This window comes from Streptomyces sp. NPDC056361 (assembly GCF_042262805.1).
In the GTDB taxonomy this organism is placed as follows: domain Bacteria; phylum Actinomycetota; class Actinomycetes; order Streptomycetales; family Streptomycetaceae; genus Streptomyces.
Window position 1 is genome coordinate 1 of the sequence record NZ_JBHJQI010000030.1, and the last position, 56,460, is coordinate 56,460.

Annotated in this window: 48 protein-coding genes and 6 pseudogenes (1 of these 54 only partly in view); 26 read left to right on the forward strand and 28 right to left on the reverse strand. The window is 68.6% G+C overall.

All coding sequences use genetic code 11. From position 1 onward, the window contains the following. Window positions 1–568: 568 nt before the first annotated feature. Together ACFCY7_RS12530 and ACFCY7_RS12535 are read right to left on the reverse strand one after the other, a co-directional pair. A complete protein-coding gene (locus ACFCY7_RS12530) occupies window positions 569–970 on the reverse strand; it encodes an SSI family serine proteinase inhibitor (RefSeq protein ID WP_376483833.1) in 402 nt (133 codons plus the stop codon). Between the two features lie 735 nt (window positions 971–1,705). Next, a complete protein-coding gene (locus ACFCY7_RS12535) occupies window positions 1,706–2,140 on the reverse strand; it encodes a hypothetical protein (RefSeq protein WP_376483835.1) in 435 nt (144 codons plus the stop codon). A 401-nt stretch (window positions 2,141–2,541) separates the two neighbouring features. Here ACFCY7_RS12535 and ACFCY7_RS12540 point away from each other — a divergent pair, with 401 nt between their 5' ends. Further along, window positions 2,542–3,174, forward strand: coding sequence for a hypothetical protein (locus ACFCY7_RS12540; protein WP_376483836.1), 633 nt, complete (start codon window positions 2,542–2,544; stop codon window positions 3,172–3,174). 532 nt (window positions 3,175–3,706) lie between these two features. Then, window positions 3,707–4,942, forward strand: a complete 1,236-nt coding sequence (locus ACFCY7_RS12545; RefSeq protein ID WP_376483838.1) for an IS701 family transposase — start codon at window positions 3,707–3,709, stop codon at window positions 4,940–4,942. Window positions 4,943–5,258: 316 nt separating this feature from the next. Here the strand turns inward: ACFCY7_RS12545 and ACFCY7_RS12550 are convergent, their stop codons facing one another. Beyond that, window positions 5,259–6,113 carry an IS5 family transposase gene (locus tag ACFCY7_RS12550; RefSeq protein ID WP_376483840.1) on the reverse strand — a complete coding sequence of 285 codons (855 nt, stop codon included), beginning with the start codon at window positions 6,111–6,113 and terminating at the stop codon, window positions 5,259–5,261. A 328-nt stretch (window positions 6,114–6,441) separates the two neighbouring features. On the opposite strand from ACFCY7_RS12550, the gene ACFCY7_RS12555 reads away from it, so the two are divergent. Next, a complete protein-coding gene (locus ACFCY7_RS12555; RefSeq protein WP_376483841.1) occupies window positions 6,442–6,909 on the forward strand; it encodes a hypothetical protein in 468 nt (155 codons plus the stop codon). Between the two features lie 77 nt (window positions 6,910–6,986). Further along, window positions 6,987–7,788, forward strand: a pseudogene (locus ACFCY7_RS12560) (IS5 family transposase). 1,040 nt (window positions 7,789–8,828) lie between these two features. Here the strand turns inward: ACFCY7_RS12560 and ACFCY7_RS12565 are convergent. After that, window positions 8,829–9,007, reverse strand: a pseudogene (locus ACFCY7_RS12565) (transposase); the annotation flags it as partial. A 78-nt stretch (window positions 9,008–9,085) separates the two neighbouring features. Between ACFCY7_RS12565 and ACFCY7_RS12570 the strand changes: the two are divergent. From ACFCY7_RS12570 to ACFCY7_RS12580, 3 genes are all read left to right on the forward strand, one after another. Next, window positions 9,086–9,631 (forward strand): GNAT family N-acetyltransferase, encoded by a 546-nt coding sequence (locus ACFCY7_RS12570; RefSeq protein WP_376483843.1) that lies wholly within the window; start codon window positions 9,086–9,088, stop codon window positions 9,629–9,631. 226 nt (window positions 9,632–9,857) lie between these two features. Then, window positions 9,858–10,205 carry a hypothetical protein gene (locus tag ACFCY7_RS12575; RefSeq protein WP_376483845.1) on the forward strand — a complete coding sequence of 116 codons (348 nt, stop codon included), beginning with the start codon at window positions 9,858–9,860 and terminating at the stop codon, window positions 10,203–10,205. A gap of 752 nt (window positions 10,206–10,957) precedes the next feature. Further along, window positions 10,958–11,710 carry a methyltransferase domain-containing protein gene (locus ACFCY7_RS12580; protein ID WP_376483847.1) on the forward strand — a complete coding sequence of 251 codons (753 nt, stop codon included), beginning with the start codon at window positions 10,958–10,960 and terminating at the stop codon, window positions 11,708–11,710. 21 nt (window positions 11,711–11,731) lie between these two features. Here the strand turns inward: ACFCY7_RS12580 and ACFCY7_RS12585 are convergent. From ACFCY7_RS12585 to ACFCY7_RS12600, 4 genes and pseudogenes are all read right to left on the reverse strand, one after another. After that, window positions 11,732–12,152 (reverse strand): annotated as a pseudogene (locus ACFCY7_RS12585) ((2Fe-2S) ferredoxin domain-containing protein). 105 nt (window positions 12,153–12,257) lie between these two features. Continuing rightward, window positions 12,258–12,692 (reverse strand): DUF6892 domain-containing protein, encoded by a 435-nt coding sequence (locus ACFCY7_RS12590; RefSeq protein ID WP_376483848.1) that lies wholly within the window; start codon window positions 12,690–12,692, stop codon window positions 12,258–12,260. A gap of 1,571 nt (window positions 12,693–14,263) precedes the next feature. After that, window positions 14,264–14,872 carry a hypothetical protein gene (locus ACFCY7_RS12595; protein WP_376483850.1) on the reverse strand — a complete coding sequence of 203 codons (609 nt, stop codon included), beginning with the start codon at window positions 14,870–14,872 and terminating at the stop codon, window positions 14,264–14,266. A gap of 924 nt (window positions 14,873–15,796) precedes the next feature. Further along, entirely contained in the window at window positions 15,797–17,782 is a 1,986-nt protein-coding gene (locus tag ACFCY7_RS12600; protein ID WP_376483851.1) for a WD40 repeat domain-containing serine/threonine protein kinase, read from the reverse strand. Between the two features lie 627 nt (window positions 17,783–18,409). Here ACFCY7_RS12600 and ACFCY7_RS12605 point away from each other — a divergent pair. Next, entirely contained in the window at window positions 18,410–18,751 is a 342-nt protein-coding gene (locus ACFCY7_RS12605) for a hypothetical protein (RefSeq protein WP_376483853.1), read from the forward strand. A gap of 33 nt (window positions 18,752–18,784) precedes the next feature. Here the strand turns inward: ACFCY7_RS12605 and ACFCY7_RS12610 are convergent, their stop codons facing one another. The 4 genes from ACFCY7_RS12610 to ACFCY7_RS12625 all read right to left on the reverse strand — a co-directional run bounded on the left by ACFCY7_RS12610 (window position 18,785) and on the right by ACFCY7_RS12625 (window position 21,741). Then, complete coding sequence (locus tag ACFCY7_RS12610; RefSeq protein ID WP_376483855.1) at window positions 18,785–19,108, reverse strand: transposase; 324 nt, start codon at window positions 19,106–19,108, stop codon at window positions 18,785–18,787. Further along, the gene (locus tag ACFCY7_RS12615) at window positions 19,109–19,396 is read right to left on the reverse strand and encodes a transposase (protein ID WP_376483857.1); all 288 of its coding nucleotides are present in this window, start codon (window positions 19,394–19,396) and stop codon (window positions 19,109–19,111) included. A gap of 514 nt (window positions 19,397–19,910) precedes the next feature. Next, the gene (locus tag ACFCY7_RS12620) at window positions 19,911–20,453 is read right to left on the reverse strand and encodes an SMI1/KNR4 family protein (RefSeq protein WP_376483858.1); all 543 of its coding nucleotides are present in this window, start codon (window positions 20,451–20,453) and stop codon (window positions 19,911–19,913) included. Window positions 20,454–20,898: 445 nt separating this feature from the next. Beyond that, window positions 20,899–21,741, reverse strand: coding sequence for a hypothetical protein (locus ACFCY7_RS12625; protein ID WP_376483859.1), 843 nt, complete (start codon window positions 21,739–21,741; stop codon window positions 20,899–20,901). Between the two features lie 976 nt (window positions 21,742–22,717). Between ACFCY7_RS12625 and ACFCY7_RS12630 the strand changes: the two genes are divergently transcribed. Next, window positions 22,718–23,722: an alpha/beta fold hydrolase gene (locus ACFCY7_RS12630; protein ID WP_376483861.1), complete on the forward strand. Its 1,005-nt coding sequence runs from the start codon at window positions 22,718–22,720 to the stop codon at window positions 23,720–23,722. A 207-nt stretch (window positions 23,723–23,929) separates the two neighbouring features. Here the strand turns inward: ACFCY7_RS12630 and ACFCY7_RS12635 are convergent, their stop codons facing one another. Next, window positions 23,930–24,643, reverse strand: a complete 714-nt coding sequence (locus tag ACFCY7_RS12635; RefSeq protein WP_376483863.1) for a restriction endonuclease — start codon at window positions 24,641–24,643, stop codon at window positions 23,930–23,932. Window positions 24,644–25,369: 726 nt separating this feature from the next. On the opposite strand from ACFCY7_RS12635, the gene ACFCY7_RS12640 reads away from it, so the two are divergent. Together ACFCY7_RS12640 and ACFCY7_RS12645 are read left to right on the forward strand one after the other, a co-directional pair. Further along, window positions 25,370–25,909 carry an ArsR/SmtB family transcription factor gene (locus ACFCY7_RS12640; RefSeq protein ID WP_376483924.1) on the forward strand — a complete coding sequence of 180 codons (540 nt, stop codon included), beginning with the start codon at window positions 25,370–25,372 and terminating at the stop codon, window positions 25,907–25,909. A 17-nt stretch (window positions 25,910–25,926) separates the two neighbouring features. Continuing rightward, window positions 25,927–27,201, forward strand: a complete 1,275-nt coding sequence (locus ACFCY7_RS12645) for an MFS transporter (RefSeq protein WP_376483925.1) — start codon at window positions 25,927–25,929, stop codon at window positions 27,199–27,201. Between the two features lie 185 nt (window positions 27,202–27,386). On the opposite strand, the gene ACFCY7_RS12650 is transcribed toward ACFCY7_RS12645, so the two are convergent. Next, complete coding sequence (locus ACFCY7_RS12650; RefSeq protein WP_376483864.1) at window positions 27,387–27,554, reverse strand: hypothetical protein; 168 nt, start codon at window positions 27,552–27,554, stop codon at window positions 27,387–27,389. Window positions 27,555–27,647: 93 nt separating this feature from the next. Then, window positions 27,648–29,117, reverse strand: coding sequence for an erythromycin esterase family protein (locus ACFCY7_RS12655; protein ID WP_376483866.1), 1,470 nt, complete (start codon window positions 29,115–29,117; stop codon window positions 27,648–27,650). Window positions 29,118–29,376: 259 nt separating this feature from the next. On the opposite strand from ACFCY7_RS12655, the gene ACFCY7_RS12660 reads away from it, so the two are divergent. Then, window positions 29,377–30,192, forward strand: coding sequence for a trypsin-like serine protease (locus ACFCY7_RS12660; protein WP_376483868.1), 816 nt, complete (start codon window positions 29,377–29,379; stop codon window positions 30,190–30,192). A gap of 204 nt (window positions 30,193–30,396) precedes the next feature. Here the strand turns inward: ACFCY7_RS12660 and ACFCY7_RS12665 are convergent, their stop codons facing one another. Next, window positions 30,397–31,551: an MFS transporter gene (locus tag ACFCY7_RS12665; protein WP_376483927.1), complete on the reverse strand. Its 1,155-nt coding sequence runs from the start codon at window positions 31,549–31,551 to the stop codon at window positions 30,397–30,399. A 345-nt stretch (window positions 31,552–31,896) separates the two neighbouring features. Here ACFCY7_RS12665 and ACFCY7_RS12670 point away from each other — a divergent pair, with 345 nt between their 5' ends. From ACFCY7_RS12670 to ACFCY7_RS12700, 7 genes and pseudogenes are all read left to right on the forward strand, one after another. Further along, on the forward strand, window positions 31,897–32,337 hold the full coding sequence (locus ACFCY7_RS12670) for a VOC family protein (protein WP_376483869.1): 441 nt from the start codon (window positions 31,897–31,899) through the stop codon (window positions 32,335–32,337). 348 nt (window positions 32,338–32,685) lie between these two features. After that, a complete protein-coding gene (locus ACFCY7_RS12675; protein WP_376483871.1) occupies window positions 32,686–33,210 on the forward strand; it encodes a VOC family protein in 525 nt (174 codons plus the stop codon). A 486-nt stretch (window positions 33,211–33,696) separates the two neighbouring features. Next, window positions 33,697–34,014, forward strand: a pseudogene (locus ACFCY7_RS12680) (hypothetical protein); the annotation flags it as partial. 284 nt (window positions 34,015–34,298) lie between these two features. Then, on the forward strand, window positions 34,299–34,433 hold the full coding sequence (locus ACFCY7_RS12685; protein ID WP_376483872.1) for a hypothetical protein: 135 nt from the start codon (window positions 34,299–34,301) through the stop codon (window positions 34,431–34,433). Beyond that, a pseudogene (locus ACFCY7_RS12690) lies at window positions 34,430–35,094 on the forward strand (hypothetical protein). Before ACFCY7_RS12685 ends, ACFCY7_RS12690 begins: the two are co-directional and overlap by 4 nt. A 590-nt stretch (window positions 35,095–35,684) precedes the next feature. Beyond that, window positions 35,685–35,909 carry a hypothetical protein gene (locus ACFCY7_RS12695; RefSeq protein WP_376483873.1) on the forward strand — a complete coding sequence of 75 codons (225 nt, stop codon included), beginning with the start codon at window positions 35,685–35,687 and terminating at the stop codon, window positions 35,907–35,909. A gap of 93 nt (window positions 35,910–36,002) precedes the next feature. Next, window positions 36,003–38,132 carry a trehalose-6-phosphate synthase gene (locus ACFCY7_RS12700; protein WP_376483874.1) on the forward strand — a complete coding sequence of 710 codons (2,130 nt, stop codon included), beginning with the start codon at window positions 36,003–36,005 and terminating at the stop codon, window positions 38,130–38,132. Between the two features lie 214 nt (window positions 38,133–38,346). Here the strand turns inward: ACFCY7_RS12700 and ACFCY7_RS12705 are convergent, their stop codons facing one another. From ACFCY7_RS12705 to ACFCY7_RS12720, 4 genes are all read right to left on the reverse strand, one after another. Continuing rightward, window positions 38,347–39,120 (reverse strand): class I SAM-dependent methyltransferase, encoded by a 774-nt coding sequence (locus tag ACFCY7_RS12705; RefSeq protein ID WP_376483875.1) that lies wholly within the window; start codon window positions 39,118–39,120, stop codon window positions 38,347–38,349. Between the two features lie 296 nt (window positions 39,121–39,416). Then, window positions 39,417–39,776 carry a hypothetical protein gene (locus ACFCY7_RS12710; RefSeq protein ID WP_376483877.1) on the reverse strand — a complete coding sequence of 120 codons (360 nt, stop codon included), beginning with the start codon at window positions 39,774–39,776 and terminating at the stop codon, window positions 39,417–39,419. Window positions 39,777–39,916: 140 nt separating this feature from the next. Continuing rightward, window positions 39,917–40,288, reverse strand: coding sequence for a hypothetical protein (locus ACFCY7_RS12715; protein ID WP_376483878.1), 372 nt, complete (start codon window positions 40,286–40,288; stop codon window positions 39,917–39,919). After that, complete coding sequence (locus tag ACFCY7_RS12720) at window positions 40,279–40,620, reverse strand: hypothetical protein (RefSeq protein WP_376483880.1); 342 nt, start codon at window positions 40,618–40,620, stop codon at window positions 40,279–40,281. The genes ACFCY7_RS12715 and ACFCY7_RS12720 overlap by 10 nt, the downstream gene beginning before the upstream one ends. Before the next feature lie 160 nt (window positions 40,621–40,780). Between ACFCY7_RS12720 and ACFCY7_RS12725 the strand changes: the two genes are divergently transcribed. Further along, the gene (locus tag ACFCY7_RS12725; RefSeq protein WP_376483882.1) at window positions 40,781–41,263 is read left to right on the forward strand and encodes a hypothetical protein; all 483 of its coding nucleotides are present in this window, start codon (window positions 40,781–40,783) and stop codon (window positions 41,261–41,263) included. Window positions 41,264–41,547: 284 nt separating this feature from the next. Here ACFCY7_RS12725 and ACFCY7_RS12730 read toward each other — a convergent pair whose 3' ends face one another. From ACFCY7_RS12730 to ACFCY7_RS12740, 3 genes are all read right to left on the reverse strand, one after another. Beyond that, a complete protein-coding gene (locus ACFCY7_RS12730; protein ID WP_376483884.1) occupies window positions 41,548–46,503 on the reverse strand; it encodes a trypsin-like peptidase domain-containing protein in 4,956 nt (1,651 codons plus the stop codon). After that, complete coding sequence (locus tag ACFCY7_RS12735; RefSeq protein WP_376483886.1) at window positions 46,493–47,497, reverse strand: trypsin-like serine peptidase; 1,005 nt, start codon at window positions 47,495–47,497, stop codon at window positions 46,493–46,495. Before ACFCY7_RS12735 ends, ACFCY7_RS12730 begins: the two co-directional genes overlap by 11 nt. Window positions 47,498–47,801: 304 nt before the next feature. Continuing rightward, on the reverse strand, window positions 47,802–47,963 hold the full coding sequence (locus ACFCY7_RS12740) for a hypothetical protein (RefSeq protein WP_376483888.1): 162 nt from the start codon (window positions 47,961–47,963) through the stop codon (window positions 47,802–47,804). A gap of 106 nt (window positions 47,964–48,069) precedes the next feature. Here ACFCY7_RS12740 and ACFCY7_RS12745 point away from each other — a divergent pair, with 106 nt between their 5' ends. From ACFCY7_RS12745 to ACFCY7_RS12755, 3 genes and pseudogenes are all read left to right on the forward strand, one after another. Further along, a complete protein-coding gene (locus ACFCY7_RS12745; protein WP_376483889.1) occupies window positions 48,070–49,305 on the forward strand; it encodes a hypothetical protein in 1,236 nt (411 codons plus the stop codon). A 92-nt stretch (window positions 49,306–49,397) separates the two neighbouring features. Continuing rightward, a pseudogene (locus ACFCY7_RS12750) lies at window positions 49,398–49,688 on the forward strand (MFS transporter); the annotation flags it as partial. A gap of 88 nt (window positions 49,689–49,776) precedes the next feature. Beyond that, on the forward strand, window positions 49,777–50,220 hold the full coding sequence (locus ACFCY7_RS12755; protein ID WP_376483891.1) for a hypothetical protein: 444 nt from the start codon (window positions 49,777–49,779) through the stop codon (window positions 50,218–50,220). Here ACFCY7_RS12755 and ACFCY7_RS12760 read toward each other — a convergent pair. Next, window positions 50,131–50,433 (reverse strand): hypothetical protein, encoded by a 303-nt coding sequence (locus tag ACFCY7_RS12760; protein ID WP_376483931.1) that lies wholly within the window; start codon window positions 50,431–50,433, stop codon window positions 50,131–50,133. The genes ACFCY7_RS12755 and ACFCY7_RS12760 overlap by 90 nt on opposite strands. Window positions 50,434–50,618: 185 nt before the next feature. On the opposite strand from ACFCY7_RS12760, the gene ACFCY7_RS12765 reads away from it, so the two are divergent. Further along, window positions 50,619–51,887 carry an IS701 family transposase gene (locus ACFCY7_RS12765; RefSeq protein ID WP_376483928.1) on the forward strand — a complete coding sequence of 423 codons (1,269 nt, stop codon included), beginning with the start codon at window positions 50,619–50,621 and terminating at the stop codon, window positions 51,885–51,887. Window positions 51,888–52,224: 337 nt separating this feature from the next. Next, entirely contained in the window at window positions 52,225–52,698 is a 474-nt protein-coding gene (locus ACFCY7_RS12770; RefSeq protein ID WP_376483893.1) for a hypothetical protein, read from the forward strand. Between the two features lie 200 nt (window positions 52,699–52,898). Here ACFCY7_RS12770 and ACFCY7_RS12775 read toward each other — a convergent pair whose 3' ends face one another. Together ACFCY7_RS12775 and ACFCY7_RS12780 are read right to left on the reverse strand one after the other, a co-directional pair. Beyond that, on the reverse strand, window positions 52,899–53,291 hold the full coding sequence (locus ACFCY7_RS12775) for a DUF4267 domain-containing protein (protein WP_376483895.1): 393 nt from the start codon (window positions 53,289–53,291) through the stop codon (window positions 52,899–52,901). A 435-nt stretch (window positions 53,292–53,726) separates the two neighbouring features. Continuing rightward, window positions 53,727–54,644 carry an NADP-dependent oxidoreductase gene (locus tag ACFCY7_RS12780; RefSeq protein ID WP_376483896.1) on the reverse strand — a complete coding sequence of 306 codons (918 nt, stop codon included), beginning with the start codon at window positions 54,642–54,644 and terminating at the stop codon, window positions 53,727–53,729. Window positions 54,645–54,765: 121 nt separating this feature from the next. Between ACFCY7_RS12780 and ACFCY7_RS12785 the strand changes: the two genes are divergently transcribed. Beyond that, a complete protein-coding gene (locus ACFCY7_RS12785; protein ID WP_376483897.1) occupies window positions 54,766–55,215 on the forward strand; it encodes a winged helix-turn-helix transcriptional regulator in 450 nt (149 codons plus the stop codon). A gap of 303 nt (window positions 55,216–55,518) precedes the next feature. On the opposite strand, the gene ACFCY7_RS12790 is transcribed toward ACFCY7_RS12785, so the two are convergent. Together ACFCY7_RS12790 and ACFCY7_RS12795 are read right to left on the reverse strand one after the other, a co-directional pair. After that, window positions 55,519–56,028: a GNAT family N-acetyltransferase gene (locus tag ACFCY7_RS12790; RefSeq protein WP_376483898.1), complete on the reverse strand. Its 510-nt coding sequence runs from the start codon at window positions 56,026–56,028 to the stop codon at window positions 55,519–55,521. Window positions 56,029–56,174: 146 nt separating this feature from the next. Beyond that, window positions 56,175–56,460, reverse strand: the 3' portion of a protein-coding gene (locus ACFCY7_RS12795) for a hypothetical protein (RefSeq protein ID WP_376483900.1). The gene runs 302 nt beyond the window's last position; 286 of the gene's 588 nt are visible here — the last part of the coding sequence; its start codon lies off the right edge, out of view — the gene reads right to left on this strand; its stop codon occupies window positions 56,175–56,177.

Below are 56,460 nucleotides of genomic sequence, written 5' to 3' on the forward strand. Positions count from 1 at the left end.
GTGTCCCCTGCGGGGGGCGCGGGCCCAACCCCACCGCGGGGGGGGGGAGGGGGGGGGGGCATTTCGGCCCCGCCGGCCGGGGGGGGGGGGGGGGGGCATTCGGCCACGCCCTCCCCACGCTCGGATCACCGGCCACCGAGAGCCCTCGCGTCGCGCCGCCCCCCGGCCATGCACGAGCTCGTTAGACGACCTGATGGTGCGCTCGGAGCCAATGAAGACGCAGCGAGTACGGTCATAGGTCGTGACCGTGCCCGTCACCGGCTGCACGAGGCGCTGTTAGCGCACGCCCCTGCTGCTGTCCAAGCCCTATGGGCAGCACCGCGCAGAGCCTTCAATTCGAAGACGCGACGGCGCGCAACGACCTTCGATTGCGCGACCCCCGCCACCGCCGGTCCTTGCTTCTCGATATCCATCGCGTCCCCCGGCTGGGGGTGCGATGTCGACTATTACCCAAGAGGGATGGCAAGGGCACGCCACGGGGGCTCGGGGAGCCCCACGATCAGTCGGCTCGGCCCGCCTCGCAGATGAGGGTCGGGAGGTCATGCCCGCTTACAGAGCGGAATCCACATCAGAAGTAGAAGACGGGGCCTGTCTTGATGGTGGCCTCGCAGTTGTTGCCGTAGGTCCGGGTCCAGTCGACGGTGCGGCCGCGGTAGGTGCCGCGGGCGGTCAGGGTGACGGGCGCGTAATCGGCGGTGCAATTGCCGTCCGGCTCACCGCGCAGGCGGTCGAAGTCACCGCCGGCCTCGTCGAGTGCCGCGCAGGCCTCCGCGCGGTAGGGGTGCGCGGTGCGGTTGCCGACCGGGCAGTCGAGCCAGACGTAGTCGACCCCCCTGGCCTCGCCTTGGGTGCGGGCGGCGGTGAGTTGGAGGTGCGTGTCCTCGGCCGCCGGGGAGGTGACGGCGGTTGCGGCGGGGGCGACTCCGGCGGCGAGGAACGCGGCAGCGAGTGCGGGGATGATCTTGTTCATGATCGAAACAACGCTGCAGGCCAGGGCCGGTTACGTCGCTCGATGGAGTCATCGGTCGACCCAGGCCGCTGGGCGCGTCATGCCTGCGGGACCTGGTCACTGTCGATGACGCTGCCGATGATCCCGCACACGGTACGAGACCCCGCGGGCGATCACTGTTCCCCGGGCGTTGGCGAGGGTCTTGGGAAGGCCCTGGGCGCAGTGGACCACGACGAACAGCGCGACTCGTTGTCGTGGGGTCAGTGGGGTCAGTGGGGTCAGTGGGATCATGACGGTCACGTGGTGGATGAGTCCGCCCAGGCACTGGCGTGCCGATTCGAGACGCCTGCTTGGCCGTGGCGGTCGGCGGCGTCGCAGTCCGCGGGGTCGAGGCTGGTCATGGCCTTCATGGCCTCTTCCACGGCATCGGCGAGCCGGCCGCAGATTCTGGCCCCGTCTGGACTGGGGAGGGACAGGGGCCGGATCCACTCCGCGGCTCGCCGGCCGACCGCCGCCTCCGCCTCCGCCTCCGCGAGCGCCTCGGCCTCCCCCGGCCTCGACTCACGCTCCTCCGGAGCTCGCCGGCGAGCTCCGGAGGAGCGGACGGGAAGAAGGAAGGAGGCGGACAGAAAGCTGGGGTCCGCCTCATGCCCGTCGGAAGGGGCGGCGGTGGACACAGAGTGGAGGGTGGTCCCCAGTCAACGAGCCGTCGGCCGACCAGATTCGGCGCGCTGCCTCACCCGTGGGTGCCTGCCGTCAGTGCCAGCTGGTGCACGCCTTGAGCTGGTCGCGGGCGTTCGCCGCGCACCCGCGTACGACGTAGCCGGGGCCGTCGTACTGCCAGCCCGTGGCCTTCTGCCGTGAGGCCGCGTTCGGGTTGCCCGTGCTCCCCTTCGGCACCCTCTTGAGGAACACCCGATGCGCCCCTCCGCCGTTCTTCTTCACCTCCATCCAGACGGCGCCGCCCTCCTCCACCCAGCCTGCCGCCCGCGCGTAGTCGTGGCCCTTCCTCGTCTGGATGTGCAGGTCCACCAGTGCCACGTTCCGCGCGGTGGCGGTGTAGCACTTCCGGTCGCCTTCCCAACGCTCGGACACGGCGCAGGGTTTGTCCGCAGCCGCCGACACCGCAGGTCCGGTCGGGGTGGTCACGGCGGTCGCCGCGGTCAGGAGCACCACGCTCAAGATCTTCATTCGCATGACTGGCCAACCCGACGGGGGCGCTGCCGTAACGGGGGCGCAAGGGGGATCACCCCACTGCGCGACGAGAATACGTGTCCTCCAGCTTGAGCTGCGTTCGACATATACCCGTGGCTGGCTTGTGCACGCGTCGGCGTACCCGCGGGGTATAGCGCGCGAGGGCGGGGCCGAGCTGATGAGGTTCTGCGAAATCGGCTGTGGCGGACATTTCGCGAAGGCCACAGTGCCGTGCGGCACAAGGGTGGCGGCTGCGTTGAAACTGAGTGCGAGATTTTGGCGGTTGAGCGTCCGAGTTGGCAGGGTCGAGCGCTCGTGTTGGCGGGCCACGGGCGGCCGCGCGCACGGTCGTCCGAAATACGATGACCTGCGATGACGGGCCGTGGCACAGTGCACGCATGTCCAACGACATCGCCTACCCCGTCTTCCGGACCCCCGACCTCGCACTCGCCCTCAGCACCGCGCGCCGGCTCATGGAGTTCGGTCGGTGGGAGCACTCCGAGGTCTCCGTGTACGCAGAGTTCCGCTCCGTCGCCGAGGTGCGGCGTGTGGCGAAGGAGCTGCCCGAGGCATGGTTCCAGGGACAGGCGGAGTATGAGGAGTTCGACGGGGTGCCGTTGGAGGAGCAGCCCCCGCTGGTCGTCGGCGTGCAGGGGCCGGCTCTGCCGGCCGACCCGGCCGCGTACGAAGGGCGGCTGCCGGTGGAATGCGGGCTGAGTGAGCTGCCGGTCGGCAGCATCGAGGACGCCTTCGCGGCGGCGATCGGCGCGAACGTGGGCTGGATCAGCTGGGAGATGCTGTGCTGGCCGGACGCTCCCGAGGTGGGTTTCCACGGAGAGTCCAAGCACGCTGAGGTGACGCTCCTCTTCAACACTCGCACCCGCGAGCTCGACGAGCCCGCCGAGGATCACACCGTCCTCGTCCATGTCCGCAGCGCCATCTTCGGCGGCCTCCAGACGAGAGGGCCATACGCGCACTGGCTCGCCGAGCAGGTGGGACTCACGGTCATCGGGCCTGGGCAGCGGCTCTAAAGCGAGCCGGCCGCTCCCCAGCGGCGCACTTGGCAACACGCCGTGTCGGCGGTAACCGAGGCGGTTGACGATCTCGAAGGTGTTCTGCCGTTCTGACGATCACGGCGGCTGAGCGAGGACCAGCATCCGCAGGAGAGCGAAGGACGGCTCAGCGCTGCCGAGGCGGCCGCCCTGTGCGGAGCGCTTGACGGTGCCGCCGGGGAAGAGTGCTGGGCACCGTGCCCGTGGTTCTGGCCTTGCTCGGCTACGCGGCGCTCCTCAGGGTCGCCAGTGACCGCTGGGCGGCCCTCTTCCGAAGGCGACCCTGCGCCTGTGGCACGCCTTGGCAGCGGGGCTCTCCCTGTCGACGGTTGCGGCTCGCGGTCACAGCCCACGATGTGGGAACGCGCCGTCCTCTGAGCCTCCACGCAGGCAAGTCTGGACCTCCACGCAGGCAAGCCGCAGGTGCATGCAGCGTACGCCAGGGCCTGGCACATCTAGTAGTGCTTCGTTACGTCGGGTGATCTCGCCTGGTGGTGGGCATCTTTCGGCTATGAGGCTTGGGGAGGTGGAGCGGCTCCGGGGTGAGTTAGCGGAGTTCGTTGCCGATGTGTTCGCTTCGTTTCCGCGGCGGGATCAGCGTCGGTGGGGCGGGTGTTATCTGCGGGGTCTGATGCTGGACGGGCGGCGTAAGTCGGTCCAGCCGATGGCCGAGCGGTTGCCGGACGGGAACATGCAGGCCCTGCAGCAGTTCGTGAACCAGTCGCCGTGGGATCCGCTGCCGGTGCGGCGGCGGATCGCCGAGCGGCTGACCGAAGCGGTCACGCCCGAGGTGTGGGTGATCGACGATGTGTCGTTCCCCAAGTGCGGCACCCGCTCGGTGGGTGTGGCCCGCCAGTACTGCGGCGCTTTGGGAAAGACGGCCAACTGCCAGGTCGCGGTCAGCGTCCACGCGGCCACCGACACGGCATCCGGCCCGCTGGACTGGCAGTTGTATCTGCCCAGGGAGTGGACCGACGACCCGGCCCGATGCCGGGCGGCCGGGGTCCCTGACGGGGCCGTGCACCAGGAGAAGTGGCGCCTGGCCCTGCGTCTGCTGGACACGCTGGCCGACTGGAAGCTGACCGCCCGGGTGGTCGTGGCCGATGCCGGATACGGAACCAGCACGCCGTTCCGTCTCGGCCTGGAGGAACAAGGTCTGCACTACGTGGTCGCCCTGAGCGGCAAGGAAGTCGCCCGCCCTCAGACCGCCGAACCGCACCAGCCCACCTATGACGGGCTTGGACCACCCACTCTGCCCCGCTACCGCACCGAGCCGCGGCCCTTGCCCCGTCTGGCCGCTGAGTCACTGGCCTCCGGTTTCACCGAGGTCACCTGGCGGGAAGGCCGCCGGGGTCCGATGACATCACGGTTCGCGGTGCTGCGGGTGCGGCCGGCGGGCAAGCAGTCGTTGCGAGCGGCTCAGGAAGCCGGAGGCGGGCACTACCGGTGGGACGGAGTCCTGCCCGTCCGCACCGTGCTGGTCGAGTGGCCCACCGGCCAGACCGAGCCGACCGGCTACTGGATCTCCAACCTGCCCGCCACCACACCCGTCGAAGACCTGGTGAGGTGGGCGAAGATGCGGTGGCGCATCGAACACGACTACCGCGAACTCAAGCACGGCCTCGGCCTGGACCACTTCGAAGGCCGCACCTGGCGGGGCTGGCACCACCACGTCACCCTCGTCACCGCCGCCCAGGCTTTCCTCACTCTCAGGCGGCTCGACCCAAAAGCACACATGCCGGCCTGACCCTCTACCAGGTCCTCGACGCCCTTCAGGACCTGCTGCAGTGCTGGACCGGCACCTGCACCACCTGCGGCCGCCCTCTCGGCAAAAGCAAACCCAGGAACCTAACGAAGCACTACTAGGACTTGTCCGGACGATCACGTTCGGAGCCAGATTACGAGGGCGGCTGCGACTGCGACTGCGGTGCCAAGGTAGACGTAGCCGCGTTTGTCGTACCGAGTGGCGACCGCCCGCTGCTGCTTGAGTCGGCTGATCGCTCGTTCGACGGTGTTGCGCTTCTTAGAGGTCGTTTTCCTCCGATGTTTCATCCCGGAATCAGTTATTTCGTGGTCTTCTTCGGGTCGCGCCAGGAGATGGTTTTCTCGCTGGTGAGGCGGCGGGCCATGAGGTCGGTCATGGCGATGTGGATCACGGCTTCGGAGCGGGTGGAGAGGGTTTCGTAGTCGCGGGCCAGTCGGCGGTGGAGCATGAGCCAGCCGTAGGTCCGCTCGACCGCCCAGCGTTTCGGGATGGGGGTGAATCCCCTGGTCCCGGGCTTGCGGGCGGTGATCTCCATGTCGATGCCGAGGGTGGCCGCGTGCTCGACGAGGTGCTGGCGGTAGCCGCCGTCGACCCAGACCTTGCGGATGCCGGGGTGGTCGGCGGCGACCCGGTCGATGAGCTGGGTGCCGGCGACGGAATCCTGCACGCTGGCCGCGGTGACCAGCACGGCGAGGAGGAGGCCGAGCGTGTCGGTGACGATGCTCCGCTTGCGTCCCGCGATCTTCTTGCCGGCGTCGATGCCCTGGCTGGAGGCGGGAACACTGGTGGAGGTCTTGACGCTCTGGGCGTCGATCACACACGCCGAGGGCTCCGCGTCCCGTCCTTCCTTCTCTCGCAGGAGCTGCCGGAGCAGGCCGTTGAGCTGGGCGAACACGCCCTCTTCCGCCCATTTGGCGAAGTAGCCGTAGACCGTGTTCCAGTGCGGGAAGTCGTGCGGGAGATAACGCCACTGGACGCCGGTGCGGTCCACGTACAAGATCGCGTCCATGATGTCGCGCAGGTCGTGCTCGGGCGGCCGGCCGAAGTGCAGAGCCTTGCGCCGGCGCTCGAGCCGCCACGCAGCCAGGACCGGCTCGATCAACTCCCAGCGCGCATCGGACAGATCACTCGGATACGGACGTCGCTTCGACATGCTTCCGGCATACCGCCGCAGACCGAGTGCGCCCAGGCGCACAGCCGCGGCGCCGGAAGCATCCAGGCCGCGAAGGCCGGACATCCTGGGATGAGACAGGAACAAGACTCAGCCCGCCTCACCCGCCACCCCACGTGACCCACGGGCATCAACTGCATCCGTGGTCACTACCACACCGCGATCACACGCCTTGAGAATCGCCCTAAATACAGGCAGTGCAGATGAAAACGACCTCTTACTGACGGTTTCAAAATGATCTGCAGCTGCTGGCGAGGAAGATCATGCTGTGAGAGCACATTGAGCCTCGCAAGCGAACGGAGCCGCATCGATGGCAAGACCCCCTGGCGCATTTCAGTCGATCACGTTCGCGGCCTGGCGTGACCGTCTTCCTCGGCAGGACCGCGCCTCCGATCGGTACTACGTCACGCTGGCGGAACTCCTTGTGCGCCTCGGGAGCTTTGGGCTCGGCCTCACTTGGAAGGTGCGGATCGACGATGCTGGACTGGTCACCAGGTTTGCCGAGATCGAGAAGGCTTCCTACGGTGCCGGGATCGGCACCCTGGAGCTACTGGCCCTGGTCGCACCGGACCTTCAGTTTGTTGACGCGGACTTCGCGGGGTACGCAGGCAATGAGCTGAAGGTGGTGCTGCGGGAGTTCGACAGCACGAGTTGGGACCTCTGCACCGCGGATGCCTCGGTAGTCCGGGAGATCCGCCAGCACTTCCACGACGCGGTACCGACTCCTGAGGACGTTCTCCAGGAGATCCCCTGGCCGACCAACCGGCGAGAGATGTGATCCAACGCTCACTGATCGTCTCTGGGTGTTGAACTGTGGGTCTTGCGCTCGGCGATCTCGGTCTGCAGGGTGTCCGGGTGCGTACTGATCTTGTTCCGGACGACCTGTGGGAGAGGGTGGCCCCGCTGTTCCCACCCTCTCCCGAACGATGCCACTGCCATCCCGGTCGACTGCGTGTTCCGGACAGGGCGGCTCTCGCCGGCATCATGTACATCCTGCGGACCGGCGTTTCCTCGCGCGATGTCCCCGCCCAGACAGTGGGCTGTTCCGGGGTGACGGCCTGGCGTCGGCTGCGAGACTGGACCGAGACCGGCGCCTGGCCGCGCCTGCACTCCGCCCTGTTGACCGAGCCGGGCCGGCCTGCTGGATCTGGACGACTGCTCCGTGGACAGGTCCCACGTCCGGGCCCTCAAAGGGGGGATCGCGTCGGCCCCTCGCCCGTAGACCGCGCGTTCCGGCTCCAAGCATCACCTGATCGTCGATCGCCACGGAACTCCGCTCGCCGTGACGCTGACCGGCGGGAACCGGCACGACGTCATCCCGCTCCTGCCACTGGTGGACGCCGTCCCATCGATCCGGGGACTGCGGGGGCGCCCCCGCCGCAAGCCCCGGCGGCTGTACGCGGACCGGGGCTACGACTACGACAAGTACCGCTGTGCGCTGTGGAAGCGTGGGATCAAGCCGTTGATCGCGCGACGCGGCGTCGCCCACGGCTCGGGCCTGGGCAAAACCCGCTGGGTCGTCGAGCGGACCTTCGCCTGGCTCCACCAGTTCAAACGCCTCCGCATCCGCTACGAGATACGCGCCGCCCTCCACCTCGGCCTGCTCCAACTCGCCTGCAGCATCATCCGCTTGAGACGACTCAGAACCTCATTCTGAAACGATCAGTTATACCGGTCTTCGTCGAAGCCGGGTGGCCGTCCACCGTGTGAGCTTTTGCGTAGGCGGGCGGCCTGGCTGTCGGTCTTCTCCGGGATGGTGTAACGGATGCCCCGGCGTCGCAGGTACAGGCGGCAGAGTCCGTTGCTGTAGGCCTTGTCGGCGGCGAGGCTGTCGGGCTTCTTGCGCGGTCGGCCAGGACCGAGTCTCGGGACGCAGATTTTCTCCAGGACCGGCTTGAACTGGGTGCAGTCCGCCCGCTGACCTGGGTGACGATCAAAGACAGCGGACGGCAGCGGCCGTCCGCGCTCAGGTGAGCTTGGTGGTGAACCGGCCGCGCGAGCGGCCCAGGTCTTCGCCTCCCGCACTACCTCCACCAGGCGGGCGTGCAGGCTCTGCCATGCGGTTTCGTCCTGGTGTTCTGCCGCCTCGGCCCCCTTTGACGCGGGAGCCGACGGCGGGTCGGTGCGAGCCCCGGCCGCGTGCTGATGCGCCCGCACGATCGTGGATTGCCACCGGGGACACCGATCCAACCACCCGTCAGGTTGGACGAGGTTCAGTGCCCGGCTTATGCAGAAGCTCTTCGTAGTCGCAAACGGGGACAGCCCGGTAGCCGGCCTCCCGAACCGCTGCCAGAACCGCTGCCGTGTCCGACACGACAGCAGTTGCTGAGGTGCCGCGACGAGGTTGGCACACAAGGAGCGAGTGCCAGTCCAGGAACTCCGTGTGAGCGCCAGTGCCTTCGTAGTCGTTATGTTCCCACTCCACCTCGACGCATCCGTACGAGATCACGCGGTCTGGTCCGAGCGACACGTTCAGAGCCGCTGCCAGCCGCTCCATCAACCGATCACGGCTGGGAGCGGCGACGTAGATCTGGCACTCAAGGTCTGTGTTCGCCCCGGCTGGCCCAAACGTACTGTTCTCCATGAGTGGATCTTCCCAGGCTGGCGATCCCTGCGTAACCCGTCGCAGCCTCGACAACGCCACCAACGTGGCGAGTGCCATCCTTGAGAAACGCGACGTGAAGTTGGAAAGGGCTCGGTCTTCCACGGCCCGAACCGTTCGGGCAGGTCACGCCACTGCACACCAGTCCGTACCCGGTGCAGAATCCCGTCGATCACCTGCCGGTGATCCCGCCACCGGCCACAACGCCCGTTACTGATCGGCAGAAACGGCCGTAGCTGTTCCCACTCGGCATCCATCAATCACCCCGCCCCATACTCAGAGCAACGCCCCACCCAAAGGCAAGTCACACGACTGAGCTGGACAGATCCCAGAAGTGCGCTTGACTGCACGGATGAACATCAACTCGACGGAAGTGAGCCCGTCTGCAACCGTGCAGGTCAGGCGCTTCAGCAACGGTGATTCGGTTGAACAGCTGACTCTCCTGCTCCATCGCGCCTACGCAGACCACGCCGCTGCCGGGCGAGTCTTCTTCGCCTCCTACCAAAGTCCGCAGGACACCCAGCACCGCCTGAGCAAAGGCGAGTGCTGGATCGCGATGGACGGGAACGCAGTGGTCGGCACCGTTACCGTGTCAGCTCCTCACGCCGCTCCGGCTGGATACCCTGCGCCAGCAGGAGGCGGCTCGTTCTGGCAGCTGGCTGTCGAGCCATCACAAAGAGGCACTGGCCTCGGACAGCGGCTGCTGGCTCTGGCAGAGTCACGGATCGCTGCTCTCGGATCGACACAGGTCGTCATCGATACCTCCTCACAAGCAACAGACCTCGTCGACTGGTACCGCCGGCGTGGCTACGCGCCGATCGGCACTTGGCGGTGGGACGTGACCAATTACGACAGCATCGTCCTCATGAAGAACCTGCCGCCGACGACTCCTGCGTGATCGGCCGGACAGTTCCCAGGGCGTCGCGGATGCCTCCGTGCTCACCTCGCTTCTCGCCGGCGACGCCTCGGGCGTGGGTAACGGCCGACACGTTCGCCGCGGCGCGGCGCGAGCAGGAGAAGGCCCGCCTGGTGGCCGACGCTCTCGCCACGGCCGACTGCATCGGCGGATGTACGGACGTCCAGGTCTTCGAACACGCAGCGCCGACGCGTTCTGCGTTCCGGGCGTGCGCAGCAGCGACGGCCGCATCGTCGTCTACCGGGGTGGGGTGGAACAGCTCACCACACCCCAGCTCGAAGCCGCAGTTGCTCACAAGCGGGCCCGCCCTCGGCTGCGGCTGCGGCTGCGGCTGCGGCTGCGGCTGCGGCTGCGGCTGCGGCTGCGGCTGCGGCTGCGGCATCCTCCTGGCGGAGCCCTTCGCTGCGCGCTCGGCTGGAGCAGTCTTCTGCGTGCCTTCAGCCCCCAGGTACAACGCCTGTCGTCGGAGATGGCCACCGATGCCCCCCGCGGCTCGTCTGCACGGGAGACGGATGGTGAGCGCCGCCCTGCTGGAGATGTCCGCCGTCGTGCCTGACGGCGGTGCGGCCGACGCCCTCGCGATTCCGGTCCTGACCCCGCCGAACGACCCCGCCGAACGAATCCGCTGGCTGATCACGGAAGGAGCCGCCCCACAGGCAGGCTCCAGCGGGGACTGCTGTCCTGGTCATCCGTCCTGCTTTCGGCCGCCCGCTGGGGATCGCTCTGACGCAGGCCGTTCTCGTCGCAGACACCGCCCAGTGCGGCACCCAGTACCAGCGGCTGAGCTCTGCTGGCGGGGCTCTCCGGGCGGCGAACGGCACCGTCGTCCCGGCAGGCAGCCTTCCTGCTGCCCGCCAGAAGACCGGCCATCGAACCGAATCTTCCGCCTCCGCTTTCTGGGATGTGGCATTCCTCCTCTGAGCAAGGCGGCTGTCGGTCATGATGGTCAGACCATGCCGACCTTCCCCGCGAAGGGCGCCACGGCCTGCCGTGGTGTTGCCTCGGCCACGTGCGCTCGAGACCCTGCTCCATCGCGGGTAGCCCTGCGCCCCGTAATTCCCAGGCAGCACTCCTCGCACCATGCCCTCACGCACGCCCATGACTTCGGCGTGCCCTCATCGATACCGGAGTGTCTGCTCTGCCTGCCCTCACGGCCACGGCCGCCATACCGAAACGCGTGGAACTGCACCTGGCTCCGCCGTCGACCGACGTGCGCACCGGCCCCGCTGCCGGTCCCACGTCCCGCCCTACACCCGCAGCTGCATGTCCGCGCTTCGGATACGCAAACGACCTGGGAGGTCATGCCGAATGAGGACTGCAGTGAAGTCGGGCCTTAAGCGGCTCCTGGGGCGTACCGGATTCGACATCGTGCGCAGCACCAACAACCGGGGTGGGGTGGACGACTTCCTCCCGTTCGAAGCCACCATGCGGGCCGCACGGTCGGCCGGCATGTCGGTCGGCGACTACCTCGACGAGGTCATGAACGGCACCCCCGGTGCCACCCAGTCGACCATCGACGAACTGCGCGCCCTCGGCGTCTTCGCCGCCGACCCGAAGACTGTCCTGGAGATCGGCCCCGGGTCCGGCCGGTACCTGGAGAAGACCCTGAAGGAGTGCTCGCCAGGCCGCTACGAGATCTACGAGACAGCGGCACCTTGGGCCGACTACCTCGTCGACACATTCAAGGTGGTCGCCCAACCGACCTCGGGCAACAGCCTCGCCCCCACGCCCGACGGCAGCGTCGACCTCGTCCAGGCCCACAAGGTCTTCAACACGGTGACCTTTCTCAGCGCCTCCCGCTACTTCTTCGAGATGGCACGCGTCGCCCGCCCCGGCGGACGGATCGTCTTCGACGTCATGACGGAAACCTGCCTGGCCCCGGCGACGATGCGCGACTGGGCAACCAAGGGCGGGGCAGGGCACGACTCCTACCCAGCCGCCATGCCCCGCCAGGCCTGCGTGGATCTCTTCGCGACCCTCGGCTGCAACCTGGAGGCCAGTTTCTCGGCCCCGATGGGCTTCGCATCCACCGAGGTCCTGGTCCTGAGGAAGGGAGACTGACATCCGGACAGCCCGCGATCCCTATCCGTCGTGCTGCTCGGCACGGACGCAGTGGGAAGGGCTGAAGGCGTAAACGGTCGAGGACGCCTGACGCGTCCGCGAGGCTGAGACTGTCGGCTTCGATCCAGGCGGCAATGTCGGCGGCGGCGCTCTTGCCGTTGACCAGGCCCAGCCAGACCGGTCAGCCGCCTGCGGCACGGCCGACGGCGGAGGGCTGGACGACCACGACGTTGGCCTGCTCTCAGGTGTCAAGGCAGCCGGCGACCCGGACCTGCACCCCGCCCGGAGTGGCAAAGCACAGGGCCGCGAGTTGTGTGGCTTGGTCAACGCCGGAGATCTTGGGTGTGCCGCCGCAGCAGCCGCGGCACACCGTCACCGAGTAGGAGGCCGCTCCCACCCATGCTGGGGCGGCGACCTGCCGCTTGCTCGTACGGCATCCCAGCGCGTGTCCGGCCGGGCTGCTGGACCGGCTGCCGCCGCGGCAGGGGAAGGCCCGTGGCCCTGAGAGCACCGGCCGGGGCAGCGGGCGACGAACGGGTGCCGGAGCTCAATCGGTTTCGATGCCGGACGCGGCGAAGACCTCTGCTGCGTCCGGCACCGCCAGGACGCCGTCCTCCACGAAGGTGACCTCCCGCAGGTTGGGCAGGAGGACGAGGTCGTCGAGCGAGCGGACGTCGAACAGGTCGTCCTCGCCGTCCCAAGCGGGCGCGCAGTGCTGGAAGACGTGCGCCCCGGCGTCGAAGCACAGCTCCTCGACACGGGCGAGCAGGTCGGCCGGGATCTCGAGCGACTCGAAATGAGCCCGGGACTCCGGCAACACCTCTGCGTGGAGGCCGTTCTCCAAGGCGTAGGACGCGGGGTCGCCGATGCCCCGCTCGGCCAGCCGCGCGGGCAGGTCGTAGACCGGGAGGAGCGGCTCGGGGCCGTACATGAGCTCCTCGATGACGAGCAGCTTGAGGTTGAAGTCGTGGAACTGGCTCATGGGGCATGAGTACCACGGAGGCAGGCGGCGGTGGACCTGGCCTCCTCGCCGACCCGGTGTCCGGCCCGGTCCGTCCCCTCTGGCCGGGCCCGGCACCGCTCAGGCCGCCGTAGCGGTCAACTACGGAAGCGTACGTCGGTGTCCGAGAAGGCGACGCCTGTGGGTGCCTGGCCGACCAGCCCTCCGAAGTGACCTGAGAACGGAGGCGACGAGGACCTGATCGGCGACGCCCAGGCCACGGTCGCCGCGCTCGCCCAGCTCGTCGCCGCCGCCTCGGTCCTCACCGTGTTGCACTCGGTGCTGCTGCCCCTGCTTTTGCTGGCTGCGGCGCCCCAAGCGAGCCGGCGCGGTGACCACCGCACGCATCCACCACCGCGCGGACTTCCAGAACATCTCCGACTACCGTCTACGCCGCCCGCTGCGGTACTACTCCACCGACCGCCGCACCGCCGCCAAGGTCCGCGCCGCCACCATGTCCGGCTTCCCTGATGCCCTGGCACCGGAAGATCACCGACTAGATCGAGGCCACCGACAGGCGGGCGGCCCCAGGGTGGTGCGGGTGACGCTGGCCAGTTCGGCAGCCAGCGGGCTGATGCTCGCCGCGACCTGGGCGCGGCGCTCGGGTGGCTCACCGCGACCGGACGCATGGACCCCGCAGTCTCCGCGACCGTCGTGGTGGCCTCTATCTGCCCGGCTCCGGCGCGGTGGCCAGGGACGGAACCGATCTCGCCGAGGCGGACTCGACAGGCGTGTGGTCGAAGGAGGTCTGGCTCGTGCCGCAGGACGACCCCCGCTGGCTCATGGAGCCGATCGCCAACATCCACCACGGTCGGCCCCGCACCGACGACGACGCCTCGCGGCTCCAGGCCGCGCGCGGCGGGAACGGACAACGTCATCGACAAGGCCCCATACGGGCCCGACGCCCTGGTCGTCGGCTGCAGCCGAGGGACCGCATCGTCGCCCTCGACGGTGGCCAGATCGTGGAGACAGGGACCTTCGAGTTTCTGCTGGATGCAGCCAGGTTGCTCGCGAAGCGACGCCTCACTTGCCGAAGCGGACCCAGAACGGGAACGCGCCGACGTCGCGGACGAACGCAAGCTTCTGCGCAGACGAAAGGTTGGGCGTGGAGTCGATCTCAACCACTGTGTCTGGGCAGCCGCGCAGCCAGATCCCCTGTCGAGGCGCCCGTGCCGGCCCTTGCCGTCCGGCACCACGGGCAGCCGCGGCTCGCCGTGACATCGCCAGGCCGCCTGGGGCCTCTCCTCGGCTGGCGCTGCCGGGGAGAGACCCTCTTGATGGCGGCAAAGAGGCAACATCTACTCTTGCCTTGGCTGGCGTCGAGCGCGGCCGTGATGCCTTGAAGGATCCCAACGCTCCCCCGGCCACGCTCCTGAACAAACCCGAGCACCTGATCGAGATCGAAACCACGGCCGTTAGCGAATGATCAAGGTACCCGCCGGCCCGGGCGCGAGGAAGGAATCCTCATGCAACGGTCAGGAGCGGCATTGAAGCCGTTGCCTCAATGCCACTCCTCTCTACGCAGGTGAATTACTCTGATGTTTCACTGTCCCTCAGTGCCAGCCGGTGCAGCCGACGTAGTGAGTGTCCATGTTGTGCAGGCAGCCGCGGGCGACATACGGCGGGCCGTCACACTCGGATTCCCCCCAGCCCGAGGAGTTGATTACGAGACTCTTCCGCTCGTACCAATTAGCCCCTCCGTTCCAGGAAATATCCATGTAGGTTTCCCACATGCCGGAGCCGTAAATCCACCCCTGCTGGGTGGCGTACTCGTGATGGTCCGAGCCGAGTTCGGTTGCCAGGTTGATCTGGCCGAAGCCCGCGTACTGCTTACAGGTCGACCAGTACGCCCCGATGATGCGGCCGCCGGCGATCCGAGACGTCTCGCCCTTTTTCGCCTGCGCCAAGCGGGTCTGCTTAGCGGCGATCAGGTCCTTGAACTGCTGAGGGCTGAGAAGCGCCTGGTCCTGCCCGTCCAGGATCTTCGGGTTCTCGGGGCTGCCCAGTCGGGCGTTCGGATCATAGGTGCGGAGCGTCGGAACGCTCGGCTTCACCTGAACCGGAGCGTCATCGGAGGCCGCTTGCGCGGGCCCCGCGATGAGGCCGGCCACCGCTACCGCGGCAGTCAGTGCGGCTCCGACAGCAGAACGTATTGAAGTCAAACCTGCCTCAACTCCTCCATCGAAGTGAATAGCAGAAGCGGAATCCGATAGTTCGGATTCAAGGCTATGAATTCATTGATCATCCCGGGTTGACGCCTTACGGGATCCTTTCAGCACGAACGGAAGAAGGCAAGGCTCGGTAATTACCGATCCGCGATCCAGCCATTACCGCATTGAGAATAGTGCAAGTATGGCCGCTTTGCGATGTCCACGTCAGGATGGAATGGCTAATTCCTTCCCGCGCCAAACATCCCTCCACCAGGAACCCAACGGCGTGATTAGCGGAATTACCACTTCACCCCACGGACACGACAAAGCTGCCCCCTCGCACGCGCCCTGGTACGGGAGGGGGCGTGCACCATCGGGCGGCGGAGCCGCACAGGGTGACGAAGCGTGCGGAGATGCTGACGAGAGCGGCGAGGGAGGGGAAGCGGCCCCCGTGCTGGTGGGCCCCGCATCCAACTGTCGCTAGATCGTCGCGCACTGAGGCAAGATGCTGCTCTGGGACCTGCGCCTGGGAGGCGCCGCCGGACTGTGGACTGGTCGCCCGCGTCCACGCTCGTGTCGAGGGTGGCGGCAGGAGTTCGACTTGCCCAACCTCGCAGGGCCGACCAAGACGAGCTGGCACCCCCGGAAGGTCGAGGATGGAAGAGGTGGCCTTGGTCTGCTCGTCCGGAAACACTGTTCCCCGGCTGGTGCGGCAGACGGGGCCTCTGTGCCTGCGCCGAGGCAGAGGCACTACACCAAGCGGATCCGTCCGATTCATGCGCCCTGCCTGCGACGCCGTGTCATGTGGTGGTGCGGGGACGGTGGATGAGGTGGCTCTCTTCCCACCGGATCAGGACGACGCTGAGGAAGAGGACTTCGGCCGGCTCCTCGTCAGGGTCACCACCCTGAACAGTCTCACGGCGAAGGCGAGTTCCTTCACCAGCCGAAACTTCGTCGTACCAGTCGGACCTGCCCTCCGGCGCCGCCCACAGCGATTCTGGAGTGGTCGGGGCTGAAGGCCACCGCGAACACTCCTCCTTCCATTGCGGTGAGGACGGAACTGGCCTGAGTGGCAAGGTACCTGAGCGTTACGGTCCCATCCAGGCCGCCGGTAGCCAGGAAGCCGCCGTCCCGACTGAACGCTGCACAGCGGACGGCGCTCCCGTGTCTGAAGGTCGTGTGAGGGTACGAAGGCACGGCATGCGGATTCCACAACCGTGCCGTCTCGTCCCAACTGGCGGTCGCCAGATCTGCACCATCGGGACGGAAGACCACGGACCAAACCTTGCCGGTGTGCTGGTCAAGGTTCGCGAGCGCCTCACCGGATGCGACGCTCCACAACCGTACGGTCTTGTCGTCGCCGGCGGCGGCCAGAATGGTCCCATCAGGACTGAACGCCACTGAATTGACCGCTTGGGTGTGGCCCTTGAAGAGGGTTCGTTCGCCCGTGGCGAGGTTCCACAACCGGACCACTGTGTCGTCGCTACCGGTGGCCAAGGTGGCGCCGTCCGGGCTGAACGCCACAGATCGGAAGCCTCCAGAGACACCCCGCTTGGTGAAGACGTTCACCGTTTCACCGGACGCGACGTTCCACAACCGTACGGATCTGTCATCGCTGCCGGTGGCCAGGGTGGCCCCGTCGGGACTGAACGCTACCGAGCGCACCATCAAGGCGTGTTCACCGAGGTTCATGCTTTCGCCGGTATCGACCTTCCACAGCCGTACGGTCTTGTCGCCACCCGCAGTGGCGAGCGTGGTCCCGTCGGGGCTGAAGGCCACCGAGTAGACGTTCCCTGCGTGGCCGACGAGGGAAACGACGGGCTGCGTGGATGCCGCCGGAGGCGCACTGGATTGTCCCTCCTGGCGTGGCGCCGTGTCGGACGCGCTCGTTGGCCGTGACTGCGCGGACTGTGACGGCAGGGTGAAGGGATGGTCAGAGCCGAAGGAACGGCGAGAAACGAGAGGTGGAGGGACCGGGGGCGCCTGCGGCACTGGATGACGGACTTGGGGCGCTGTACGAGTGGGTTGCTGATCCCTCGGCGTCACTGTGGGCAGGGGAGGGTACTTTGGCGGCGGTGGCAGCACCGAGCTGGACGGTCGCGAGTCGGCAAGGGCTGTGAGCGCATCGACGGCTTCTGCTCTTGTTGCTCGTTCGGTCAGGTCTTTAGCAAGCATCCTGAACAGAATCGGCTCCATCGCCCCGGCGTACCGAACGGGGCGAGGAGCGTCTCGGTAGATGGAGATGGCAATTTCCATGGGATTCTCGCCCTGGAATGGGAGACGTCCCTCCACCAGCTCGTACAACGTTGCGCCCAGGGACCAGAGGTCCGAGGCAGCCACGGCGGTCTTACCCAGTACCTGCTCAGGTGGCATGTACGCAGGCGTCCCCAACATCTTGCCGGTGGTCGTTCTCCTACCCGATGCATGGGAGACGAGAGCGATGCCGAAATCGGTGAGAAGTACCCGACCGTTGGCGAGCAGGATGTTCGCTGGCTTCAGATCTCGGTGCACCACTCCTGCTGCGTGGGCCGCTCCCAACGCATCGAGGACGGCGATTCCGATCTCAGCGACCTGCTGGACCGGGAGGCGCCCCACATTGCTGAGCACGTCATGGAGAGACTGACCCACGACGAACTCCATGACGATCGCTGGTGTCCCGCCATGCTCGACGACGTCGTAGACGGTGACGATTCCAGGGTGGTAGCTAAGCGCGGCCGCCGTGCGTGCTTCGCGCTCCAAACGTGCGATGCGATCCTGCCGTTCCTGCTCGGTGGGCTCGTCAGTAAAGCGGATTAGCTTGACAGCGACCTGCCGGCGTAGAACTTCATCATGGGCACGCCAGACGGTTCCCATGCCGCCTTCGCCTACTGCGGCTTCCAGCCGATAGCGGCCAGACACAATCTCACCGTGCTCCCCCGACATGGGCGCATCCTACTTCGGCCAGTGAGCCATGTTGAGCGATCTACCGAAGCGTTGATCCGTCTGAGGTGCACAGACACGCGCCCGTCCTCAGACAGTCACCGACGTACCTCACCGAAGACAGCCACAGCCGCGCCGCACACATGTAGCCAATGGGTCGCATCACGGCCAACCCGCCCGGGATCTGGCCCCGAAACTTGCCTTCCCAGTGATCACTACGGTCGCATTCTCACCGGGGGCCACTTCAGCAGGTCCATCTGGTCCCTGTTCATCGCCTGACGCCATGGGCGCGAGAAGGAGCGTCTGGCGGTCCGCGCGGGCAAACGCCGGGAGAACCCGCGGGCGCGGAGTAACGGGACGAGCCCGCGGCGGTGCCGACAACTCTGCGGATGCCGGTGACCGTCGCATCCCAGGCCGTCGATCCGCCGGCCACCCGTGAGCCCCGCAGCTCCTCGCCGCTCAGCGGATCCTTCGGACACCTCATATCCCACCTCGTGTCCAGCCCTCATCCGGGCTGCGACCTGCTTCATCAGCGGCGGATGCTCCGACGGCGACTCGATCACTTCCGCGGAGGTGGGCTGGTGTGGTTGGTCTTCGGCGGCTGTCAGAGCAGCGGAGGATGATCGGGTCATGCTGCAAGCGGAAGACGAGCACGGTCGTCAGGTGAGGAATCCAGGGCCCGCGGCCCTGAGTCGGATGGTGGCGAACCTCGGCCGGGGTAACGCCTTCGTCATCGTCGAGCGAGTCGACGACGAGGCGGCCGGCGACTGGTACGTGCAGGTGTGGCTGAGGGATGACAACACCTATCAACTGGAATTCCGTGACGGGACGGCAGCAGAGCACTACCAAACCCGGACGCTCTCCCAGGAAAAGGTGATCGCGGGCCTGAGCGGCTGGGCCAAGGGGCACCCGGATTGGAAGGACGCCTTCATGTGGAACAACATCAGTGCCTCGTTCGAGAACTTCGGCTGACCTTGTCGCCGGCGAACACGTGAACGTGCAGAGTCACCACGTACAGATGAGAACCGCCCTCCGACTGAGCCCGGCTGCCAGCAGTTCGTGGACGATCGCGTGCTTGTCGCGAGTGCGGTCAGCGATGTCCCCTTGGCCAGGGCGAGTCTGAGGGGTCTCCGAGCTTCTTCTGCTCAGGGGCAGGCCAAGCCGAAATCGGCGCCAGGACCTGCAGGCATCCCCGTGGTCTGCGACGCACCGCTCGACGGCCTCGCTCAGGTTGTGCCAAAGATGCCACCGGTCCGCGACCTGCACCGCTTGTGGTGCCCCGGCCGTGACGCCTTCGGCGTAGAACGGTGCACGATCGCGGCAGACCACCTACGCCCCGGGCCGTTTCACGAGCCAAGCGGCCAGGCTGGACGCCTCCCGGTCGGGCAGCAGATCGACGGGATGCCGGCTTTCGACGTCGACCAGGACAGTCCCGTAGTGACGCCCTTTGCGGGTCGCGTACTCATCGACGCCAACCACCCGCGGGGCCAGAACTTCGGGATCGGGCAACGTTTGGACCAGCCGCAGCACCGTGCTGCGGCTCACAGACACGCCGAAGACGCTCGCCCGGCGGGCACCAGCCCGACCGGCGAGCGCGTGGCCGACCGCGGCCAGCACCGACCGCGGACGCTCGGTCCGCCGACTGTACCGACGCGTCAGCCCTGGCAGCCGTTCGGCGAAGGTCCGCTGTCCGCACGAGACGAGCGGGCAGCGGAACCTGCGGACGCGCAAACGTAGAGCAACCCGTCTGCCACCGCTGGGACATCCGCAGGAAAGCGCAGGTAGGTGCTGAGTCCGCCGTGACCAGCTTCCGATCCGGTACAGACGGCCCCAGCCACATGCTTCGATCCTCTATGCGTACCGCCTCGTCGTTCACGACGACCGACAGCACCGCCACGTTCGCGATCGACGGGAACAGCAACTCCTCCAGTCGAAGCACCACTTCCACAGACCGAAATGTCAGCCACACCCCACCCGGTACGGGCCGATTTTGGGCAAATTCCCCGCCGTCCATTCACCCAACAACCGCCACTGAACGTGCGATCTCAATGGAAAGTGAGCCAGAACCCCACTTCGGGAGGCACCAACAATTCGATCAGTCCGCAACCTGCGGGTGCCCGGGAAGGAGCGCTCAGTCCCACCACTCATTGCCGGCGTGCCAGCGCTCCACCCATTCCTCGAAACCCCATGCCTGGTCGTCAGGCACCGGGGTGACCCCGACGTCGGCGATCATCCAAACCTCGCCGCGGCGGGGGCCGGCGGTCAGCAGGAGCCAGAACGACTGCCCGTCTTCGGACCCGAGAACGACGGACCCCTTGTTGAATGCGGCATCGACCCGCGGGTCCTCGGTGTCGACGCCCTCATCGTCTTCCCAGGACCACGCCGACTCCAGAGGGAATACTTCTCCTGGCTGTCTCGGCCCCAGGTCGGGCCATGTGTCGGGCAGCCAGCCGAGCGGCTGAAGACCGCCGTCGCTGGCGGGTCCCAGGCTGGAGCCGTTGCCGATCTCCGCGATGAAGGTCCTGTACGGCTCCGGCAGGACCACCCCGTTCTCCCGCTCCCACTCCACGACGGCTTCATGTCCGAGCGCCGGCTCGCGCCATTCCGACGGAAACGCGGAGCGCAGGAAATCGAGAGTGGCTTCGGCGGGACGCTGATCACGTGTGTCTGTCACCGCAGCATGCTGGCAGAAGGGACTGACAGCCCATCGCGGCCGCCTCACCCAGAGCCCCGCGCCACCCCACGTCACGAACATCGAACATCAAACATCGAATAGAGCCTGGGACGAGTGCCTCCCAAGACTGTGAACATTTGCTGTCCATTCTCATGGGCAAGGCCATACGTGACCGTCCACACGCGGTGACGGCGATCAGAGTGTCGGGGCTGGCCTGATCATTCACGTACGCCTCACACCGCGCTGGGCTCCACGGCGCCGGCTCAGTTGGCAGGGTGCGTCGTTCGAAGCATGCCGTATTGGTGGTTTGGGGCTGGAGGTTCTCGCGACTGTCCCGGTCGGCGCACGAAACGCATTCGCATTCCGGCAACGGGATGGTCTTGAACGATGTGGCCATGGGGGCCATGGGACTGCGGTGAACGCGGCAGGCTTGCCCTTTGCCGCTTCAGGGACGTTCGTAATGTTGGAGGACGCCGCCCGCGGAGAAGCAGAGGGCACCGGTGAGAGTGCCCCAGTTGGCGATGTCGGCGTTGATCAGGCTGCCGGTGGCGGGGCGTGTGTAGGCGGCGAGTGCCGAGACCATGAAGAGGACGGAGCCCAGCTGGTTCACGGCGACGATCCACCAGCCGAGGTTGCGCTGTCGGATGCGCGGCCGGCCGTGGCAGATCTCGACGAACGCGAGGTGGCCGGAGATCAGGAAGAGCGCACAGCCGATCACGTCGGGTGCCCAGATCAGCCGGTTGATCTGCTGGGTGGTCAGGCCTTGGAGGAAGGAATCCAGCAGGTCAACGGCGAACACCAGGGTGCCTACGAACAAGACGAAGGCGCTCAGCCAGTCGACCCGCATCGGTTCATAGCTCCACCACCGCCACCGTCGGGCCACCAGGGCGCCTTCCCCTCCGGGCACATGACGCGGGGCGTTGATGACCTGGAGCAGGGACACGTAGCCGCCGGTGTTGAAGAACAGGCCGCCGGCGAAGTAGATCGAGGCGCAGGTGGTGGCGTCGCCGGAGCCGAATTGGGCCACGGCGGCGCCGGCCGCGAAGAGCGCTCCGCCGATGATGAAGGCGGTGGCGGCCACGGCGTTGAGCCTGCGCAGCCGACCGAGGGCGGTGTCGTCGGCGCTGGCATGACGGGCGCCGGCTTCGCCGGGCGAATGCACGGCGATGAGGCCTCGGCGCCGGGCGGGCCGGGATTCCCAGACGACTGTTCCGCCGCCGGGCGACTGCCAGGTGAGGCGGGTCGTGAACGGTCCCGCACCTTCGGCATGCTGATCGGGTTGTCCCACAGGCCGAGACTAGACGTCCCGCCAGTCGCCGGCCGAGCGCAACGCCGTCGGTGGCGCGGGCTGAGCTTCGGTCTGGCGTTCTGGTCGGTCTAGTCGGTCTGGCATTCTGGCCGGTCTGGGAGGCTACGCAGGTGGGATGGTGGCGATGCCACCTGCACGACGAACGACCGGCCTCCAGGCGCACCAGCTGCGCGAGTACATCAGCGAGAACACCCTTGGCATCATCGCTAGCCTCCGCGTGACCTGCACCTACAACTACATCTGCACCCGCACCCGCCCTACGAGCCGGTCGGGGAGATCGCCGCCGAGCTCGAACGTATGCGGAGAGAGCGGCGTCTACGTCCCACTGCACATCGTCGCGGCCTCCGGCGGATCCATCGCGCCCTTTCTCCACCCTCGCCTGGAGTGGGCTTCCGGCTGCCGCGGCCGCCTCTGTTAACGCCGCCCGGGGGCACAAGTACGGTATGGCGCCGCTCGGAGCCGGCTGGGCGCGCTGTCCAGCCCAGTACTTCATGTCCTCCGGCTCGGCCGCGAGGGGGACCGCCGCGTCTACCAGCCCCGCGCCGGCCCTTGCTACAGCCTTCTGCCACCCTCGATGTGCCGTTCTTATGTGCGTCCGGCGCCCTGCATCGCAAGGCGGAGCGGCTCCCGCGTACTGGACGCGCACTCAGGTCCTGCACAGCAACGCACCGGGTAGTGTCGGTCGGGCTGTCACCACGCATGCGAAACCCGGCGATGTAGACGCGGGCACCAGGGTCACCCGTGACGGTCACGCGACTCGCAGGCAGCGGGGGCTCTGGCGTCCGGATATCAGGTTGCCTGCCTCGGCGGTACGAGCGGCTCGGCACCCGACTCGACCTCGACCTCGACCACGACCACGACCACGATCACCTTGCGCTACGCGACATTTCTCCAATACGTCCCGCGCCCACCAACGCGAGAGTGACGGCGCACCGCACCGACCGACGGAGGAGCCATGGACGAGACGACCACCCCGCACACCAAACGCGCCAGCCGCCGCCCCGACGCGGCACCGAACGTCCAGCGCAGACGGTGGGCGCGGAGTCGCCGATGGCGGATAACCCTGCTGGTCGCCGGCGCGCTGGCGCTCCTCCTGGTGGGAAATACGGTGTCCGTGCTCAGCCAGACGGCCGGGGCCTCCGGCGACCAGATCGTGCGCATTCCCGGCGGGGACCTGCATGTCGCCCAGGACGGGCCGCCCGATGCGCCCACGGTGGTTCTCCTGCACGGCCTCGGCGGCTCGACAGCTTGGTGGGACTCGGTCCTGCCTGCGCTGCGGGACCTGCACGTGGTGCGGGTGGACCTGCTCGGGCACGGCAGCTCGGCCAAACCGGCCGCTGGCTACGGCATGGCGGAGCAGGCGCGCCGGGTCGGTGCCGCGCTCGACCAGATCGGGGTGCACCGCGCGACGGTCGTCGGGCACTCCACCGGTGGTGCCGTCGCCACCGCGCTTGTCGAGCAGCGCCGCGACCTGGTGGAGGCGATCGCACTGGTCGACACCGGCCCGCGGCTGGACGCGTACACCGGCGACAGCTTCGCCGCCCAGCTGATGTCCACGCCGGTGGTGTCGCAACTCATTTGGCGCCTGCGGACCGACGGCACCATCCGTACCGCGCTGAGCTCCGCCTTCACCCGCGACGTGACGGTCCCTGACCAGGTCATCGCCGACGTCCGGGGCATGACCTACCGCAGCCTCACCGCCACCGATGAAGCGTCCAGCGCGTACCTGAAGGAACGGCCCATCCCCGAGCGGCTCGCCGACCTCGGACTGCCCACCCTGGTGATCTTCGGTTCCCAGGACCATCGCTGGCGTCCCTCGTCCGCCCAGGGCTACCGCACAGTCCCCCACGCCCGCATCGAGATCCTCGCCGGAGTCGGCCACACCCCCATGCTCGAGGACCCCGACACCACCGGAGCCCTCCTCCACGGCTTCGCTACCGAAACCGCGCCGCCACACTGAGCACTCCCGGACCAGGGGCCACGGCTGGTACTCGACTGTGGACCAGCGCCTCCCCGCCCAACGCCTGCTCTTTTTCTACGCATTGCAGCGCATTGCAGCGCACTGCACGGTTACTGCACGGGGTCGTCCCGACGAGCCGACCAGTCGGCCAGGGCGACCAGGGCGACCCCGGAAGTATGCTCCCCGGGCGCTTCGTACGAGATCCAGTCAGCCAGACGGGGGTCGACGAGGTGGTGGCACAGCCCGCAGCAGTTCCCACAAGGGTCGCGATCCGCTCGCCCAGTCGCCCAGCATGGTGCGGTCGACCAGGTGCAGGCGCTGGGAGCGGGCGAAGTCTACGGCCGGTTTCGAGAACCTGCCGTTGGTGACGAGTACGACGACGTCGCCTTTGTGGACCGGACGGCCGGTGCCATTGAGCACCTGGAGGTCCGGGCTGCCCACCGCGGCTCCGGACAGGCCGGCCCGCCGGTGCTTGCACTGGATCACCCAGCGCCGCCCGTACGGGTCGGTGGCCTTGACGTCCGCTCCGTTGTCCCCGGCACCACCGACCTGTACCGCGTCCGTGCACCCGTCGCGCTGCATCAGGTCCCGTACGGCGTGCTCGAACTGCCGGTGATGCAGGGCGTCCAGCTGTGTCAGTGCGTAGCGCAGCCCTTGGGAGCGCACCTGCTCCCATTGGGCGGCTCGCCGCCGGCTGACCAGCCAGGCCGCCGCCGCGCCGACCACGAGCAGCACCAAGACGGCCGGAACCCACGGGTACGCGCGCACGAAGTCCACCACTGCCGCAAGGGCGGCGCCCGCGATGACCAGCCCGGCGAGGATGAGGAAGAGCTGTCCTGTCCTGTCGGCCTGCCGCGACCGCCGCCTGGCCGGGCGTCGGGCCGGGCGTCGGGCCGGGCGTCGGGCCGGGCGTCGGCTCATCGACCGTCTCCGTTGCGGTCCCACTTGATGGGGTACGACACTGTCGGCTTCGGACGCGGGGCGGTCTCCGTCCACCCCGACCGGCGAATCGGATACGTAACGGCCGGGGCCGGGTGGGGCGTCGGCTTCTCCCAGCCCGGCCACTTGATCGGATATGTCACGGGCGATGAGGACCGCGGTGTCGGTAACCGCTCCGCGCCCGTTCCACTCTCCGCCGGGGTGCCGGAGCCGCCGAAGACGAATACGGCGGCCACGATCCCGATGGCCAGCGCAGTCTGCCGACTCGTGCCGGCCGGCGCCCTCCAGTGCGCCTGGACCACTGTTCCGTCCTGCTTGGTGTACCCCTTGACGAACGGCAAGGCCGAAGCCCCCTCCCCTGGTCGGTCGTGCGCTTTCCGCGCAACCGATCAATGTAGAGCAGGCCGCTGACAGTGGGTCATCTGTCAGCCACCTGTTGTGATCTTGGGGAGTGGGCAGGACTCGAGCCAGGAAAGCCGCGACTGCCCCTGCCGTACAAGGCAGCCTGGTCCACTCGGACGCATGGCAGGCGACGGGGAGCGAGCGGGCTCGTACGTACCGGCGAGCCACAGCCCGGGACCACCCCCCGCGCACGCGGGGAGCAAATAGAGCACTGTGACAGAAATCCCCGTGCACCGGACGGCAGGTCCTGAATGGCCGCGCGAAAACCCCTTGCCCAATGGTCAAGAATCGTTGACCATTGGGCGCATGCCTACTGATGATCTTCCCGAGACGTTTCACGTCACCACGGACGAGCAGCTGCGTGCCGTCTCGAATCTGACGCGTCACCGGATCATGGCCGTGCTCCGCTTCGAGCCGGCGACTATCACGCAGATCGCCGAGCGGGTCGGGCTGGCGAAGGGGAGTTCCAGCTATCACGTGCGGTTGTTGGAGCGGGCCGGCCTGGTGAAGGTGGTGCGGACGAGGAAGGTGCGGGGGGTCACCGAGCGGTACTACGCGATGGCGGCGCGGGGGATCGTGTTGCCGGATCCGGGTGAGGGAGGGCCGGATGTGCTGATGCGGCATGTGGTGGCGGATCTGGAGGCGTCGCCGGTGGACAGCGAGCGGCATGTGCGGATGGCGCATCTGCGGCTCACCGAGGAGCAGTTCGCAGAGTTGGGGGCGCGCCTGGACGCTCTGGCGGACGAGTACCGGGAGCTGTCGGATCCGTCGCTGCCGGACGTGTCCCTCGCCTTCGCGCTGTTCCGGTCGGCGCCGCGCGGGCAGGCGAACGGGGGTTCCAAGTGAGCAGAGGGGCAGAGAAGTTGCCGACCGGATTCGGGCGGCTGTGGACCGCGCAGACGGTCTCCTCGCTCGGTGACGGAGTGACGCACGCCGCGCTGCCGCTGCTCGCGTTGACGTTGACGCGGGATCCGATGGCGCTCGCCGTCGTCGCAGCTGCGGGGACGTTGCCGTGGCTGCTCTTCGGGGTGCTCGGCGGCGCGCTGGTGGACCGGTGGGACCGTCGGCGCACGATGTGGGTGACGGACGCGGCGCGTGCGGTGCTGCTCGTGATACCCGTGGGTGCGGTCGTGCTCGACGTCCTGAGCATTCCGCTGCTCGCGGGCGTCGCCTTCCTGCTCGGCCTCGGCGGGCTCTTCTTCGATACCGCCGCCACGGCCTATCTGCCGGATCTGCTCCGCCGCGACCCCGCGCTCCTGGAGCGGGCCAACTCCCGCTTGCGCGGCGCCCAGACCGCCATGTCCGGGTTCGCCGGGCCACCTGCGGGCAGTGCGCTGCTCGCGCTCGGGCGGGCGTTTCCGCTGCTCGCCGACGCGGTGTCGTTCCTGTTTTCCGCACTGCTCGTACGGACGTTGCCCGCCATGCCCCGGCCCGTGCCGGAGGTCCGCGAGTCGCTGCTCCGGCAGGCGCGGGCCGGGGCCTCGTACGTCTTCCGGAACCGGTTGCTGCTGGGGCTCGCGCTCCGCCCGGCGGTCGGGAACATCGCCTTCCTCGCCGTGGAGACCGTCCTCGCCCTCTTCGCGCACGACCGCCTCGGCATCGACACCTACGGCTTCGGCCTGCTCCTCACGGCGGAAGCCACCGGTGGCCTGCTCGGCGCGGGCATCGCCTCCTTCCTCGGCCGACGACTCGGCACCGGTACCGCACTGACCTGCACGGCCGCCGTCGAAGGACTTGCCATCCTCGGCCTGGCCGCCGCCCCCAACCCGTACGCCGCCGGTCTCGCGCTCGCCGTCTGCGGAGCCGGTATGGGCGCCACGATGGTGCTCGCGCCCTCCCTCCGTCAGGCGATCGTCCCGGCCCACCTCATGGGCCGTGTCGCCTCCACCTCCCGCATGCTGGCCATGTGCGCCGCCCCCATCGGAGCCCTCCTCGGCGGCTGGCTGGCCACCACCTACGACATCCGGACTCCGCTATACGCCGCCGGCGTCCTTCTCCTGGCGATGACGGCCGTCACGGCGTCCATGACCAGCAACCGCAGGGTGGATGCGGCATTGCGCGCCGCCGCCCAGGCCGACAGTCCAGGGCACCCGACGCCCAAGGATCTCGTCCCCGAAAGCGCAGCCGACTTGTCGTGACGCCTGCCGCGAAGGCACCACGACAAGAGCGGATGCTCGGTCCCCTGAGGGCATAGCGAGTCGCCGCGTCGGCCGGGTGCGCCAGCCGGGACCGTCCCCAGGCGTACGGGGAGCCGGACGCATCGCACTTTCCCCGTGGCGCGCCCGGCCCCCAGCCGGCGGGAGCAGCCGGAAGCCGTAGCGGGCTACGCGTACATTTGCCACCAGCGGTCCCCCTCGGCGCGGGCCGCTTCGGCGTCGTACTGATGCGCGTCGAAGTGGAGATCAGGCGGCGGGTAGGGGGCGGGCACGAGCGGGGACAGCCACGGCACCTCCCAGTCCGACCACTGAACGATCTCACCGAACCGCTGCACGACCACGGTCAGGAAGCCGCAGCATCCGCCCGTGCACTCGGATTCCCCCAGCTCCAGGCGGCGCAGCCAGGCGGCGCCTCCCGGTCGGCTTGGTCAGTCGGTCGGCTCGTACGACGGTGAGGCCAGCTTGTCGGCCGCGCGGACCTGGTGGAGGTGGATGAGGATGTCGTAGGCGCGGCCGAGGGAGAGGGTGGGCAGGGGGTCGGGGGTGAAGGTCGAGCCGGCGTCGTAGACCGGGCGGGTGCGGTCGAGCCAGGCGCGGGCCGGGGTGCGGGCGGTCCGCAGGTCGAGGTAGAAGTCCCGGTGTCGGACACGGTCGAGGGTGTGCTCGTTCATCCCGGGGACCGCGGCGGGGACGGTGACCGGCTCCCAGTCTCCGTCGAGTGAGGTGTCCTTGGTCAGGAAGGAGCCGCCGGCGAAGCTGAATCCGATCGCGGTGTAGTCGCGGCCCAGGCGGTCGCGGAGCACCGCTCCCTGGGTCCGCGGGTAGGTGTCCGGATGGGTGGAGACGTATCCGACGTGGCCGTTGTGGGCGGACAGCAGCATCTTGTGGCCGCTGTGGCGCTGCCACCACAGCACGTTGTCGGCCATGGCCTGGTCGCGTAGACGCTCGGCGGCGGTGACCGAGGCCGCGTCGGTGAGGTCGACGGTGGCGAAGGCGAAGGTCTGCGCGATGTTCCGGGCGTGCTGCACCGTCCACGCGTAGTCCTCATCGCCGTCCTTCTCCTGTCCGGCGAGCAGGTCGAGTGCCTCCTGGGCTCGCGCGGCCTTCTCCTCGCGTTCCGCGACCGGCCTGCGCAGGTAGGCGAACACGTCGTCGAAGGGGCGCAGCCGACCGTACAGCTCGGTGAGCCGGGGCAGCGCCTCGGGCCGGCTCTCGCGGACGGACGACAGCACGCGCTCGAAGATGTGGTCGCCGAGCTTCGGCGCTCCGAGGTCGTCGCCCATGAAGTGGACCCGGTGGTCGGGGTGGCGACGGTTGTGCTCGCGCATCCAGCCGATCAGGCTGACGAACTCCTCCCGCTCCCAGGGGGATCCGGCCAGGGTCTCCTCCGCGATCTTCCGCGGGTCACCGGGACCGCCTTGGAGGTACTCGTCGATCCTCAGCCCTGCCGACCAGCTCATCTCCAGGGCGAAGGTGGTGAAGCCTCGCTCCTCGACGAGGTGCCGGAAGACGCGTTCCTTCATGGCGAAGAACTCGTGCGACCCGTGCGTGGCCTCGCCGAGCCCCACCACCTTCGCGTCCCCGACCATTCCGCTCAGCGCCCGGAGGTCTGCGGTCGGGCCGGCGGGGTCGGTGGAGCGCAGCGGATGTGCGATGCCTTCCAGGGACCGTACGACTGCCGTTTCCCGACCTGCTGCGACGCGATCGGTCGAGGCGGTTGATGCACTGGGGGTGGTCGCGGTCGCCCGCTCAATGGGCGCGGTCGCCCGCGCGATGGTCGATGTAGCCCGCGCGGTCGGTGCCGCGGAGGCCATCGTGGTGGCGAGTGCCGTGGCGGTGACCACTCCCGTGAGGGTGAGCAGTCCTCGCCGACCGATCCTCGTCCTGTGCCCGTGCATGTTGATCACTCCTTGCCTGCGGCGGCTTCCCGCGCCGATGAAATGATCTTCGTGTGCTGATGGGTCACCCGCGCTGGGGCGGTCCACCGACTTCCCGCAGAGGCCACCCCTCGCACGGAACGGGGGTTAACCCCCGTTGGTCGGTCGAGAAACGTGCGGGGGGAAACCCCACGGAAACCGGGGCGCTGCCAGGATGTCCGGTGGATCTTGAACCGAGCAGGGTGGACGGACACACCGGATTCCCAAGGGAAGGCCTTCCATGTTCAGCTCGCAGTCCGTCGCGCGCCGCGGGGCGCACGCCACCGCCGTCGGCGCTCTCGCCGTCGCCCTGTGCACCACCCTGATGACCGACAGGGCGGAAGCAATCGTCAACGGAACGGATGCCACCGAGCGTTACCCGTTCATGGCGGTGATCCCGGAATCGGCCCCGACTCAAGGGGTGTACGACGGCAACTGCGGCGCGTCTCTGATCGATCCCCAATGGGTGCTGACTGCTGCTCACTGCGTCCAGGGCGAGGGCTTGGAGCTTGACGGGTTCGTCCGGATCGGCAGCGAGGAGCGCAAGTCCGGGGGAACCGTCCGAGCAATCGAACGCATCGTCGTCCATCCCGGCTACGCGAATGGTGAAGGCAAGGCGCCCAACCAAGACGACATCGCGCTGGTCCGTCTGGATCGCCCGGTCTCCGAGGAGCCCGTCCGGATCGCTCAGCGGGTCGGGCAGCCCGGAACGCCGACCCGCATCCTGGGGTTCGGAACCACCATCGACACCGAACTGCACTTCGCGGAGCGGTTGCAGGAGCTCGAGACGCGCACGGGCAGCGCCTCCGAGTGCGATCCCGGCTACGCGAACAGGACCCGGCTGTGCACGGTCAGCCGTGTGCCCGTGGCGATGGCTTGTTTCGGGGACTCCGGCGGACCGCAACTCCAGAGGGACCGGTGGGGACGGTGGGAGCTCATCGGTACCACCTCGGGTCCCGGCGCCTCCGGAGTCGCGTGCTCGGCGGGTCCGGGCCTTTACACCAACGTCCCCGCCTACACGGACTGGATCCGCAGGACCATCAGGCGCCACGCGTGAGTGCTCCCGGGCCGACTGGGACGCCAGGACGGGCCAGTGGCCGTTTCAGATGACGTCGCGGGGTACCGGGTCACGCGGGCCCCAACCCTCATCGGACGTCTCCTCGGACGACTACCGCGATGGTGACGCCGTCCGGCCTGTGCAACGACCGGCGGCCTCGTGCGCGCTGAGCCTCGTGCGCACTGAGCGTGGGGCGGAAGGTCATCAGGACCGCTCGCTGCCGTCCGGCCCGACGCGGCGCGCCCCTACTACCAGGACCATCAGCACTGCCGTACAACCACCGAGCAGCATGACCGCGGACGGCGAAGTGCGGTCCAGGAGGACTCCTCCTGCAAGCGCGCCCATGGAGATCGTTGCCTGAAAGGACGCGGTGAACAGGACCGATGCCGCTTCCGGGGACTGCGGTGCCGCCTTGAAGAACCAGGTCTGCGACGCGACGGGTACGGCGCCGTACGCGATGCCCCACACGATCAGCAGCATCGCCGCGCCGACCTCCCCGCGTCCCAACGCCGGAAGCAGGAGGGTGACCGCGGCGATCAGGGCGGCCCCGAGTCCGAAGACGGTCCGCGGGTACCGGGTCGCCCAGGCGCCGCCCAGGAAGTTGCCGAGGATGCCGGCGGCACCGTAGAGCAGCAGGAATGTGGTGATCAGACCACTGCCGACATGGGTGACCTGCTTCAGAAAGGGTGTCACGTAGGTGTACGTGCCGAAGTGAGCCAGCACGACAAGGAACGTCAGCAGGAGCGCGAAGCGCGTCTTGGCGCTGCGGAGCATCCCGCTGAGCACGCCCAGCCGGGTGGCATGGACCGGCGGAAGCGGCGGAACGAACAGGAGCAGCATGGCCAGTACGCCGACCGTCAGAGCTCCCATCGCGGTGAAGGCGATGCGCCATCCGGCGAGATCCCCGACGAGGGTGCCCATCGGCACGCCGAGGACGGAACCCAGCGGCACGGCGGAGAAGATCACAGCAGTTGCCCTGCCCACCGAGGCCGGCGGCACCAGTCGCTCCGCCAACCCGGCTCCGATCGACCAGAAGCCGCCGATCGTGATCCCGACCATGATCCGGGAGGTCAGTACGAGCCAGTAGTCGGGTGCCGCGGCGGCGAGAAAGTTCGCCAGCACCAGTAAGAGCATGAAGACGCACAGCATCAGTCGGCGGTCGAACCGTGCCGTGGCCACGGTGACCAGTGGGGCGGAGATCGCCGCCAGGAAGCCCGGCATGGTCATCATCAGGCCGGCCATCCCGTCCGAGACGGTGAAGCTGGATCCGATCGAGGTCAGCAGACCGATCGGCAGGATCTCGGTAGTGACGATGACAAAGATTCCCAGCATCACCGAGACCACGGCCAGCCACCCCATCAGTGGGGACCGAGGAGACAAGAGTGTGCCGTTGACTGAAGTGGTGGTGGCGGTGATGGTGGCCTGGCCTGTGACCTGCATGGCGTTCCGTCCTGTGAGAGGCAGCGCGTTTCGCGATCAGTCCAGCAGGCCGCATCACGAGATGGCTGGCAGGTCCGCGACATCACCGTTGCCTTGCAACGGTGATGTCGCATTCCGGCTGGCGAAAGTCCGTGCAGCGAAATGGACAGCGCCTGCTCTCATCGGTGACTCAGCCGCTTCGCGGGTGTCGAGAAGGGGCTGCCAGCCCGTCGTTCGGTATACCGGTGGCCTCTAAGGCCCGCATAACGCAGAGGGAGAGCCGTCATGACGCTTCAGCGGATGGACAACGTCGGCATCGTCGTCGAAGACCTTGACACCGCCGTCGCCTTCTTCACCGAACTGGGCATGGAAGTCGAAGGCAAGGGGCCGATCGAGGGCCTCTTCGCGGATCAGGCCGTCGGGCTCGACGGAGTCCGTAGCGACATCGCGATGATGCGAACCCCTGACGGTCACGGCAAGCTGGAGCTCGCCCAGTACCACTCCCCCACGGCAATCCGGGACGGATCGCACAACCCGCCGCCGAACACGCTGGGCCTGCACCGGGTGATGTTCGCCGTCGACGACATCGAAGACACCATCGCCCGCCTCCGCCCCCATGGCGCCGAACTCATCGGCACGGTCGCGCAGTACGAGGACATCTACCTCCTGTGCTATCTCCGCGGGCCCTCGGGCATCATCGTCGCCCTGGCCGAACAGATCAGCTGACTGTCCGTCGCCGGCGGCCCGACACAGGCGACCGACACAGGCGAGCAACCGGAGGCATCGGTCCGGACTGCACCCGGTTCACCACGTTCGCACGCCGGACCTCGCCCCCTTCGGCAGGGCAGCAGCCGGGTGGAGCGCCGGCCGTCCCGGCCACCTTGCGGAAGAGCGTGCCGGCACGAAGCCGAGCACACCGAAGCCCGCCGCACTCTCCCCGGTGAGGTGATACGCAAGCCGCGCCTGGTGGCGCTCAGTGGATGACACCTCCGCGATCTAGGTCAGTATTTGTCCTAGTTGGACCGTAGGGTCGTCACATCGCAAAGGGTAGATCCACACGAGGAGACGAGAGCGATGACTCGCACTGCACCCGAGGGCTACACCAGTGTTGCGCCGTGGGTGGTCACCGACGACACCGGTGCACTGCTCGACTTCATCACCGCCGTGTTCGACGGGGAGGAACTCGCGCGGGTGCCGGTCGAGGACGGCACCATCGGCCACGGCGAGATCCGCGTCGGTGACACGGTTGTGCTGGCCTTCGACCGACGGCCCGACTGGCCGGTGATGCCCTCACTGCTGCGGGTCTACGTCCCCGACGCGGACGCCGCCATGGCGACCGCGGTCATGCACGGGGCGCAGGTGATCACCGAGGTGGCCGACAGCGCGTGGGGAGATCGCGGCGGCCGGGTGCGGGATCCGTTCGGCAACATCTGGTGGGTGATGAGCCGGGTCGAGGACGTCGCACCGGACACGGCTTGGCAGCGCATGTCGGAACCGAAGTACGCCGACGCGATGCGCATGGCGCAGGAGACTCTGGATGCCGCGCTGAGTGGCCGGAGCTCAGGGGTGGCCAGTGCCCCGCAGCGCCCGACCCACTGAGATCGGCTTCCGACCCGGACCCGGACCTGGCCGCAGGCAGCGGGAGTTGAGGTCGACCGCGGTGCGCCGCTGCGACGAAGCTGCGACGCTCTGGGCAGACGGAGACTCGACCAGAGGTCGGTACTCATCGTGCTCGTAGCCGCGGCCCGACTGAGCGTGTTGGGCGGTCGGCCCCGGCCCGGCCACGGTCTGCCCGCACACGACCTTCCGCAGCCACGCTTGAGACGTCGCTTCCTTTGGCGTGATCGTTCGTTGGGCCACGCATGACGGATCTGGTCGGGCGGCTGGTGCCAGAGGATTTGTGGGTGCTGTTTCGGCGGGTGGTGCCGCCGACCGAGGTAAATCGCCCGCAGGGTGGGGCCGACGCCGGGCCGACGACCGTGAGGCTCGCGCCGCGACCATCTACGTGGCCACCGCGGGCTGCACTTGGCGTCAGCTCCCGCCTGGCCCACGGTCTGCCGGCGCTTCGCCGAGTGGAGCAGGGGTCGGGTCCGACCCCGGCGCCGTAAGCCGGCGAAACTGCACGCCGACAAGGGCTACGACTACGACCATCTGCGGCAATAGCTCGGCAAGCGGGGTATCCGTCACCTCATCGCCCGCGAAGGCGTCGAGTCCTCACAACGGCTGGGCCTGCACTGCTGGGTAGTGGAGAGAACCCTATCCTGGCCGGCAGGCTGCCGGAGGCTCCACCACCGCTACGAACGCAAGGCCGGAGACTTCCTCCCCCTTCGTAGACATAGCCGAAGCCCTCATTGGATACCGGCGACTCACCTGCCGCTGACTTCCTACGAGCAGATCAGCTAGGGGGACATCCAGGTCGATCGGCGGCAACCCCCAGGGTTCCAGGGTCCCGGTGCAGTACTCCGCGAGGAACTGGACCGCACCGCCACCGTAGTGCCACCACGCCCCGCCGCGAGAAGAAACCGTGACGACCCAGTCCTGCGGAGTCAGCCCCGTCGTACTCCACATGAACTGGTCACCGTCGCACGACTCACCCCAGGGCAGCAGCCCACCAGGAGCTGGGGACGCCAGGAAACCCTGCCACACACAACCAGAGCCATCGGAAACGATGTCCTAGGCTCCACGTCATGACGAGTGATCACGGATTCCTCTGCTCGTGCTGCGGGGCACACCACCCTGAGCTGCCCATGAACTACGCGGCCGAGGCACCGGCCGTACGGGAGCCGGCGTTCGCTATATCCATCGACAGGACGCAGTCATGAAGGCCGACGCGGGAGTGCCGCTGACACCTCGCGCGTCGGAAGGCCTGACCCGCCGGGCCCGGTACTTCGTCGAAGCGCACGGAGTGCGCGTTCCGCGCCGGGACATCGGACAGCACCGGGACGTATGGCTCGAGCACGGGATACCCGCTGCGGAAATCGACCGAGCCGTGGCTTTCCAGGAGATGTGGGGTGGCATTACTCTGCCCCCGGCCCCGCGTACGCGGGCGGCCCGCGTGTTCTCGAAGCCGACGTTCCCGAGGGCCCGGCCGAGGACGGATGGCGCTTTCCGGCCAGCTGCGGCCGCGTGTCCATGGCCCACGGATTCATGATCGGGCCTGGAGGCGAGTTCGGTATCGACGCCGATCGCTGGACACCCCTGCACGCCAGCGTGGAGGGATGGGTGGAGGCCCTGGCGCTGGCCCATCACGCGGGCTCCTGGGCCACGAGCATCACAAAGGTCAGGGGCGATGCCGTCGAACGGGTGGACCTCGACGGATTCGAGCCGGTACCTGAAGTCCGGGGACTCACCGACACCTGGTGGCGGGGCGGGGACTCGCTCATCGCCATCTACCGCGGCGAAGCGGACGGCTTCGCCGCCCCCCACTGCATGGAGGCCCATATCTACGGAGGACTCGACGCATGGGGCCTCGGCGGCCACTGACAGCCGGAACGCCAAGGCTTCCGGGCTTGGCCGCCCTCTGAGCATTGACCTGCTGCGGCGCCGGCGCCCGGGTACTGGCTCCCAGGCGCCGGTGCGCGCCGGCCTCCTGCCTCGCCTTGTCGATCGTGTCGGCTGGGAGCCGTCGACTGCCGGCGTGAGGGCGGGGAGCACGGCCCCATCCTCTGCAGGCCTCTCACTCCAATGGCCGCTGGAACCATGCGCGCCACGCCAGTGAGAGCGATCATGACCGGTGTAAGTGTGGTGAAGTCGCGCGCAGCCCTGGAGCGGTAGGTCCGCTGGGCTCGTGCCGACGCCGACGAGGCATCACCCTACGGCGCCCCTTCCGGGGGCTCTCATCCAGGCGACACCGCCTGGTGCTGGACAGCGAGCCGCACCCGCCAGTCGGTTTGGTCGGGCGGCGGCCTTGGCGCAATCGCCCAACTTGTCGCGCATTGCAGCGGGCAGAACCGCACAACAGCAGCACATCAATCCGCTGGAGCCGACGCCCGTGTTCCGTCCCGCGTTGCTCGGCGGGGCGGGCGACGGACCGTGCGGCTCGACGCTCTGCTTCGGTGAAACTGGAGGTCTAGATGGCACCGCATGAGCCTGCCGCCGATCGTCTCGTAGAAGCTGCGCGCAACGCTCCCGACGGCCTGATCACTCGGCTTCTGGAGAGTGACGACTTTCGCGAGTCACTGCTCGGAGAGGCGATACGAGACTGCCGGCAGGTGTCGGCGGATTCGAAGGAAGCCGGTGACGAGGTCCTTCCCATGGACCTGGACCTGGACCCGGTCACCCACGATCCCGCTTGGTGAGATCCCGCTCGGAGAAGTGAAGGGCCACCGACCGATTTCCGCATCACGGCAACCACGCGGTGGCGTGGTGGGCAACGGTGAAGGGAGACTCCGATGGACCGGCGAGCAGTTTCGGCGGCCAGGGTGCTGGTGACCGACCTCGATGGCACCCTCCTCGGCGGCGAACCGAAGGAACGGCGCCGCCTGCGCGACGCTCTGGCCCGGCACCCGCAGATCAAGGTCGTCTTCGCTACCGGGCGCAGTCTTGATTCCGTGCAGGCGCTTCTGCGTGACGACCCGCTCATACCGGTGCCTCGGTGGATCATCGCGGACGTCGGTGCGAGCGTCGTCGACGCTCCGCGGATGCTACACGTCGAGGACTTGGAGGAGGAGCTACGCAGGGGGTGGCCGGGCGCGGAAGACGTACGGGCGAAGCTGAGTGCCTTCCCGCAGCTCGTGTATCAGCACGGCGTGGCGCAGGAAGGGCGGTGCTCGTTCCATCTGGATCCGGCGGGTCTCACCGGTGCGCTGAGGTGCGCGGTCAAGGACCTGGGGTGCTCGTGGACGTACTCCTCGGGGCAGTTCTTCGACGTGCTGCCGGCCGGTGCGAGCAAGGGGAACGCGCTGGAGCTTCTCAGGCGCGGCATGGGCTGGGCGCGTCAAGGGGTCCTGGCTGCGGGGGACTCGCTCAACGACCTGTCGATGCTCTCCGGAGGCACCCACGCCGTCGTCGTGGCGAATGCCGAAGCGGCGCTGGCTGCGGCTGTTCCGGTGCGGGAGGAAGTGCATCATTCGGTGTGGGAAGGCGCTGCCGCGGTGTTGGAGGGGATGGAGCGTCTCGGCTGGCTGGACTGTCGGTCGGTGACGGTCGGCTATCACCGTCCTCCCGTACGGTGGATCGACGGCAGCTGGCACGCGCCGTGCAGCCCCAACGGGATCCTGCCGACCTTGCGGAGTGCCCTCGCCGATGAACGTCTGAACGCCGTGTGGGCGGCAGCCCACACCGGGGAGAGGCCGCCGACCGCCACGGCCGCGGCGGCTGCCGGCGTGCCGCTCTCACTCCTGCCACTGAGCCCCGAGCGATGGACGGGCTACTTCCATCGCGTGTGCAAGGAGACGCTGTGGCCTGCGCTGATGTCCCAGCCCGACCTGATTCGTGACCTTCCCGATCACTGGTCCGACTACGAACGGGTCAACGTCGCCTTCGCCCGCCACATCGGCTCTCTCGCAGCGCAGGGGGGCACGGTCTGGCTGCACGACTACAACCTGTGGCTCGTTGCCGCGGTTCTCAAAACCCGGCGGCCCGACCTCGCCATCGGCCTGTTCCACCACACGCCGTTCCCCCGGCCCGAGATCTTCCACCGCATTCCGGCGGCCGAGCAGCTGATCGCGTCGCTGGCGCACCTGGACTGGGCGGGCTTCCACACCGCGGACGACGCCGACAACTTCCGCCGGCTGTTCTCCTCCGCCGCCATGCCTGCTCCCCGCCTGGGCGTGCATCCCCTCGGCATCGACCGCCAGGCCGTAGCAGAGATGGCCAAGTCCCGCGTCAGGCATCAGCACCGGGACGGCGGCCGCGACACCCAGCTCGTCCTGTCCGTGGAACGGCTCGACTACGCCAAAGCCCCCGTACACAAGATCCACGCACTCGACGCGCTCCTGACACGAGCACCGCAGCTCCGGGGGAAGGTGTCCTACCGCCTGATCTGCCCGCCTCCGGAACCAGGCATCGAGGCCTACGACACCACCCGCGAGGACCTCGAAACAGCGATCAGCCTCATCAACCACCGGTGGGCCACACCCGCCTGGCAGCCCGTCGACTACATCCCCCACAACCTCGACTTCCCCGAGGTCGTCGACCAGTACCTGGCCGCCGACGTCTTCTGGGTGACCTCACTCGCCGACGGCATGAACCTCACCGCGCAGGAATACGTCACCGCGCACCACGCCACCAACCGCCCCGGAACACTCATCCTCTCCCGGTACGCGGGAGTGGCTCGACACACAGGATCCGCGGCCCTGCTCACCGACCCCCACAGCGCGGACGACCTCGTCGCCACCCTGCGCACCGCGCTGACCATGCCCGTACACGAACGCACCGCACACATCGACCAGTTGCAGAGGCTGCTCGACATCCCGGCCCCTGACGAGTGGGCCCGCGCCTGCATCGCCGCCATCCAGCACGCCAGGACCCCGTTGCAGGCCGGACGCGTCCTCGCCGATGCCTCCCATGCGGTGGCTTAAGTGCAGGCCGTGAGGGTAGCGCCCCCGCCGTCGGGGCTGGGAGCGTCATCGAAACCGATACCGGCGCCCATCGCCTGACCAACACCCGCGCCCGCGCCTGCGCCTGCGCGGGACCGTCGCGGTCGCCGTCGCCGTCGCCGTCGCCGTCGCCGTCGCCGAGCAGGCTGCCCAGGTCGGCTGGCATCAGCCGTCTCGCGCCGGGCGCGGGGGTCGCTTACTTGCCGACTCGGGCCACGAGCAGCGGCTGGAAGAAGCCGGTCTCCTCCGGCATCCGCCAATCGGGGTCGACGAACCCGGCCTCGGCTGCGAGGCCGGCCAGCCGGTCCCGGCCGAGTGCCCAGTAGGTGGTCCGACGCACTTGGACGCGCCATTCGCCGCCGGCGGGGAGGAGTTGGAAGTGCTCCAAGTCGTAGCGCTCGCCGTCGTCGTGCCAGTGCCAGAGCTGGAAGGTGACGGTTCGCTCTCCAAGTCCGGCCTCGGCGGCGCTGTGGACTTGTGGAGGCGTGGAAGTCGGGCGGTCGCGCAGAAGCTCGTCGTAGGGCCGTGTGCTGACGAGCAGCTGCCCGCCGGGGCGCAGGACACGGCGCATTTCGGCCAGGGCGGCCTTCACATCCTGCTCTGTCAGCAGGTGAGGCAGCGAGTTGTCGGCGCAGACGACGGTGTCGAACTGTCCCTTGGCAAAGGGGAGGCGCCGCATGTCGGCGGCTGCCGTGCGCACGTTGACGCTCCGGTGGGCGCCCTCCCTGGCAGCGCGGGCGGCGGCGCGGGGGCTGATGTCGGTCCCGGTGACGCGGTGCCCGCGCAGCGCCAGGCCGATGGCCTGGGTGCCGATGCCGCAGGAACAGTCGAGAACCGCCGCCTGATCCTGGTCGATCAGTGCGTCCAGGGCGTCCCCCTGCCGACGGATGCTCGCGTCCCAGTCCGAGTAGATCAGGTGGTAGTCGTCGGCCAGATCGTCGTAGAAGTGCGCCACTGATGTCTCAGGCATGGCCTGAGATTACTGCGGCAGGTTCCCTGAGGCGCTGATCGACCTGGCGATAGGCGCGAACGCCCTCGCCGGTCGTACTGTCAGGCGGTTGCACGGCAGGGCTGACGGTCCGCCCTACCCGTAGCCGCACGCTGTCGAGTGCGGGGTCAACCGCCTCGTCGAACGCCTGCGGCCGTCGTGACCCGGTGCGGCGAAGTCGCCGTGCGCTGCGAAGCGCCCTGCTGGTCGCAGCCATCGACGAGTGGCTGCGACCGGCAGGTCATTGTCGGTGCTCGGCGCGGGCCGGAGCGGGGCGACTACTGGGTGATGCCCCACCAGTCGGAGGACTGGGAAGCGGGGACGGTGGTCCACTTCTGCTGGGTGGTGGCCTCGCCGGAGCAGCCGCCCGAGCTGTAGCCGATCCAGGTCATGTCGCCCTTCCACCACCAGCCGCCGATGTAGTTGTCGGTGTTGGGGGTGTTGAAGCAGGCGGTGGCCCACTGGCCGTTCTGGTTGTAGCCGGCGACGGAGATGGAGTAGGTGTCGCCCTGGTGGTCGTAGAACCTCAGCTGCTGGCCGTTGGACCCGGCGAACGCGGCTCCGGAGGCGAGGACGGTGAGGGCGGTTCCGGTGGCGGCGACCGCGCCGAGCTTGGCGATCTTCGTCTTGATGCTCATGGGAGGGGTTCCTTCAGGCTGGATCGGACGTGCAAGGGGTTGGTCGCTGAGGGCGGTTCCGGCGCATCCGGACTGGGAGCCAGGGACACAGGCGTGTTCCGTCTGGCGCTGCTCAGGCCTTGCGCAGGTTCACCGGGCTCTCAGAAGTCGTAGATGGTGTACCAGTCCGAGGACTGGGACTGGGGGATGGGGAAGGTTTCCGGGCTGGGCTCGATGGCGGTTCCGCCGCAGCCGGACTCCGGATACCAGGTGATCGCGAGGTCGCCCTTCCACCAGTAGCCGCCGATGTAGTTGTCCGTCTTGGGGGTGTTGAAGCACCCGGCGACCGTGTGGCCTTCCTGGTTGGTGCCGTACAGGAACACCGAGTAGACGTCGCCGCGCTGGTCGTAGAAGCGGATCTGCTGGCCGTTGGTTCCGGCGGAGGCAGGGGCGGAGGCGAGGATGAGGGTGCCGGCGCCCAGTGCGAGTGCGGCGCCTGCCTTGGCGAGGTTGCGGATCATGGTCAGTCCCATACCTGGTAGTAGTCGCTGGACCAGTTGGCGGGGACGGAGAAGCCGAAGTTGTACAGCTCTCCGGAGCAGCCGGAGCCCGCGTAGCCGGTGACGGCGACGGTTCCCTTCCACCACCAACCGGACAGGTAGTTGTCGGTTGCGGGGGTGTTGAAGCAGTGGCTGACCTTCTGGCCATCCTGGTTGGGGCCCGAGACCAGGACCGAGTAGGTGTCACCGCGGTCGTCGGTGAAAAGGATCTGCTGGCCGCTGGTGCCTGCGGAGGCGGGTGAGGCCGCCAAGGCAAGGGCGGCCAGTGCACCCGCCACGGAGAGGGCGGACCGGATCTTTGGCATGTCTGCGATCGTGGCACGCAGCAAACACGGAGGCTTTCGTTCCTCACCGTCCGAGCGTCCCGGGGACATCCCGGAACGTCCCGGGACACATGGCCCACTCAGCGGTTCACGCAGGAGGTCCACGCTCCGTACCACCAACGCCTGCGCGGAGACGTACTACGTGGACGTCGATCCCGCGACGGGCGAGTGGGGTCCGGTGTTCAAGTTCTGGGAGGACCACGGTGCCGAGCTCGTCGCGCCGTCGTTCCAGCATTGGCTGGTGACCGTGACCGAGCTGGTGAAGTACGCCGCGCAAGACACGGAGCACTTCGACAGCTTCTCCACCGCTTTCCTCAACTGGTTCTCCGGCGACTTCGCCGATGCCGGTGACGAATTCCCCGAGGATTCCCCTGCGGCCCTGGAGCGCGCTGCCGGACCCACGACCACGCGGCCCATCACCGTCGAAGCAGCCTTCGCCTCGGGCGATCCGGTACTCGCGGACGTCGGCTCCCTGCTGCCCGAGGGTGCGCTCCTGGCCGACCTGCGCGGGGCGGCCGAGCCTACGGCAGTTCCGTTCGGCCGCCATCCCAAGTGGCCGGGAGGTACTCCCGTGTACACGCGCTTCCACAGCGGGACGATCCTCACGGCCGTCGGCGAGCGCTGACCACGGAGCCGAATGGAGGGGCAACCGACACCGCCGACGGCGCCCGGCCGCGGCGAGCGCAAAAGACGACGTACAGGAACGGCTGCATGGTCACGCGAGTCCCTCCAGTCGGCGGCTCAGGCGGTGGGGTTTGCGCAGCGTACGGCACCGATCCAGAGCGGCCGTGTCGGCGACCGCGTCACGGACAGCGGACAGCGGACAGCGGACGACGGTCGACAGTCGACGGTCGTTGAAGAAGGCCTCCGCGACGGGCGTCGTCGTCGCCGGTGGCCGCGACGATGACGTCACGCTCCGGCGCGGGCCAGATCCGCGAACAGGCTGGGCCAGCCGCCCTCTGAGGAGTGGCGCTTGTTCAGGTCCTGGATCTGGTGCACGGCTCGTTGGAGGCGGGCGCCGAGGTCCGGCCGGGCCGCGACGTCGCTGAGGGCGGCGCGGAGCTCGGGTGTGCGGTTCACGGGGACGCAGTGGAGCAGGTGGGCGGCGAACGGGTCGTCGAGGAGGGGGAGTTCGCGGATGATGCGTAGGTGGGTGTCCGGGGTGCCACCCGGGACGAGCGTGCGCATCGCTGCCTGCCATGCCTTGGCGATGTCCTTGCGGCGTCCTGAGCCGAGGGAGCTCGTTCGCAGGCGGCGGCCGACGTCGAGGAGGAGGTCGGTGCACTCGTCCTCGGTGAGGGGGGTGTCGCGCCGGTCCAGGAAGGCGAAGTTGCTCACCTTGATGACGGTGTGCGCGTCGACGGGTTCGTGGAAGGCCAGGCGGAGTGCCTCGGGGATGTCGGAGGCCGTGCCGTGGACGCTGTACCACCACACGCACCACAGGCGGGCCTTGCGGCCGAGTTCGCTCTCGCCGTCCAGTGTGTCGTCCGCGCCGCACTGCGCGCGCAGCAGTCGCAGGGCGTCGGCGGGCGGGTACTCGCGCTGTTCGAGGCCGGCTCCGACGAGTTCCACCAGCCAGCCCTGGGCCAGGGGGTCGGTGACGCGGTCGATCCAGCCGGCCAGTTCCGTCCAGGGGAGATTCAGTGCCGTGCCCCTGCGGCGCAGTGCGACGAGTAGTTCGGCCAGGGCTTTCAGCTTCGTGCGGAGTTCGTGGCTCATGCCGTTGGGGCGGACCGCTGGTACGGCGGCGCGCAGCGTGCCGAGGGCCGAGTGGGTGAGCCGGGTGAGTGAGGCGTCGTCGAGCGCCACGCCGTTGACCAGCATCGTCTTCGCCTGCCGGAGTTCGCCGATGCGGACCAGCAGGTCCACCATCATCCCGGCCTCGGCCGCGTCCGCGGGCCATTTGTTGTACGGCTCCGACCATGCGGTGATGTCCGGCCCGGTCACGGCGAACCCGCCCGGAAGCTCGTCGAGCGCCGCAGCGGCCTCGGGGACGCCGGCGACCGCGCCCCGCACCAGCAGGGGAAGCAGGCATCCCGTCGAGCGCCAGACCTGGACGGGGTCGCCGTTGGGCGCCTCCCATGCGGCGGCCGCGCGGCCGGCGACGTCGGCGACGCGGTGGGCCGGCAGGTCCAGCTGTTCCAGGGCGGTCCGGGCGACCTTGGCACGGATGTGTACGAGTTCCTTGTCGTCGCGGTCGGCGATCGGCATGCCCTGGACGAGCCAGTCGACGAACAGGTCGCGTGCGGCCCGGCCGACGGGGCTGTCGGAGTCCATGAGGCGGACCAGGGAGCCTCGGGACAGGTCGGCGACCTGTTCCCTGCGGGTGACCTGGGCGAGGAGGTCGATCAGGGGTCCCGGATCGGCGTCGGGCGGGCACACGTCCGCGGCGGCGGTCAGCAGTCCGCCGAGGAGGGACCGGTCGGCCGTCGTCGGGCCGGGGGCGGCCGACAGCCGGGGGACGAGTTCGGTGAGCCGGTCGACCAGCTCGGGGAACGCGAGCGTGCGCAGAGAGGGCAGTTGGACGGAGGTGTGGGCCTTGATCAGCGCGGACGAGGTCGCGCGGGTGTCGCCGAGAAGGTCGTCCGCCCAGTCGGCCCACCGGTGCGGTTCCCCGTGCGCGGCGCTCGACGCGGCCATTCTCGACAGGACGTCCGCGGCGTACTGGTGGTTGTCGGCTGCGAGTGCGGCCCGTACCACGGACCTGACGAGCGGGAAGGCGTCCTCGGGCTGCGCGGGCAGGAGTCGGACGAGGAAGTCGGCGAACTCGCCCCGCGTGGACAGCGCGTGGCCGCCGTCGATGGCACGCTGCACGAGCCCCGTCGTCCGGACGGCGCCGACGACCTCCCCGGGATCGCGGGGCAGTAGCCGGTCGAGCACCTCCAGGACGGCGATCCAGGCGTTGTCCGTGCGGGTCGCGGCGGCGTTGAGACAGTCGGCGTCGCGGGGTTGGTACGCGCGGCCCGGGGCGGGCAGCAGTTCCAGGAACTGCCGCAGGGCCGGCAGTGCCAGTCTCGGAGAGCCGAGGATGTTGCGCAGGTCGGTCAGCATCTCCTCGGTCGGCAGGGAACTCTGGGCGCAGACGGACAGGACCGCGCGGCGCAGACCGTACCGGACCGTGGTGCGCTCCTCGTCGAGGTCGTCGGAGATGGTCTTCAGGAGTTTGCCCACCGTCGCCGCCGCGGCTTCCGCGGCGTCCTGCGACCGGTCCGCGCACAGCCACGCCTGCTCCAGCACCGCGAGCGAGAAGTAGTCCTCGCCGTCGGCTGCCTGAAGCCGCTCGACCAGTGCGCCGAGACCGGCGGCACCCCGGCCGAGGACCAGGGCGTAGCTCGCGGCGTACTCGAAGAAGGTCTGGTGGAAGAACTGGAAGACGCCGTTCGCGAGGTGCCCGACCCCGCGCTTCTCCAGCAGGCCCGCTTCCTCCCTCAGTCGTGCGGCGGTGAGGTCCGCGGGCCGCCGTACCCGGTCGATCCATGCCTCGGGGCGGCCGGTCCGCAGCATCTCCAGCGCGAGTGCCACGGCCGTGGCACCGAGGTCGCGGTCGTGGTCCCCGTGGTTGCCGCCGGGGTCCCAGGCACGGCGGTCGCGGGTCACACGGTGGTCCCAGTACGTCTCGTACAGGCCGGTGGTGTCGACCACGTCGGGGACCTGGCTCGGTGTGTAGATCTCGAACAGCATGCGGAGGGTCAACGGGCGCAGGCACAACGGGTGCAGGGAGATGTCCCGGGCCACGATCGTCAGCATTCTGCTGATCAGGTCTTCCCGCAGCTGGGGGTCGTTCGTGAAGAACCTGCTGTGCGCCAGTACGGCGCGTTCGAACTCGCTGGTGGTGTGCGGGCGGCCGACCGCGGTGTCGGTGGCGTAGTCGCTCAGCGGCAGCCGACGCCACTCCGCCGGCAGCTCGGCCGCCTCGGCCACTCTGGAGGTCATGACGACGGTGGCGCCCGCGTCTCCCGCCGCGTGCACGACGGTGACCAGCCGCTCCCAGTCGTCCTCGTTGTTGACCAGCACGTCGACGGTGTCGATCAGGACGGTCACGGTCCGCCCGTCGGCGCGGGCCTGCTCGATCGCCTCGACGAGCATGCCCGGGTCGACCCTGGCACCCCCGGACGGGCCGGAGACCAGCCAGGTCGCCTTCAGGAAGAAGACCTCCCCGGTGTCCGTTCCGCAGCGGCGCCGGGCCAGGCTCCACAGGATGCTGGTCTTGCCGCACCCGGCCTCCCCGACCACTACGAGAGGGGTGAGCGCGTCGGATTCCAGCCGCTCGAGGAGCTCGTCCTCCAGGTCGCGGGTGACGTAGAGGCCCGCCGCGAACTGACTCTCCTGGCCGTCGGCGAAGACGGTTCCCGAGACGGTGCCCGCCGATTTGCGCGCACGGTCGCTGAGCAGCCGCAGCCGGGGCAGCGGGTCGCCGGGCCGGAAGCCGAGGACGGACTCGCGGGAGGCGGGGGCCGGCGCCGCCGGAGCGGACGGCGAGGAGCCGAGGGCGGAGGCGAGCCGCGCGGAGGCCTCCCGCATGCGGTCACTGCCCTGATGCCCGGTGCCGGGGGCGACGGGCACCTCACGCAGGTCCACGGGTGACAGCAGTGCGAGGCTTCCCGAGGCCTCGCCTTCGACCAGTACGGGAACCAGGCGACTCGGAGCGCTCGCGTGGTCGAAGTCGTGGACGATGTGATCGCGCTCGTCCGTCATGTCGGGGTCCGCGAGATAGGCGGGACTGACCAGGGCGAGGACCTTCCCGCCGCCGTCCACGTGCTCCCGTAGCGTGCGATGCCCCGGCCGGTCGGCGGACGGGCCCATCAGCACCTGGTGCCCTGAGGCGGCCAGGACGTCGTGGACGAGGTCGGCCCAGGATCGGTCCTGGGGCACCCAGCTCAGCATGACGGCGGGTGCGGCACCGCTCGGCGGCCCAGCGGGTGGGGGCGGACTCGGGTCCAGTATCCGGGCGTGTGGGCCTCTCGCCACGGCCCGGGCGATCATGGACGCCGGAATGCCCTGGTTGACCGCCCCCGCGGCGTAGTGGTGGATGCCGACGAGCCGGCCCCGGAGATCGACGATCGGGCCGCCGGACGATCCGGGCGTGGTGTTCACGTTCTGGTAGCGGATCCTCGTGCCCTGCTCGTTCTCCACCAGCGGGGCGGTCGTGTACGAGACGCGCGTCGGCTCACCGAGCGGATGGTGGACGACGAACAGCAGATTCGCATGGTGGACGTCATAAGCGTCCCGTTCCAGCAGGTAGTGCCCTCGGGGGCCGGTGCCGGAGGACAGGAACGCGGGACTGTACGCCATCGGTCTACCGACCCGCAGGAGGGCGTAGTCCAGGCGCCCCGGCGACGCGTCCCAGGCGAGAGGGGAGGCGTTCCGTTCGGCTGCGGTGGGAGGACTGTAGGCCAGCAGCTCCGTCAACCGCGCCCGCATTCCCCTCTCATGGGGTGCGACCCGGCCGTCACCGCCTGGCGTGCCGAAGTCGAACCGCGCCTCCAGCCCATCCGGCAGCATCCCCGATTCCTGGGCCGTACCCAGCACGTGCCCGGCCGTCAGCAGGACGTCAGGCGCGACCAGCACGCCCGTCCCCACGGGGCGGCCGCCGATCTCCACCCGCGCCACCCGGACCATCATGTCGCGCAAGACCCGGATGAGGTCCGCCGGGTCGACCAAGCCGGCGCTCGCCCGGGTGATGACTTCCAGCCCGGCCGCGTACGCCGTCTCACTGTCCTCTTCCGGGCCGGTCCCCTTCCCCGGCGAGGACGCCTCCGCACCGGCCGCGCCCCCGCCAGGCCACTCCCCCGCCGGGGACGCCGCACCGGCGGGGTCCAGGCCGCCGTGCCCGTCGCCCGGCGGGGAGGAGTGCTCAGCGGCCATGCGCCTGGACGATCCGGGCCACGGCCGCGGCGTGCACGGCCACGTTCCGCTGACCGGCCTCACCCGCGAAGTGCAGGGCGACCGCCTTGCCGGAGTCCAGGTCGATCACGGCCGAGCCGGAGTTGCCTCCCAGGGTCGTGGCGTCGTGGTGCACGATGTCCTTGCCCTGCACCGCGGTGAGCTTTCCACCGGCCAGCCGCTTGCAGTCGTAGACACCGTCGAAGATCCGCTGCTGGTCGCCGGCGTCGGCGCGGGAGTCACGCGCCGGATAGCCGATGACCCCGACCCAGCGGCCCGTGCGCGCCCCGGAGGTGTCGAGCTCGATGGGCGTCGGCGGCTTGCCACCGTCCTCATCTGTCGCGCTGATCCGCAGCAGGGCCACATCGTGGCTCCCGTCCGGTTCGATCCACACGACCTCGGTGACCCTGAACCGGGACTCCTCCGGCTGCTGGTGCTCCTGATACCAGTCCAGGTCGGCCCGCACGGGTTTGCCCGTCCAGGACTGCTTGAACGCGAACCCCGTGTCCGCCCCGGACTTGGCCTGCTTGGCGAACACCTCCGCGACGTGACGGTTCGTCACGGCCAGTCGGGGGCCGACCATCCAGCCCGTACCCGCCCACCGCATGCGGTGGTTGCGCAGGTCGATACGGCCGACGCTGGGGATCGCCCGCTCCAGCGGCCGACGGGCGCGTTCCAGGCGCGCCGTCACGTGCGCGCTGGTGGGCCGGCCATCCGGCGGCAGCCGGAACGTCGACCGCTGCACCAGGTGCACCGGCCGGGCGAAGCGCTCGATGATCGCCTCCAAGCCCGAATCGCCGGACACCCAGTCGCCCTGGGCCATGCGCTCCACGACCTCGGCGGCCCGGTCGACCGTGAGGCCACCGTCCATGCCCTCGAATCCGCCAAGTCCGGCCGCACCCGCCGCGATCTCGTCGAAGCGGTCGAGGAACTCCTGCCGCACCTCGTCGTCGGAAAACAGTTGCCGATAGTCCAAGACGCCGCCCCTTGGTCCTGGTAGGTCGACGGGACGGCGTTCGCGGTCCCTGAGGGGGATGATACGAGGGTGCTCCCGGCGCGCGGGAGTGTTCCTCGATGCCTGGCCCGCACTGCAAACGCAGGTTCGAGCGGGGCACTTCAGTTCGTCGGAACGCGGTGTCCCGCGCGGCAACCGGTGCGGCGGCGCCGGGCGGTGGATCCCCGCCCTCGGCGCGGGCAGCGCCGCCCAGTCGTCGTCCATGGAGGGGCACTGCCGGACTCCTGACTCGGTCCGGCAGTCCCCTCACACGAGGAGGGTGATGTCAGCGTGGGAACCAGAGGCTTCCGGTCACCGCGCCCGCCACCGTGGTGACCACGGTGATCAGCTTGTACGGGATGTGCTGGACGACCAGGCGGACGCCACCGCATCGGATTTCCAGGAACGGCCTACGTGTGGAAGGCGCGTTGTCGGACGAGGAGGACATGGGATGCTCCGTTCGTGTCATCAGCTGGGTGGCCGGCCTGGATCCAGGAAACCGGCGACACCAGGAGTTGCGACACACCGCAATTTGAGGGGAAGCACGCCATCGCGTGGTGCTCGCTGTCGTCGAGGAGAGGCTCGTGCCGCTGACACCATCGCCAAGAGGAGCCAACCAGCCACGCGGATTGGCCGCGCTCACCGGACTCAACCCGGCGGAGGAGGAACTCGCCCGCTATCTTCGCGAGCTCCACAGCCGCCTGGGGATGACGTCCAAGCAGCTGGCAGTAGCTCTCACGGAGGCGAACCCGAAGGATCCGGTCAGCGAGTTCCAGCTGTCGCGGTACCTCGGAGGCAAGGCGCTGCCCAAGCTCTCCTTGGTCTCCCGCTTGCACGATCTGCTGGCCGAGCGAGCCGGCCGACCGGCACATCCTGACGCCGTACGCAGGGGGCGTGAGCTGGTCTTCGCCGCAGCACAGGCGAAGGGCCCCTTGATGGCGAGGGAAGTCAGGCTCGAGGCGGCGCTCGAGGACCTGGAAAGCCAACGGGTCCAGACGGCCGAAGAGCTGACGCAGCTGCGCCAGAGCCTGGCCGAGGAGGAGCAGCGCCTGTCGGACCTCGAAGGCCGGATCGGCGACATGGCCGCAGAGGCCCGCCGCGATCAGCGCGAAGGCGGAGACGAACGCGAGGAGACCCACCGTCGCATCAGCCTTCTCGAGGACCTCGTCCGTCAGCACGAGGCCATGCTGCGCCTCATGCAGCAGGAGGCCTCGCACGTCGAGACGATGATGAGCGCCACGGGAAAGGAGATCGAACTGTGGAAGCGTCACGAGCTTGTCCCCGCGGGCTCAGCGACGGCCGCCGCCCCGGACTCTTCCAAACAGATCGCGAAGGCGATCGTGGCGCTGCGCGATCAGGACAGCGGTACGGCGGCGGACGAACTGATCGTTCAATACGTGGCCGAGGCTTCCCCTGACGAGCTGGTGTCGGTGTCACGGGAGTTCGACCGCTTGAAGCGCCCTCTCGAGAACGAACGCCTGTTGAAGGCGATCGCGGCACGACGTTCAGCGGCGGAGATCCTTCACCTCTCGACGTACAGACCGTATAGCGGGAACCCGACCGTTTGGGACAGCAACCACCTGCCGTTCATGGCCAGCGAGCACGCTCCTCTGGACACCTTGATCCTTCTCGTCAAACTCCTGCGTGAGACAGGGCAGGAGGAGAGGCTCGAACGCATGGCCTATGGAGCAAGGAACCGCCCGGACAGCGAGCGGCAGCAGTTGATCTCAGTGGGTCTGAAACCCAGCAAGCCGGATGGAGCGGGCATCCGTCGACTCTGGAGAACCTGACCTCACCACCAGGTCGCTCGGTCGTCGTCCGCGCGACGTCGGGCCGCTGTCGTCCTGACCACAATCTCTCCGGCGGTGTAGTACCCCTGGACATGTCCGTGGTCAACGTCGCCTTACCCGCGATCCACACGGCGCTGGACTTCGCGCCGCTCGACCTGTCGTGGGTCGTGCACGCGTACGCGCTCACGTTCGGCGGGCTCCTGCTGTTGGGGGGACGCGCTTGCGACCTGTACGGCCGGCGCCGGATGTTCGTACTGGGGCTGACCGCCTTCGGGGCGTTCTCGCTGATGGGCGGACTGGCCCAGGCCCCCTGGCAACTGATCACCGCACGCGCCGAGCAGGGCCTGGGCGCCGCCGCGGCCGCACCGGCCGCACTCGCCATGCTCACCACCACCTTCACCGAAGGCCCCCGCCGCGTCCGGGCCCTGGGGGTATGGAGCGCGGTGAAACGCCGCGGGCGGCGCGCTGGGCGTGCTGGCGGGCGGACTACTGACCGAGTACGCGGGCTGGCGCTGGGTCATGCTGATCAACCTGCCCATCGTCGCGGCGGCTCTCGCGCTGGTCCTCGCAGGCGTGCCCGCCGAAGCACCACCCGCCCGGCGCGCAAGGCCGGACGCGCAAGGCCGGACGCGCTGGGCGCCGTCCTGGCGACAGGGGAACCGGACTCCTGGTGCTCGGTGTCGTCCGCACCGACGCCCTGGGCTGAAGCTCACCCGTCACGTGGGCGACCCTCGCCACCGCGGCCGTGCTGCTCACCGCCTTCGTCCTCACCTAATACTCCAGTGCGACTTCGTAATTCCACATCACGTTGGGCGGGCGTGGTGGCTACCGGACGGTGTCCTGCCCGATCGCGCGGAGGACATCGGCAAGCCAGACCAGGTGGTGGCCCACGGCCCGGTCCGGGTCGGCGAGTAGGTCCTCAAGGTGCTGCCATGACTCGGAGAGCTGTCCGATCGTGATCGTTCGCGGTTCGTTGGGGACGTCGTAGAGCTCGTCGCCCGGGACAGCCCAGAAGTAGTCACGTTCGAGTGCCACTGTGCTGCCGGCTGACGCTTCGATATGTTGCAGTGCCAGCTGGAAGGCGTGCCGGAGCTGGTCAAGCGGGATCTGCAGAGGTTCGCTGTCCATGCGCTCATCTTGCCGTTCAGGGCCGTCGGGCCGAAGCGAGGAGTTCGGTACTGCCCTGGACCCGGCCGGGGATGGGAACGGCCACCGCGTGATCATCGGGGGTTGTGTGGACTCCAGAAGATCGTGTGATGGCCGCGGGCCAGAGCGTAGACCCTGCCCGCTGGCGAGCGATGTTCGACCAGGTCATGGCCCGGATCGCGGGGCGGTTCGGACGAGTGGAGCCACGGGCCACCGCCCGCGCGTACCTGCTTGGGCTGCTCTCCGGGGTCGAGCGCAAGAATTGCTGGCGGCTGGCCGAACAAGCTGGTCACGCTTGTCCCGGGCCAATGCAGCGTCTACTGCGAAGCGCCCGCTGGGACGCCGATACGGTCCGCGACGAGGTCCGCGCCTACGTCGTGGACCATCTCGGCACCGCAGGCGGGGTGCTGATCGTGGACGAGACCGGTTTTGTGAAGAAGGGCCGTGCATCGGCGGGCGTGCAGCGGCAGTACACCGGCACCGCAGGACGGATCGAGAACAGCCAGATCGGCGTGTTCCTCGCCTACGCCACCAGCAGGGGACGGGCACTGATCGACCGCCGGCTATACCTGCCCGAGCACTCTTGGTGCCAGGACACTGAGCACCGCCGCACCGCAGGAATCCCCGGCGATGCCCAGTTCGCGACCAAGCTCCGCCTCGCCGGGCAGATGATCACCGCCGCGCTGGACGCCGGAGTCACCGCCTCGTGGGTAACCGGCGACGAAGCCTACGGACAGGACCCCCAACTCCGCGCCGCCCTGGAGGCGCGCGGGATTGGCTACGTCCTGGCCGTCGCCTGCTCCACCCGGGTGCGGATCAACTCCGGCCGCACCCTCGTCCGCGCGGACACCGTCACAGGCCTTCTGCCCGCCACGGCCTGGCACCGACAAAGCGCCGGAGCGGGGGCGAAAGGCCCGCGCTACTACGACTGGGCCTGGATCCAGACCGGCGAGGGCGACCACCGCCACCTGCTCATACGCCGCAACGCCGCCACCCAGGAACTCGCCTTCTACCTGTGCTGGTCACCCATCCCGGTGGCCCTGTCCGAGCTGGTCCGCGTGGCCGGCATCCTCTGGTGCATCGAGGAATGCTTCCAGGCCGCCAAGGGCCAAGTCGGCCTGGACCACTACCAGGTGAGGCACTGGACGGCATGGCACCGGCACATCACTCTCGCCATGCTCGCCCTTGCCTTCCTGGCTGCCGCCGCCGCCAGCACGACACCGCCCCGCCCCGCCGACCCGGATCACCCCGCCCGAAGCAGCGACCCAATCGACCTCACCGTCCCGGAGATCCGCCACCTGCTCGCAGCCGCGTTCAACCCACCGCTCCAGTCCCCAGCCAGGCTCCTGCACTGGTCAAACTGGCGCAGACGCCACCAGGCAACAGCCCGACGCAGCCACTACCGCCGACGACTCGCCACCGTAGCAAGCACATAGATCGCAAAGTCAGACTGAGTACTAAGCGAGGACCACCGCACCCCTGTTACGCCTGCCCCTGCAATTCGCCCGGCACCTCGAACGCGACCTCGACGCCGTCACCGCCGGACTCTCGCAGCTGTGGAACGCCGGAATCGTCGAAGGCCATGTCAACCGAATCTAAATGCCGAAGTGGACCAGAGCCTGAAATCGGAGAGCGCCTGCAGGCGGTTTTGGAGAGTGGTCCGAGTCTCTGACTCTCTGAAATGTTATCGAGAACTGGCAGTCGGCAGGTGCACCGGAGCCTGGATGACGTCAAGCGAATGTTCACCGTAGGCTCTCGGGGAAAGGCGGTGCGGTGGACATCACGGTGCAGCAGATCAAGACGTCTTGGACGAAGCGGTCTCGGGGCGGGGAGGCAGCTGCCCGCAGGAACGCGGCGCCGGTCGGCTTCTCGTTGCCTCAGGTACCCTCCGGGTTTGCCCACTTCGTCCAGATGTCTGAGCGTGATGGCTTCGAGCCGCGTTCGAGCCAGAAGGACCTTCGCGAGATCGGTGTCAGCCTACGGGACGAAGGTGATCGGCTCCGAGTACTCGCTCGCGTGGAGCCGCTCTTCGGGTTGCCGCCTCGGCCGCGCAGGCCGCCGGCGGTTCGGCTGCTTCCCGGGCAGTGGGTGCGCTGGCAGTTGAACTACCGGTTCACCAGCGCCCTGGGCATCCGCGGTTGGTCGTATTGGCTCGACACGTTCAACATTGCCTACGGCCCCGTCGGCCATGACGTCTTCCTGCCGGAGCCGACCGTGATCGTCGATGAATGCGGGCCAGTTCGATAGAGCGGGCTGACAGCGCTCAGAAAGCTGGTCCGACAGTCGGTGTCGATGCGGAGGTCGGCCTCCGGACCGACGCCGCCCTCCGTTCCATCGAGTGTGGAAAGGGTGAAGCAGGCTTCCCCGCTCGACGGCCCCGGCACAGCGGATGGCGGCCGACTCCACGTCTCCTTGGACCCCAAGGGCAGCTCCACCTTGTGCGGGGCTCAGGCGGTTGCCGACCGCTCGCGCAGCAGCATTCCCGCGGTCACGGCGACCACCGCCGCAGCCAGCCCGTGGACGCCGTACGCGGTCGCCGCCGGACCCCCGTGACTCAGCACGATCGTCATGTCGCCGACCGGGACAACGGCCATTGCTGCCATCGCCATCCCGAGCGCCTTGCGCTGCCCGGCCAGCTGCAGCACGAGTATCACCAGGCCGAAGCCGATGTCCCGCATGCCCTTGACCATCAGGAAGCCTTCCCCTCCACCCTGTGGCCAGACTGGCACCCCGAACCCCGCGGCCGTCACCTGCGGGGCAAGGAGGAAGCTGGCCCCCGTGTAGAGGAGGAACAGGCCGCTGAGGACGGCGAGGGTGGTGGCGAGGCGCTTCATGGTCATGGTGGGACTCCTGAGGATGTCGTACAGCAAGGCAGGACGGGGTTGGGACGGGGCAGGGTGGGGTGGGCGGGGTGGGGTTGGGTGAGGTGGGGTGGCGTGGGGCACAGCTGATGGGATCCGCGCCGGGCGTCGCACAGCCTCGGTCGCACAGCCTCGCGAGCCGTCGCCGAGGCATCGCTGGCGGCGGGGAGCGGGCGAGCGGCTTCGTCACTCGCCGCAGACGTCTTGGTGGTGCACCGATGCCGTAGGTGGCGCGCGCTGCGGTAGCTCGCCGAATTCGGCGATGACACCAATGTCGTAGCGCGTCGGGGATCGGCTGCGCAGTATGGGCTTGGCAGCACGAGATTGCCCGGCATGGGCCGGTCTCCCACCTGCGACGCTGCCGATGGGCGGGGTTCGCGGTCGCGGTCGGCCGTGCTCTCAACGTCAGGCTGGTCAGGGGCAGATGATGTAGCGGCCGCGGAGGCCGCCCTCGGCGGTGGCCCGGTGGGCTTCGGGGGCTTGGTCCAGGGGGACGACGGCGTGGACGCGGGTCGGGAGGACGCCGGCGGCGGCGCGGGTGAGGAGGCTGGCGAGTCGGGTGGGGTCGGAGGCGGTGACCACGGAGGTGACAGAGATTCCGCGCTCGGTGGGGGGTTCGAGGCCGGGCCGCAGGCCGATGTAGGCGCCTCCGTCGCGAACCAGCTTCACGGCCTGGTCATTGAGCTGCGCCGGGTCGACGACCGCGTCCCATTCCGGCTCGGCGTGGACGGTGAAGTCTGCGCCGAGGCCACGGACGAACTCCTCGTCGCCGGCGCGGGCGAGCCCGGTCACCTGCCAGCCGCGCTCCTGCGCCAGTACCGTGACGTTCGCCCCGACCGCCCCCGCGGCACCGGTCACCAGCAGCCGGGCGGCCCCGGCGGGCGCGTCGCCGAGGAGGTCTACGGCCCGGGCGGCGGCCAGTCCGTTGAGGGGGACCGTGGTCGCGGCCAGCAGGTCCAGCCCGTCGGGGACCGGGACGACGTCGGCCGCCGGAACCATGATCTGTTCGGCGTAGGTGCCGTAGTCGCGGTCGAAGCCGACCACCAGGCCCGCCACCCGAGTGCCGACGGCCACGTCGACGCCCGGCCCGGCCGCGTCCACGACACCGGAGAACTCCCAGCCCAGTCCTGTGTGTTCGGGCTGCTGGACCAGTCCGATCGCGTGGAAGAAGCCCGCTGCGACGCCGAGGTCGGTGGGGTTGACCGTCGCCGCGGCGACGGCGACGCGGATCTGGCCGGGGCCGGGCTCGGCGACGGGCACGTCGATGATCTCGATCGAGTCGGGCCCGTTCGGGACACGGACGACGGCGGTACGGAAAGTGGCAGCACTCATGGCGTTGTTCCCTTGCGGTGGGGTGATCGCTTCCGAGGTCCATGCTGGTTTCGTTAACCTCCGCCCGGAAGAAGGCACTTGGAAGTGCGTAACCCCCCATCGGGTACCGAAGGAGCGATCAATGTCGACACAGACAGCGGCCCAACACCGGGCCGAGGCGAAGACGAGCTACAACGCGTTCATGGCGGGCTGCCCCAGCCGCCAGCTACTCGACCGGATATCCGACAAGTGGGTCGCGTTAATCCTCGCCGCCCTCGGCAGCGACGGCCCGCACCGACCCGGCATCGACCACGAGGACGGGCCCCGGTCGATGCGCTACTCCGAGCTCTCCCGCCGGCTCGCGGGCGCCAGCCAGAAAATGCTCACCCAGACCCTGCGCTCCCTGGAAGCCGACGGCCTGGTCACCCGTACTGTCACACCGACCGTTCCCGTCACCGTCACCTACGAGCTGACGGAACTCGGTCTGTCCCTGAACCACGTCATGGCCGGCCTCAAGGACTGGGCCGAAGCGCACATGACCGAAGTACTCGCTCATCGGGATGCACACCACCGAGCGACCGCCGAACACTGAACTTGCCGTTCCCGCCCTCAGCCAGGCCAACTGGAACTGGGGCGCTCAGCGATGCTCCGTGAGTCGGGTCGCGGGCAGCTTCTCAGCACCGGCCCCGAGCGGGACCATGTTGTCGTTGTCGACGATGCCGGGGCCAAAGGTCAAGTGCGCCTTGGTCTCGCCGTAGTAGCACCAGTAACTCCACCAAGCACCCCGCGGCCAGCACCCAGTTCGCGCCGACCGCGGGGCTTCGACGGGCCGACCACGCCACTACCCGCGCCCTCATGGTCGGCCTCCGGCAGGCCGCGTTGCTTGCCGAGAGGGTCAGACCACGCCGGCTGCAGTGACACTCAGGGCGGCCACGATCTCCTCATCCTCGAAATCGCCGGTGGGCTCGAAGCCCAGCGACTTGTAGAGGACGGCCGCGGGTGCGTTGTCCGGGTGGTAGGAAAGGCGGATCTCACGGCAGTCCGGAAGGGCCGCGAGGCGTCGCAACAGGGCTCGCACCGCCGCACGACCGACGCCTTGGCCCTGCTCCTCGGCATTGACGATCATGCCGCCGATCCAGTGGGTGCCGTCCTCGTCGTCATGGGCCCACATGACATGACCGACGACCTCATCGCCGGCCCGCACGGCAAGAGAATTCCAGAGTCCGTCGCGCAGGGAGAGCAACAGGTAGCGCGCGCCGAGAGCGGCCACGAAGCGGCGCTGATCGTCGGCGGGGGCCACATCCGCAACGCTCCTCCAGTTCTCGTCGGATATGTCCTCAAGCACCACACGCCGACCCTGACGGTCAGGGAATCCCATGATCATTTCCACTCTTTCGTCTGACATCACGTCATCATCCCCCGACGGCAGACAGCCTCGGCATCGGCCCCGAAGCCTCTCCTGCGCGATCCACTCGCCGTACTCGCCTCGGCAGAGTCATAGGTTCTGTCGTCAAATATCACGCCCACACACGGCTTCTCTTGCTGCCGGTTTCAATGGTCCTTCAAGGCCGCCCGCACATGGGGCTCCAGGATGCCCGCGGTCGTCCAACTCGCTGCACCATCAAGGCGTTTCCAGCTGGTCACGGGTCGGCATGTGAGGGCGGCGAGGGCCCTGCCGTCAGCGACCGTGATGTTTATGGACACGTGGATCTCAGGCCCGTATGGCGATGTGCACATCAGGGAAACCCGTCCGTGGCTCAGCTCCAGCACTTCGGAGACCATCGGAGCCTGCGCCTTCTTTATGGCATGCAGGACGCTGTCCGCCAGCTGGAACGCG

What these genes read in the sequence shown, in the direction of transcription:
- ACFCY7_RS12590 (WP_376483848.1), bottom strand. Translation starts at nt 12,692, where the DNA reads ATGAGCCAGTTCCACGACTTCAACCTCAAGCTGCTCGTCATCGAGGAG.
- ACFCY7_RS12730 (WP_376483884.1), bottom strand. Translation starts at nt 46,503, where the DNA reads ATGGCCGCTGAGCACTCCTCCCCGCCGGGCGACGGGCACGGCGGCCTG.
- ACFCY7_RS12635 (WP_376483863.1), bottom strand. Translation starts at nt 24,643, where the DNA reads ATGAGCCGACGCCCGGCCCGACGCCCGGCCCGACGCCCGGCCCGACGC.
- ACFCY7_RS12540 (WP_376483836.1), top strand. Translation starts at nt 2,542, where the DNA reads ATGTCCAACGACATCGCCTACCCCGTCTTCCGGACCCCCGACCTCGCA.
- ACFCY7_RS12695 (WP_376483873.1), top strand. Translation starts at nt 35,685, where the DNA reads ATGGCACCGCATGAGCCTGCCGCCGATCGTCTCGTAGAAGCTGCGCGC.
- ACFCY7_RS12775 (WP_376483895.1), bottom strand. Translation starts at nt 53,291, where the DNA reads ATGACCATGAAGCGCCTCGCCACCACCCTCGCCGTCCTCAGCGGCCTG.
- ACFCY7_RS12780 (WP_376483896.1), bottom strand. Translation starts at nt 54,644, where the DNA reads ATGAGTGCTGCCACTTTCCGTACCGCCGTCGTCCGTGTCCCGAACGGG.
- ACFCY7_RS12535 (WP_376483835.1), bottom strand. Translation starts at nt 2,140, where the DNA reads ATGAAGATCTTGAGCGTGGTGCTCCTGACCGCGGCGACCGCCGTGACC.
- ACFCY7_RS12665 (WP_376483927.1), bottom strand. Translation starts at nt 31,551, where the DNA reads ATGGGGTGGCTGGCCGTGGTCTCGGTGATGCTGGGAATCTTTGTCATC.
- ACFCY7_RS12785 (WP_376483897.1), top strand. Translation starts at nt 54,766, where the DNA reads ATGTCGACACAGACAGCGGCCCAACACCGGGCCGAGGCGAAGACGAGC.
- ACFCY7_RS12640 (WP_376483924.1), top strand. Translation starts at nt 25,370, where the DNA reads ATGCCTACTGATGATCTTCCCGAGACGTTTCACGTCACCACGGACGAG.
- ACFCY7_RS12630 (WP_376483861.1), top strand. Translation starts at nt 22,718, where the DNA reads ATGGACGAGACGACCACCCCGCACACCAAACGCGCCAGCCGCCGCCCC.
- ACFCY7_RS12660 (WP_376483868.1), top strand. Translation starts at nt 29,377, where the DNA reads ATGTTCAGCTCGCAGTCCGTCGCGCGCCGCGGGGCGCACGCCACCGCC.
- ACFCY7_RS12545 (WP_376483838.1), top strand. Translation starts at nt 3,707, where the DNA reads ATGAGGCTTGGGGAGGTGGAGCGGCTCCGGGGTGAGTTAGCGGAGTTC.
- ACFCY7_RS12570 (WP_376483843.1), top strand. Translation starts at nt 9,086, where the DNA reads ATGAACATCAACTCGACGGAAGTGAGCCCGTCTGCAACCGTGCAGGTC.
- ACFCY7_RS12670 (WP_376483869.1), top strand. Translation starts at nt 31,897, where the DNA reads ATGACGCTTCAGCGGATGGACAACGTCGGCATCGTCGTCGAAGACCTT.
- ACFCY7_RS12550 (WP_376483840.1), bottom strand. Translation starts at nt 6,113, where the DNA reads ATGTCGAAGCGACGTCCGTATCCGAGTGATCTGTCCGATGCGCGCTGG.
- ACFCY7_RS12765 (WP_376483928.1), top strand. Translation starts at nt 50,619, where the DNA reads ATGGCCCGGATCGCGGGGCGGTTCGGACGAGTGGAGCCACGGGCCACC.
- ACFCY7_RS12530 (WP_376483833.1), bottom strand. Translation starts at nt 970, where the DNA reads ATGAACAAGATCATCCCCGCACTCGCTGCCGCGTTCCTCGCCGCCGGA.
- ACFCY7_RS12715 (WP_376483878.1), bottom strand. Translation starts at nt 40,288, where the DNA reads ATGGGACTGACCATGATCCGCAACCTCGCCAAGGCAGGCGCCGCACTC.
- ACFCY7_RS12600 (WP_376483851.1), bottom strand. Translation starts at nt 17,782, where the DNA reads ATGTCGGGGGAGCACGGTGAGATTGTGTCTGGCCGCTATCGGCTGGAA.
- ACFCY7_RS12700 (WP_376483874.1), top strand. Translation starts at nt 36,003, where the DNA reads ATGGACCGGCGAGCAGTTTCGGCGGCCAGGGTGCTGGTGACCGACCTC.
- ACFCY7_RS12740 (WP_376483888.1), bottom strand. Translation starts at nt 47,963, where the DNA reads ATGTCCTCCTCGTCCGACAACGCGCCTTCCACACGTAGGCCGTTCCTG.
- ACFCY7_RS12685 (WP_376483872.1), top strand. Translation starts at nt 34,299, where the DNA reads ATGACGAGTGATCACGGATTCCTCTGCTCGTGCTGCGGGGCACACCAC.
- ACFCY7_RS12705 (WP_376483875.1), bottom strand. Translation starts at nt 39,120, where the DNA reads ATGCCTGAGACATCAGTGGCGCACTTCTACGACGATCTGGCCGACGAC.
- ACFCY7_RS12580 (WP_376483847.1), top strand. Translation starts at nt 10,958, where the DNA reads ATGAGGACTGCAGTGAAGTCGGGCCTTAAGCGGCTCCTGGGGCGTACC.
- ACFCY7_RS12760 (WP_376483931.1), bottom strand. Translation starts at nt 50,433, where the DNA reads ATGGACAGCGAACCTCTGCAGATCCCGCTTGACCAGCTCCGGCACGCC.
- ACFCY7_RS12655 (WP_376483866.1), bottom strand. Translation starts at nt 29,117, where the DNA reads ATGCACGGGCACAGGACGAGGATCGGTCGGCGAGGACTGCTCACCCTC.
- ACFCY7_RS12720 (WP_376483880.1), bottom strand. Translation starts at nt 40,620, where the DNA reads ATGCCAAAGATCCGGTCCGCCCTCTCCGTGGCGGGTGCACTGGCCGCC.
- ACFCY7_RS12555 (WP_376483841.1), top strand. Translation starts at nt 6,442, where the DNA reads ATGGCAAGACCCCCTGGCGCATTTCAGTCGATCACGTTCGCGGCCTGG.
- ACFCY7_RS12790 (WP_376483898.1), bottom strand. Translation starts at nt 56,028, where the DNA reads ATGTCAGACGAAAGAGTGGAAATGATCATGGGATTCCCTGACCGTCAG.
- ACFCY7_RS12605 (WP_376483853.1), top strand. Translation starts at nt 18,410, where the DNA reads ATGCTGCAAGCGGAAGACGAGCACGGTCGTCAGGTGAGGAATCCAGGG.
- ACFCY7_RS12675 (WP_376483871.1), top strand. Translation starts at nt 32,686, where the DNA reads ATGACTCGCACTGCACCCGAGGGCTACACCAGTGTTGCGCCGTGGGTG.
- ACFCY7_RS12710 (WP_376483877.1), bottom strand. Translation starts at nt 39,776, where the DNA reads ATGAGCATCAAGACGAAGATCGCCAAGCTCGGCGCGGTCGCCGCCACC.